Source organism: Streptomyces sp. NPDC055103 (assembly GCF_053607625.1).
Genome location: NZ_JBSGTX010000038.1, coordinates 9,621 through 66,866, shown reverse-complemented (window position 1 = coordinate 66,866; position 57,246 = coordinate 9,621). Strand labels below are relative to the sequence as shown.

The window sequence follows — 57,246 nt, the reverse complement described above, 5'->3', positions numbered from 1 at the left end:
CGTCCGGGGCGGGTTCGTCCTCCACGAACACCGCGACGTTGTCCATCAGCCGGGCGAGTTCCGGGGGGATCCGGTCCAGGGCCTCGGCGACAAGTTCCTCGAACTCCTCGCGCGTCATCTCCAGCACGCGGCCATTCTCCCCCCGTCCGGGGGACTCGCCGGGGGTAGGCGGAAACCGTTTTGGCGATCGCGGCCGACATCCCATATGCTTCTCACGTCCCCGACGCGCTGAGAAGCGCCCCGGCGGGCCCTTAGCCCTCATCGTCTAGTGGCCCAGGACGCCGCCCTTTCAAGGCGGTAGCACGGGTTCGAATCCCGTTGGGGGTACGCATTACCGTGTGCGAGACTTGTCTCGCACATTGCAAGGCTCTGTGGAGCAGTTGGTTAGCTCGCCACCCTGTCAAGGTGGAGGTCGCGGGTTCAAGTCCCGTCAGAGTCGCTGAAGCTGGAAACAGCTTCGTGGCTGGGTAGCTCAGTTGGTACGAGCGATCGCCTGAAAAGCGATAGGTCGCCGGTTCGACCCCGGCCCCAGCCACAAACAGAAGGCCCCGTTCGAAAGAACGGGGCCTTCGTCGTTTTCTCCCTGGACCTCTGGACCTCTCCCTGGACTTCTTCTGTACGGGGAAGGGGCCCGCGCCCCTTCCCCGTGTACGGTCACGCCTCCTCGCGCTCCCCCGTACGGCTCCCCCGGCGGCCCCGCGTCGCGAGCGCCACCGCCACCACGGCCACCACCGCGACGAGCAGCGCCCAGTCCGGCACCGCGCGCCCCAGCTCGGCCACCCGCGCCTCCACCGCGAACGACTCGTCCACCGAGAGCAGCCCCGGCAGCGCGGTCGTCCCGTCGAAGACCAGGAAGAGCGTGCCGAGGGCGATGAAGAACAGGCCCGAGAGCAGCGAGGTCGAGTGGAGCGTGAGCGGGCCGACCCGGAGCGGCCGGCCGCGCAGCCAGCGCCGCCGGCCCAGGTCGTACCGCTCCCAGAGCAGCGCCAGGACGAAGAGCGGAACCGCCATGCCCAGCGCGTACACCGCGAGGAGCAGCCCGCCGTACGCCGGGCTGCCGCTCAGCGCCGCCACCGTCAGGACGCTGCCCAGGATCGGGCCCGCGCAGAAGCCCGCGAGGCCGTAGACCAGGCCGAGGGCGTAGACGGAGAGCGCCGACGTGGGCCGGATGCGGCCGCTCGCCTCGGCGATGCGGCGGGAGGCGAAGCCCAGGCCGAGGAGCTGCAGGACGCCGAGTCCGACGATCAGCCAGCCGCCGACGGTCACCAGGAGGTCGCGGTTGCCGTAGAAGAACCGGCCGGCGAAGGACCCGGCCGCGCCCAGCGGGACGAGGGTGGTGGCCAGGCCCGCGTAGAGGATCCCGGTCCTGGCCACCAGCTTCGCGCGCGTGTCGATGGAGTACGCGAAGAAGGCGGGCAGGAGCAGGGCGCTGCAGGGGCTGAGGAGGGCGAGCAGGCCGCCGAGGAACGCGGCGAAGTACCCGATGCCGGAGGTCACTGCCCGGATCCCGGCTTCTTCGCGTCCTTCGTGTCCTTCGCGGACTTCCCGGACTTCCCGGACTTCGCGGCCTTCGCCGCCGCCTCGATGGCCTCGGTGAAGGCCTCCAAGGGCTGCGCGCCCGCGATCGGGCGGCCGTTGACGAGGAAGGACGGAGTGGAGGTCGCGCCGAGCGCGTACCCCTGCTCCTGGTCCTTGCGGACGGCCTCGCGGGCCGCCGTCCCCTCGGTGTCCTTCGCGAACCGGGCCGCGTCGGCGACGCCGGCCTCCTTCGCGAGGGCCGCGAGCCGGTCCTTCCCGAAGCCCTTCTCCTTGGCGCCCTCGGCGTACGCGGCCCGGTGGAACTCCCAGAACCGGCCCTGCTGCCCGGCCGCCCAGGAGGCGCGGGCGACGGCCTCCGACTCCTCGCCGAAGATCGGGAAGTTCCGCCACTCGATGCGCAGGGTGCCGTCGTTCACGTACTTCTTCACGAGGACCGGCTCGGTGTCGCGGGCGAACTTCGCGCAGTAGCCGCACTTGAAGTCGGCGTACTCGATGAGGACGACGGGCGCGTCGGCCCGGCCCAGGGCGAGCTTGTCGGAGGCGTCGCGGCGGGCGTACGCCTCCAGCTCGGGGTAGACGCCGGCGGACGGATCGGCGGAGACCTCAGCGACGGCGGACGAGCCGGCAGCGCCGCCGGCGGACGGCTTGGTGGCGGTGTACGAGACGACGCCGAGCAGCACGGCGGCGGCCGCCACGCCGGAGACGATCACGATCGGCCTGGACTTGGGCTGGGGCTTGGACATGCGGAAGTGCTCCTGCGGAGGAAGGGGAGAACGAAAGGGACGGCGGAGTGCGGCCGTCCGTCTACACCCTGAGGATCGACAGCTCCACCGGTGACGGCGCCACGCGCTCCGGCGGCTCCCGGCCCGGCGCCGTTCCCCGCCCCTCCGGCTCCCCGTGCCGGACCGCGCACGGCGTCCGGTCGGCGGCCAGCGCGGGCAGCAGTTCGGCGAAGCCGTTGGCGCGCGGCGGTACGACGGGTCCCGAGGCGCCCGTGTCGGCGGCGTGGCCCGGGTCGCAGCCCGGCACGACGGCGAACGCGACGGCCTGGGCGGCCTGGGGCGCGGGGGAAGCGCTCGTCGCCGTCCCGCACACCAGCAGGCCCAGCACCAGACCCGCCAGCGCGGCGAGGGCCGCCAGGGCGCGGGTGGTGCGGAACATGCGCTCCCTCTCGGGTCCGGTCGACGTGCCCGAAATAGTACGCACCCTCCACCCGGAAATCGGTTCGCCGCTTCTCGGCCGCAGGTGCGATCCTGGGATCCGTATGTCTACTTCCTTCGCCGCCCTCCAGTCCGTCCTGGCCGAGGTCTCGCTGCGGGACTCGCACCGGCTCGGCCGTCGTCTCGAAGGCGCCCGCCGCATCCGTAAGCCCGAGGCCCGTGAGGCCGTCCTGGACGAGATCGCCGCCGAGGCGGCCAAGGCCAAGGAGCGCGTCGACGGGCGTGCCTCTCGCGTGCCCGCGATCACGTACCCCGAGCAGCTGCCCGTCTCGCAGAAGAAGGACGTGATCCTGGAGGCGATACGCGACCACCAGGTCGTGATCGTCGCCGGTGAGACGGGTTCCGGTAAGACCACCCAGATCCCGAAGATCTGCCTGGAGCTCGGCCGGGGCGTCCGGGGCATGATCGGGCACACCCAGCCCCGCCGGATCGCCGCCCGCACGGTCGCCGAGCGGGTCGCCGAGGAGCTGCGGACCCCGCTGGGCGAGGCCGTCGGCTGGAAGGTCCGCTTCACCGACCAGGTGAACCCGGAAGCGACCTTCGTGAAGCTGATGACGGACGGCATCCTGCTCGCCGAGATCCAGACGGACCGCGAGCTCCGCGCCTACGACACGATCATCATCGACGAGGCCCACGAGCGCTCGCTCAACATCGACTTCCTGCTCGGCTATCTGGCCCAGCTGCTGCCGAAGCGCCCCGACCTCAAGGTCGTCATCACCTCCGCGACGATCGACCCGGAGCGCTTCTCCCGCCACTTCGGCGACGCCCCGATCGTCGAGGTCAGCGGTCGTACGTTTCCGGTGGAGGTCCGCTACCGGCCCCTCCTCGAAGAGGACTCCGAGGACTCGGACCGGGACCAGATCACCGCGATCTGTGAGGCCGTGGACGAGCTCCAGTCCGAGGGCCCCGGCGACGTCCTCGTCTTCCTCTCCGGTGAGCGCGAGATCCGGGACACCGCGGACGCGCTCCTGAAGCGGAACCTCCGGAACACCGAGGTCCTCCCTCTCTACGCCCGCCTGTCGCACGCCGAGCAGCACCGCGTCTTCCAGGCCCACTCCGGCCGCCGGATCGTGCTCGCCACGAACGTCGCCGAGACCTCCCTGACCGTCCCCGGCATCAAGTACGTGATCGATCCGGGCACCGCCCGCATCTCCCGCTACTCGCACCGGACCAAGGTCCAGCGCCTGCCGATCGAGGCGGTCAGCCAGGCCAGCGCCAACCAGCGCAAGGGCCGCTGCGGCCGTACATCCGACGGCATCTGCATCCGGCTGTACTCGGAGGACGACTTCGTTTCGCGTCCGGAGTTCACGGACGCCGAGATCCTCCGGACGAACCTCGCGTCCGTCATCCTCCAGATGACCGCGGCCGGCCTCGGCGAGATCGAGAAGTTCCCCTTCATCGACCCGCCGGACCACCGCAACATCCGGGACGGCGTGCAGCTCCTCCAGGAGCTCGGCGCGATCGACCCGGCGGAGAAGGACCCGAAGAAGCGGCTCACCCCGCAGGGCCGGAAGCTCTCCCAGCTGCCCGTGGACCCGCGGCTCGCCCGCATGGTCCTGGAGGCCGACAAGAACGGCTGTGTCCGCGAGGTCATGGTGATCGCGGCGGCGCTCTCCATCCAGGACCCGCGCGAGCGGCCGGCGGAGAAGCAGACGCAGGCCGACCAGCAGCACGCCCGCTTCAAGGACGAGACCAGCGACTTCCTCGCCTATCTGAACCTCTGGCGGTACGTCCGCGAGCAGCAGAAGGAGCGCGGCTCCAGCTCCTTCCGCCGGATGTGCAAGCAGGAGTACCTGAACTTCCTGCGCATCCGCGAGTGGCAGGACATCTACGCGCAGCTGCGGACCGTCGCGAAGCAGCTCGGCATCCACGTCAACGAGGAGGACGCGCCGGAGCAGTCCGTGCACGTCTCGCTCCTCGCCGGCCTGCTTTCGCACATCGGTCTGAAGGACGTGAAGGAGGGCGCGAAGAACGACTACCTCGGCGCCCGCAGCGCCAAGTTCGCGATCTTCCCCGGTTCCGCCCTCTTCAAGAAGCCCCCGCGGTTCATCATGTCGGCGGAGCTCGTGGAGACCTCGCGCCTCTGGGCCCGGGTGAACGCCCGGATCGAGCCCGAGTGGATCGAGCCGCTCGCCGAGCACCTGACGAAGAAGACGTACAGCGAGCCGCACTGGGAGAAGGACCAGGCGGCCGTGATGGCCTTCGAGAAGGTGACGCTGTACGGCGTGCCGATCGTCGCCGACCGCAAGGTGAACTACGGCCGGATCGACCCCGAGGTCTCCCGCGACCTGTTCATCCGGAACGCGCTGGTCGAGGGCGACTGGCGCACCCACCACAAGTTCTTCGCCGACAACCGCAAGCTCCTCACCGAGGTCGAGGAGCTGGAGCACCGGGCCCGGCGTCGGGACATCCTCGTCGACGACGAGACGCTCTTCGACTTCTACGACAAGCGCGTCCCCGAACACGTGGTGTCCGGCGCCCACTTCGACTCCTGGTGGAAGCACAAGCGTCATGAGGAGCCGGAGTTCCTCGACTTCGAGCGCGAGATGCTCATCAACGAGAAGGCCGCCGGCGTCACCAAGGACGACTACCCGGACTCGTGGCGGCAGGGCCCGCTGAAGTTCCGGGTGACGTACCAGTTCGAGCCCGGCGCGGACGCGGACGGCGTGACCGTCCACATCCCGCTCCAGGTGCTCAACCAGGTGACCGACGAGGGCTTCGAGTGGCAGATCCCGGGGCTGCGGAGCGAGGTCGTCACCGAGCTGATCCGCTCCCTGCCGAAGCCGATCCGCCGCCACTACGTGCCCGCGCCGAACTTCGCGACCCGCTTCCTGGACGCGGTCGTGCCGGTGCAGGAGCCCCTGTCCGGCGCGCTCGCCCGCGAGCTCCAGCGGATGGTCGGCGTTCCGGTCACCGCCGAGGACTTCGACTGGGCGAAGGTCCCCGAGCACCTCAAGGTCACGTTCCGGATCGTCGACGAGCGGCGCAGGAAGCTCGCCGAGGACAAGGACCTGGAGACGCTGCGGCTCCAGCTGCGCCCCAAGGCCCGTAAGGCCCTCTCACAGGCCGCAGCGGCCGCCACGGCGGGCCCGGACGGCTCCGGGCCCTCCCTGGAGCGCACCGGCCTCACGGAGTGGACGATCGGGACCCTCACGAAGGTCTTCGAGACCAAGAGGGGCGGGCAGCCGGTCAAGGCGTACCCGGCGCTCATGGACGAGGGCGCGACCGTCGCCGTACGGCTCTTCGACACGGAGGCCGAGCAGGCACAGGCGATGTGGCGGGGCACCCGGAAGCTGATCATGCTGAACATCCCGGTGAACCCGGCGAAGTTCGCCTCGGACAAGCTGACCAACCAGCAGAAGCTGGCCCTGTCGTCGAACCCGCACGGCTCGATCCAGGCGCTCTTCGACGACTGCGCCACCGCCGCGGCCGACAAGCTGATCGCGGACCACGGCGGCCCGGCCTGGGACGAGGAGTCCTTCCGGAAGCTGTACGACAAGGTCCGCGCGGACCTCGTGGACACGACGGTACGGACGGTGGGCCAGGTCCAGCAGATCCTGGCGGCCTGGCAGGCCTGCCAGCGCCGGCTCAAGTCCACCAACAGCCTGGCCCTGATCAACAACCTCACGGACGTGCGGGAGCAGCTGGCCTGGCTGGTGCCGGCGGGCTTCGTCACCCGTACGGGGCTGAAGCGGCTCCCGGACCTGATGCGCTACCTGGTGGCGGTGGACCGGCGGCTCCAGCAGATGGCGACGGGCGTCCAGCGGGACACCACCCGTATGGAGAAGGTCCACGAGATGCTCGACGAGTACGCGTGGCTGCTCGAACAGCTCCCGAAGGGGCGCCCGGTGCCGACCGAGGTCACCGACATCCGCTGGATGATCGAGGAGTTGCGGGTGAGCTACTTCGCGCACGCCCTGGGCACGGCGTACCCGGTCTCGGACAAGCGGATCGTGAAGGCGATCGACGCCGCGGCCCCCTGACCGACGGCGGTCCGACCCCGGTCCGGGGCCGGGTCCGGCCGCGGGTCCGGCGGTGAGTTCGACCGGACCGCTGACCTGCTGTACAGTCTTCCTCGCAGCCACTTACGAGGGGCTGCGAGCAAGGACCTGTGGAGCAGTTGGTTAGCTCGCCACCCTGTCAAGGTGGAGGTCGCGGGTTCAAGTCCCGTCAGGTTCGCTTTACTCGAAGGCCCGCATCGCGAGATGCGGGCCTTCGTCGTGTTCCCGCCCGCTGACGACGCCGGGGGCGTCCACGAGCGCCACCACGTGTCCTCTGACGGCCGCATGTCCCGGGACGGCCCCTCACACGCCACTGTGCGGTCCGCCACCGCCTCGCACGCCTTCCCGGCGGCCCTGCGGCGCCCTGGCGGCTCTGGCGGCCCTGGCGGCTCCCGCGGCTCACCCTGGGGCCCCTCCTGAGGAAACGGCGGGCACGAGGGGCCTCGCGGGCCGGCTTCGGCGGCCGAGGACGAAAGTCCCATCGACCCATGACCAACGGCGGGTGGGAAGCGATCCCGCGAGTGGCAGGCTGGTGATTGGCAAGACTTCATCAATGTGACGGGTGTCACTAGGGGAGTTTCAAGAACCCCTTCACTTACACCCCTCCTACACCGGCCCGATTTAATATGTGCAATTGCACCACCTCCCGCAGAGTGGCGCCGGGCACAAAAAAGATCGCGCCAGACCCGGCGGAGTCCAGCGCGATCGTTGACGAAGGCCTGTTGGGGCAGGATTCCGTCGGCAGTTCTAGGGGTGGGCGACCGGATTGGGGGATCCGGACAGGCCCGGTGTTACGGGGTGCTGCGGGGTGTTGAGCGAACCTCAGGCCTCACTGCGCTGCTGCGGAATACCCGCGAGCAGTGCGCGAACCTCAGCCTCGCGGTAACGGCGGTGCCCACCCAGGGTGCGGATGGACGTGAGCTTGCCCGCCTTCGCCCAACGGGTCACCGTCTTCGGGTCCACGCGGAACATCGTGGCAACCTCAGCAGGGGTCAGCAGCGGCTCGGCATCAGGGGTGCGAGCGGTCATGAGCGGCCTCCTCGGGAGAACCGAACCAATCTCGGTTCTTTCCTCTAAATTCTGCACCTTGACCCGCCTTGCCCGAAATGGCAGAAGCGGGCCGAGTCGGTTATAGGACGAACGGCTTGTCCTCGGCACTACAACTACACCATCCGTCCAGCCACGTCGGCCAAACCGATGGAATTGCCCTCGCAGGTGTTCATCAGCGGCGGAAGTCGATGGACCATGCCATAACGGACAGTCACGCGGCTGTGACGATCAGTCACAGCCGCGATCAGGAGTCCTCAGACCCCCCATAGAGTGCAATGCTGAGCGTTCCGCCCGAACTTGGGCGGAAGGAACCCTCCCCGGACTCCTTGTCCTATTTTGGCACGAGGGTGGGTGATGGGCGCAAGGGTGCGTTAAGTGCTGTCCGTCACGCTTGAGCCAAAGGCCCGGATCGGGACCAACGTCCCCGTCGCCCGCGTGCCGAAAGACCCCGTCACCGGACGGCACGCCGAGAGGCCCCGGAGCCCTCGGGTCCGGATGCCTGAAGATCATTTACCTCAGTCGGACATGTCTTGTCGATGGCGACCTGACGAAGATGCCCGACTGATGTCAGTTCGCGCCCCGCAGGTCCCTGACGACCCGCCACCGCTCCGCGAGCCGCCCGTACACCTCACTGGCCCGCTCGCCGTCCCCCGCCCGCAGCGCGGCGATCCCCTCCGCCATCTCCGCCGCCGAACTCTCCTCCGCCAGCCACTCCTCCGTGACCGCGTGCACCAGGCCCCCGAAGTCCAGCTCCACGAGCGCCCGTGGATGGAACTCCTCCAGCCAGCGGCCCACGTCGACCAGGCCCTCCGTCATCGGACCCTCGTCGATCGACTCCCGCAGGGCCCGCAGCGCCCGCGCGAGACGCCGCCGCGCCTGCGCCATCGTCGTCCGGTAGCGCAGCACCGGCGCAACGCCCCCGGCCGCCCCTCCCGGCTCCGCCGGCCGCCCCGGCTCGTACCGCCGGTCCTCGTGCCCGAAGAGCGCGAACCAGCGCAGCGGCACCTGCCAGACCGCCGTACGGATCCACGGCCGGGCGTCCGGGTTCCGCAGCGACCACCGCTCGTAGTCGCCGGCGATCTGAGACCGCACGACGGGCGGCAGCATCGCGTCGAGCACCGGCCCCGGATACCCGTCCGCCATCAGCTCCTCGACCGCCAGCCAGCTCCGCAGCCGGGTCCGCCACGGACAGATCACCACCACCCCGTCCAGGTGGGCGACGAACGCCTCCCCGCTCTCCTGGACCGGAACCGGCACCGGCGGCGTCGGCAGCAGGTCGGCGAGCGAGCGCCGCAGCTCGTCCTGCGCGCCGGGGGTGAGCGGCCGGCGGGCGTACCTGGCCCAGTGGCTCCGCTCCGGCTCGGGGAACGCGGCCAGCGGCTCGTACACCCGCAGATAGGACGCGTAGGGGACGAGGACCGAGGAGGCGACCGACATGCCGCGAATCCTTCCACGGAGGTACTCCGGGAGGGGGTGATCCCGCACGAGAGAGGGTGATCCTGAGCACTGCCGCTGATCTACGCCCAGGTAGGACTTACTCTCTTGCCGAACTGGTCCTCCCCCACCCGCAGGGAGGCCCGCAACCGCCGCTTCGTACTTGGGAGTCACCACCGTGACCGATGTGACCGGCGTTCCTGTCGTTCCCGCAGACGTGCTGCACACCCTGTTCCACTCGGAGCAGGGTGGCCACGAGCAAGTCGTGCTCTGCCAGGACCGCGCCACCGGCCTCAAGGCCGTCATCGCCATCCACTCCACCGCCCTGGGCCCGGCCCTCGGCGGAACCCGCTTCTACCCGTACGCCACCGAGGCCGAGGCGATCGCCGACGCGCTCAACCTCTCGCGCGGCATGTCGTACAAGAACGCCATGGCCGGCCTCGACCACGGCGGCGGCAAGGCCGTCATCATCGGGGACCCGGAGAAGATCAAGACGGACGAGCTGCTGCTCGCCTACGGCCGCATGGTGGCCTCGCTCAACGGCCGCTACGTGACGGCCTGCGACGTCGGCACCTACGTCGCCGACATGGACGTCGTCGCCCGCGAGAACCGCTGGACGACCGGTCGCTCCCCCGAGAACGGCGGCGCCGGCGACTCCTCGGTCCTCACCGCCTTCGGCGTCTTCCAGGGCATGCGCGCCTCCGCGCAGACCCTGTGGGGCGACCCGACGCTGCGCGGCCGCAAGGTCGGCGTCGCGGGCGTCGGCAAGGTCGGCCACTACCTCGTGGAGCACCTCCTGGAGGACGGCGCCGAGGTCGTCGTCACCGATGTGCGCGAGGAGTCGATCCGCCGGATCACGGACAAGCACCCGCAGGTCACCGTCGTGGCCGACACGGACGCGCTGATCCGTCTCGAGGGCCTGGACGTCTACGCGCCCTGCGCGCTCGGCGGCGCCCTAAACGACGAGACCGTGCCCGTGCTCACCGCGAAGATCGTCTGCGGTGCGGCCAACAACCAGCTCGCGCACCCCGGTGTCGAGAAGGACCTGTCGGACCGCGGGATCCTCTACGCGCCCGACTACGTGGTCAACGCCGGTGGCGTGATCCAGGTCGCCGACGAGCTGCACGGCTTCGACTTCGACCGCTGCAAGACCAAGGCCACGAAGATCTTCGACACCACGCTGGCCATATTCGCACGTGCGAAGGCGGATGGAATCCCGCCGGCCGCGGCGGCCGACCGGATCGCCGAGCAGCGGATGGCGGAGGCCCGGAGGGGCTGAGTCCCGCCCCTCCGCACGGAGGGCCGCCCCGCCGAAGCGGAGGCGTCAGCGAGACTTCGCTCACGCCCCTCGGCGGGTCGGCCCCCCGGAAGAGGTTAAAATCGCGATTGACCAGCGAGGAAAGGGCACCTCGCAGGTTCTGTACCGAGGTATGTGATGCGCACGGCGTACCGTAGAGCCGAGGAAACAGGTACCGTTGAAGCCCTACGGGCCGGTCTCTCTGTCGAGAGTCCGTTCCGCATCATGAACGCGTGTCAAGACTCTGGGGTCATCGAGCCCCGTCACCGAGGGGGTCGAGCCATGGGGCGCGGCCGGGCAAAGGCCAAGCAGACCAAGGTCGCCCGCCAGCTGAAGTACAGCAGCGGCGGGACTGACCTGTCGCGTCTGGCCAATGAGCTGGGCGCTTCGACTTCGAACCAGCCGCCGAATGGCGAGCCGTTCGAGGACGACGACGAGGAAGACGACCCGTACGCGCAGTACGCGTCTCTTTATGACGACGAGGACGAGGACGAGGACGACGAGTCCGGTCCGTCGTCCCCACGTCGCGCTTGACTTCTTAATCACCGAAACCCGGTCCGGTACACCCGGCCGGGTTTCCGTGCTGTCCGCGTACGTCTCTGTGCGTCGCGGGCCAGGACCGTACGGGAACGGCCCGGCGGCACCCCCTGAGGGGCGCCTGCCGGGCCGTTCCCGTACGCCGTCGGTGCGGCGTCGCTGCTACTTCGCGTAGTTCCCGACCAGCTCCGCGCCGGTCGTGTGCGCGCCGCGCTCGGTGATCTCGCCCGCGACCCAGGCCTCGACCCCGCGGTCCGCGAGGGTCGTCAGGGCCACGTCCACGGAGTCGGCCGGCACGACGGCCATCATGCCGACGCCCATGTTCAGCGTCTTCTCCAGCTCCAGGCGCTCCACCTGACCGGCCTTGCCGACCAGGTCGAAGATCGCGCCGGGGGCCCAGGTGGAGCGGTCGACCGTGGCGTGCAGGCCGTCCGGGATCACCCGGGCCAGGTTGGCGGCGAGACCGCCGCCCGTGATGTGGCTGTACGCGTGGACGTCCGTGGTCCGGGTGAGGGCCAGGCAGTCCAGCGAGTAGATCTTCGTGGGCTCCAGGAGCTCCTCGCCGAGGGTCCGGCCGAGCTCCTCGACCCGCTGGTCCAGGGTCATCCCGGCGCGGTCGAAGACCACGTGGCGGACGAGCGAGTACCCGTTGGAGTGAAGACCCGAGGAGGCCATGGCGATGACCGCGTCCCCCGTACGGATGCGATCGGCGCCGAGCAGCCGGTCGTACTCCACGACACCCGTGCCGGCGCCGGCGACGTCGAAGTCCTCCGGGCCGAGGAGGCCCGGGTGCTCCGCGGTCTCGCCGCCGACGAGGGCGCAGCCGGCGAGGACGCAGCCCTCGGCGATGCCCTTGACGATGGCGGCGACCCGCTCGGGGTGGACCTTGCCGACGCAGATGTAGTCGGTCATGAAGAGCGGCTCGGCGCCGCAGACGACGATGTCGTCCATGACCATCGCGACCAGGTCGTGGCCGATCGTGTCGTACACGCCCATCTGGCGGGCGATGTCGACCTTCGTGCCGACGCCGTCGGTCGCCGAGGCGAGCAGCGGACGCTCGTAGCGCTTGAGGGCGGAGGCGTCGAAGAGGCCGGCGAAGCCGCCGAGGCCACCGAGGACCTCGGGGCGCTGCGTCTTCTTCACCCACTCCTTCATGAGCTCGACGGCGCGGTCGCCCGCCTCGATGTCGACGCCCGCGCTCGCGTAGCTGGCGCCGCTTCCGGCACTGGTGGACTCAGACATGCTGAAGAACTTTCGTGTCGTACTGCGGGGTGTGCAGCGGGGTCTTACGGGCGGCGCAGGGCGTCGGCTGCCGCGGTGGCGGCCGGTCCCGCGGCCAGCTCGGTCTCCAGGAGCTGCTTGCCGAGGAGCTCGGGGTCCGGGAGCTCCATCGGGTACTCGCCGTCGAAGCAGGCACGGCAGAGGTTCGGCTTCTGGATGGTGGTCGCCTCGATCATCCCCTCCAGGGAGATGTACGAGAGCGAGTCCGCGCCGAGCGACTTGCCGATCTCCTCGATCGACATGCCGTTGGCGATCAGCTCCGCGCGGGTGGCGAAGTCGATGCCGAAGAAGCAGGGCCACTTCACCGGCGGCGAGGAGATCCGGATGTGGATCTCGGCCGCGCCGGCCTCGCGGAGCATCCGGACGAGCGCGCGCTGGGTGTTGCCGCGGACGATCGAGTCGTCGACGACCACCAGGCGCTTGCCCTTGATGACTTCCTTGAGCGGGTTCAGCTTCAGCCGGATGCCCAGCTGGCGGATGGTCTGGGAGGGCTGGATGAAGGTGCGCCCGACGTAGGCGTTCTTCACCAGGCCTGCGCCGAAGGGGATGCCCGAGGCCTCGGCGTAGCCGATGGCGGCCGGGGTGCCGGACTCCGGAGTCGCTATCACCAGGTCGGCCTCGACCGGCGCCTCCTTCGCGAGGCGGCGTCCCATCTCCACGCGGGAGAGGTAGACGTTCCGCCCGGCGATGTCGGTGTCGGGGCGCGCCAGGTACACGTACTCGAAGACACAGCCCTTGGGCTTCGCTTCCGCGAATCGCGAGGTACGGAGACCGTTCTCGTCGATCGCGATCATCTCGCCCGGCTCGACCTCGCGGACGTAGCTGGCGCCGCAGATGTCGAGGGCGGCGGACTCGGAGGCGACCACCCAGCCGCGCTCGAGACGGCCGAGGACCAGCGGGCGGATGCCCTGCGGGTCACGGGCCGCGTAGAGCGTGTGCTCGTCCATGAAGACGAGGGAGAAGGCGCCCCGGACCTCGGGGAGGATCTTCGCGGCGGCCTGCTCGATGGTGAGCGGCTCACCGTCCTCGTCGACCTGGGCCGCGAGAAGCGCGGTGAGCAGATCGGTGTCGTTGGTGGCGGCCACTCGGGTCGAGCGGCCTTCCTTCTTGGGAAGGTCGGCGACCATCTCGGCGAGACGGGCCGTGTTCACCAGGTTGCCGTTGTGGCCGAGCGCGATGGAGCCGTGGGCGGTTGCCCTGAACGTCGGCTGCGCGTTCTCCCACACGGACGCCCCGGTGGTCGAGTAGCGGGCGTGACCGACCGCGATATGACCTTGGAGGGAGCCGAGAGAGGTCTCGTCGAAGACCTGGGACACGAGGCCCATGTCCTTGAAGACGAGGATCTGGGAGCCGTTGCTCACCGCGATACCCGCGGATTCCTGGCCCCGATGCTGGAGGGCGTAGAGCCCGAAGTACGTGAGCTTTGCGACCTCTTCACCCGGAGCCCAGACACCGAAGACGCCACAAGCGTCCTGGGGGCCTTTCTCTCCGGGGAGCAAGTCGTGATTGAGTCGACCGTCACCACGTGGCACGTTTCCGAGTGTAGACGGGCTCGACCACTGGTCCGAATTGAAGAAAACCGAACCCTGCCCCACTCGTGCGATCGCACGAAATGATCATCTCCGGCTTGGAGAGGCCTACGAAGCAGGCGCGGGAAGGGATTCCGCCCCCGGGGCTCTCATGAGCAGACGCTCGTACCAGGCGTCGAGGCCCCCCGCGATGTGACGGAGTGCACCTTCTTTCGAGTTCTTCCGGGGGCGCTACCCCGCCGCCGTGGCCGCGAGTCCCTCGCCCGAGGCGTCGGTGAGGGTCAGGGTGCGGTGGTCGAGGCGGTAGGTGAGCGGGCCGTCGAGGAGCTCGTACAGCTTCGTCTCCAGCTGCATCTCCGGGCTGCTGCACATCATGCGGGTGGTCGCCGCCGGGCCTTCGATCGTGAGGGTGGTGCCGTCGACGCGGGCGGTGGCGGAGAAGTTGTTGCAGCCGAGGTTGCCGGTGACCCGGCCGTCCTCGCGGAGGACGAGGTGCGCCTTGGTCCCGCTGCCGGCTGGCAGCGAGGCGGCCGTCCCGCCGGAGACCAGGGAGTCGACCTTCCAGGTGGTGCCGCGGAGCGGGGCATCGGGCTCCGCGGTCAGTTCGAGGCTGTTCTTCCGGCCGTCGGCCGAGGCGAGGCTGAAGCGCTCCCCCTCGATCGTGCCCTTGAGCGGGCCCGAGAACGCCTTGAGCAGGTCCTTCTCGAAGCGCTCCCGGTCACCGGGACAGCCGATCTGGGTGATCACTTCCTCGGTGACGGTGAGGGTGTCGCCGTCCACGGCGACGGCCGCGCGGAAGTGGTTGCAGCCGGTGTTCCCCTGGGCGCGCCCGTCCTCCGTGAACGCGACGCGCGCGTCGGCGGGGGCGACGGCCCTGCGCCCGTCGACCGTCACGGCCCTGATCGACCAGTGCGTACCGCTGACGGGCAGGCCGGGGTCGACGGTGCCGGCCGGCGCGGCGCCGGGACCCTGCTCCGTACCGCAGGCGGTGACGGTGGCGGTGGCGGCGAGGAACAGGAGCGGGACCAGGGCGGCGAGGGCGCGTGGCTTCGGCATGGAGGTGGGACGGGCGGGCCCCCGCGCCGGTTCCCCGCAGGTGCCCTAGGAGAGGACCGGGAGTACGTCGCTCAGATCCGCGCGCTCGCCGCTCGCGCTCACGCGCGCGGCCTCCTTCTCCGCCGCCCACTCCGCGCGCCCGGTCGCGAGCCTGATCCAGGTCAGCGGGTCGGTCTCGACGACGTTCGGCGGGGTGCCCCGGGTGTGCCGGGGGCCCTCCACGCACTGCACGACCGCGAACGGCGGGATCCGCACCTCGACGGCGCCACCGGGGGCCTTGTCGGCGAGGGCGTCGGCGAGCAGCCGGACGCAGGCGGCGAGGGCCTGCCGGTCGTACGGGACGGCGGCGCCGGTCGCCGCGTTCAGGTCGTCGGTGTGGACGACGAGTTCGAGGGTGCGGGTGACCAGGTGGTCGCCGAGGCGCATGGTGCCGAAGCGCGTCGGGACGAGCCGCTCGTCCGGGACGCCGGCGATCCGCTCCTCGAAGAGCGCCGCCGTCCGCGCGTACAGACCGGGCAGGTCGCCCGTGTCGATCGCCCGGGTGTCCTCGTCGATCGTCGCGGCGGCCGTCGCCGTCGCCGACGGCCAGGCGAGCAGCGGGAGCTCCAGCTTCGCCGGCTCGGGCTCGGAGAGCTTGCGGGAGAGCGAGGCGAGGACCATCGTCAGATGCCCCGCGAGGTCCCGTACGGTCCACTCCCCCAGCCGGGTCGGCCCGTCGAGCTGCTCCGGCGTGAGCGTCGTCACCGCCTCCCGTACGTTCCCGAACTGGGCGAGCACGGCGGCCCGGATCTTGGCGGAGTCGTAACGGCGGGGACGCTTCTTGGCCGGTGGCATGGGGGCGAGGGTAGTCGGAGACTGGAGAGAGGGAGGGATGCCGGCACACCTACCCGCACGAGAGGGGTCGACTCTCATGGCCGAGCACCCTGACAGCGCCTTGGTCCGCCGAGGCTACGAAGCGTTCGGCGGGGGTGACATGGAGACCCTCCGCTCCCTGATGACCTCGGACGCCACCCACCACTCGCCGGGATCCAGCCAGATGTCCGGGCACTTCAAAGGCGCGGACAACGTCCTCGCCCACTACGGGCGGCTCATGGAGCTGACCGGCGGCACCTTCCGGGTCGAGCTGAAGGGCGTGTACCCGGACGGCCGCGGCCATGTCATGTCGGTGCACAAGTGGCACGCCGACCGAGGGGACCGCGGCATCGAGATGGAGGGCGGGCTCTTCTTCACCATCGTCGGCGGCAAGATGACCGACGTCGACGAATGCGTCGCGGACATCGACGAGTCCGACGCCTTCTGGGGCCAGGCGGAGTGAACGCGGACAGCCCCCGTCCGAGGACGGGGGCTGTCTCACGTACGGACGGACCGTCAGGCCAGCAGGGCCGGGATCGTCGCCTCGTGGGCCGTGCGCAGCTCCTCCAGGGAGAGCGCGAACTCGCCCTGGACGTCCACCGCGTCGCCGTCGACGACACCGATCCGGGTCGCCGGCAGACCCCGCGCACCGCACATGTCGGTGAAGCGGAGCTCCTCGCTGCGCGGGACGGCGACGACCGCACGGCCCGCCGACTCGCTGAGGAGGAAGGTGAAGGCGTCCAGGCCCTCCGGGACGACCAGGCGCGCGCCGTTCCCGCCGCGCAGGCAGGACTCGACGACCGCCTGCACGAGACCGCCGTCGGACAGGTCGTGCGCCGCGTCGATCATGCCGTCGCGCGAGGCCGAGATCAGGATCTCGCCGAGCAGCTTCTCCCGGTCGAGGTCCACGGCCGGCGGCATGCCGCCGAGGTGCTGGTGGACGACCTCGGACCAGGCCGAGCCGCCGAACTCCTCACGCGTGTCGCCGAGCAGGTAGAGGAGCTGGCCCTCTTCCGCGAAGGCGATCGGCGTACGGCGGTTGACGTCGTCGATCACACCGAGGACGGCCACGACCGGCGTCGGGTGGATCGCCGTCTCGCCGGTCTGGTTGTAGAGCGAGACGTTGCCGCCGGTGACCGGGGTGCCCAGCTGGAGGCAGCCGTCCGCGAGACCACGGGTGGCCTCGGCGAACTGCCACATGACAGCCGGGTCCTCGGGCGAACCGAAGTTCAGGCAGTCCGAGATGGCGAGCGGCTTGGCACCGGAGGCGGCGACATTGCGGTACGCCTCCGCCAGCGCGAGCTGCGCGCCCGTGTACGGGTCGAGCTTCGCGTACCGGCCGTTGCCGTCGGTCGCCATGGCCACGCCGAGGTTGGTCTCCTCGTCGATCCGGACCATGCCCGCGTCCTCGGGCTGCGCCAGGACCGTGTTGCCCTGCACGAACCGGTCGTACTGGTCCGTGATCCAGGACTTCGAGGCCTGGTTCGGGGAGGAGACCAGCTTCAGGACCTGGTCCTTCAGCTCCTCGCCGGTCTGCGGCCGGGGCAGCTTGTTCGCGTCGTCGGCCTGGAGCGCGTCCTGCCACTCCGGGCGGGCGTACGGCCGGTGGTACGTCGGGCCCTCGTGGGCGACGGACCGCGGCGGCACGTCGACGATCTGCTCGCCGTGCCAGAAGATCTCCAGGCGCTCGCCGTCCGTCACCTCACCGATGACGACCGCGATGACGTCCCACTTCTCGCAGATCTCCAGGAAGCGGTCGACGTGCTGCGGCTCGACGATCGCGCACATGCGCTCCTGCGACTCGCTCATGAGGATTTCCTCGGGCGAGAGCGTCGCGTCGCGCAGGTGGACCTTCTCCAGGTCGACGTGCATGCCGCCGGAGCCCGCGGAGGCCAGCTCAGACGTGGCGCAGGAGAGCCCGGCGCCGCCGAGGTCCTGGATGCCCGCGACCAGCTTCTCCTTGAAGATCTCCAGGGTGCACTCGATGAGGAGCTTCTCCTGGAAGGGGTCGCCGACCTGGACGGCGGGGCGCTTGGTGGGCTTCGTGTCGTCGAAGGTCTCGGACGCGAGGACCGAGACGCCGCCGATGCCGTCGCCACCCGTGCGGGCGCCGTAGAGGATGACCTTGTTGCCCGGGCCCGAGGCCTTGGCGAGGTGGATGTCCTCGTGCTTCATCACGCCGATGCAGCCGGCGTTGACCAGCGGGTTGCCCTGGTAGCAGGAGTCGAAGACGACCTCGCCGCCGATGTTCGGCAGGCCCAGGCAGTTGCCGTAGCCGCCGATGCCGGCGACGACACCGGGCAGCACGCGCTTGGTGTCGGGGTGGTCGGCCGCGCCGAAGCGCAGCGGGTCGACGACCGCGACCGGGCGGGCACCCATGGCGAGGATGTCGCGGACGATGCCGCCGACGCCGGTGGCCGCGCCCTGGTAGGGCTCGATGTACGAGGGGTGGTTGTGCGACTCGACCTTGAAGGTGACCGCGTACCCCTGGCCCACGTCGACGACGCCGGCGTTCTCGCCGATGCCGACGAGCATGGCGTCGTTCTCCGGGACCTTCTCGCCGAACTGCTTCAGGTGGACCTTGCTGCTCTTGTAGGAGCAGTGCTCGGACCACATGACGGAGTACATGGCGAGCTCGGCGCCGGTGGGACGGCGGCCCAGGATCTCGCGGATGCGCGCGTACTCGTCCTCCTTGAGGCCGAGCTCCTTCCAGGGCTGCTCGCTGTCCGGCGTCTCGCTCGCGTGCTTGACGGTGTCGAGGCTCATCAGGCGTTGACCAGCTTCTTGAGGATCGAGGTGAAGAAACCGAGGCCGTCCGTCTTGCCGGTGCCGACCAGCGGCTCGACGGCGTGCTCCGGGTGCGGCATGAGGCCGACCACGTTGCCCGCGGCGTTGGTGATGCCCGCGATGTCACGCAGCGAGCCGTTGGGGTTGACGTCGAGGTAGCGGAAGGCGACCCGCCCCTCGGCCTCCAGCTCGTCGAGCACCCGCTCGTCGGCGACGTACCGGCCGTCCATGTTCTTGAGCGGGACCTCGATCTCCTGGCCCCGCTCGTAGTCGGACGTCCAGGCGGTCTCCGCGTTCTCCACCCGCAGCTTCTGGTCGCGGCAGATGAAGTGGAGGTGGTTGTTGCGCAGCATCGCGCCCGGCAGCAGATGGGCCTCGGTGAGGATCTGGAAGCCGTTGCAGATGCCGAGGACGGGCATGCCCGCCTTGGCCTGCTCGATGATGCTCTCCATCACCGGCGAGAAGCGGGAGATGGCGCCGGCCCGCAGGTAGTCGCCGTAGGAGAAGCCGCCGGCGAGGACCACGGCGTCGACCTGCTTGAGGTCCTTGTCGCGGTGCCAGAGCGAGACGGGCTCGGCGCCCGCGAGGCGGGCGGCACGAAGCGCGTCCTGGTCGTCGAGCGTTCCGGGGAACGTGACGACGCCGATGCGTGCGGTCACGACTCGACCTTCACGACGAAGTCTTCGATCACGGTGTTGGCAAGGAAGGTTTCGGCCATCTCATGGATGCGGGCGAGGGCGGCGTCGTCGACCGGCCCCTCCACCTCCAGCTCGAAGCGCTTCCCCTGACGGACGTCGGCGATTCCGGCGAATCCCAGGCGAGGCAGTGCACGCTGCACCGCCTGCCCCTGAGGGTCCAGAATCTCCGGCTTGAGCATGACGTCGACTACGACGCGTGCCACTGGCACTCCCGGTGGTGTGTTGCGTGGGCGGTTCCCTCAGCGTACCTGCCTCCAAATTCTACGCGGGTAGAGATCTGAAGGATCCTCCAAGGAGATCCCCAAAGACCCGTGAACGGACCGCGAACGGACCGCGAACGCCACCCGCCCCCCACACGCACACCCGCGCGCAAAATTCCAGCGAAATATTGCGGGGTCCAATCCGCCGGGACACGCTGAAACAATTGCCGGGGCTTCACAATGCGCCGCCTACCGCTGTACAAAGGAATCCAGAGGAAAACAGCATTGTCCCGGCACAGCCGAACGGTCGGCATCGTCGCACGTCAGAGACGTCACAAGCGTCCTTCCGACCCCGGCGGCCGCAGGAAAGGACCGATATCCGTGGCTCAGCGTGTGGTGGTCACTCTCTCCGATGACATCGACGGCGGAGAAGCTGCTGAGACGGTCGCGTTCGGCCTCGACGGGAAGATGTACGAGATCGACCTGAATGCTGCCAATGCAAAGAAACTCCGCAAGGCGCTCGCCCCCTACCTCGCCGCCGGCCGCAAGCAGCAGGCCGGAGCGAAGGCCGGGACGAAGGAGCGGGCGGGCGTGGAGACCTACACCCACACCTCCCTCGCACCCGACCCGGCGGCGGTCCGCGCCTGGGCCCAGTCCAACAAGATGGACGTGCCCGCGAGGGGCCGGATCCCGAAGAAGGTCTACGAGGCCTTCCACGCCGCGAGCTGACGCGCGCCGGGAGCCGATTTGCATTCCACCCCCCATGATCCGCTAGAGTCTGGAACACGCCGAGGGGCAAGGCCGCAGGGCCGAACCTCACGCAGCGTGCGGGTGTAGTTCAGTAGCAGAACATCCCCCTTCCAGGGGGAAGGCGCAGTGTGCAATTCCTGTCACCCGCTCTGCATCGCATTACCAAGCACTCCGGTGCATCAGGTAGAGTGGTGCTCGCGCCGCCCAGTGAAAGCTGGTCGGAGGCATGCGGACGTGGCTCAGTTGGTAGAGCATCACCTTGCCAAGGTGAGGGTCGCGAGTTCGAATCTCGTCGTCCGCTCAGGAAGTCGAAGGCCCCGGTTCTCTGGAACCGGGGCCTTCGTCATGTCCCCGCACAACGCCGCGTGACGCCATGACATCGTCGCCGTGCTCGATCTGCAGAGCCGTGCTCGATCCGCAGGTGCCGGGCGCGGACGGTGTGACGGTCGCCACGGTCCTGCGGGACGAACCGCCCGGCTGTCGCACCCTGATCGCGACCGGTCACGGCCGTCCCGGACACCTCGATCGGGCGCTCCCCGCGGGCGTCCGCGACTTCGCCCCGAAGACCGTCAGCGCCGAGCGGCCGGCCGAGATCATCCGTACCGTGCACGCCGGAAACCGTTACGTGGAACGGGAGTTGGCGTCCGACGCCATCGCCGCCGGGGCCTCCCGGCCGACCGCCCGGGAGGCCGAGGTACTCGCACTCTCCGCCGACGGAGCGCCCGTCGCGGAGATCACCCGGCGCGCCTCGCTCTCGCCCGGAACCGTCCGGAACCACCTCGCCTCGGCCGCCGCGAAGCTCGGTGCCGAGAACCGTCACACGGCGGTGCGTCTCGCGCAGGCGAAGGGATGGGTATAGTTAGCCCCGCGCTACGGCGCATGCGGACGTGGCTCAGTTGGTAGAGCATCACCTTGCCAAGGTGAGGGTCGCGAGTTCGAATCTCGTCGTCCGCTCCATGAAGAAGCCCCCCGGTCGATCTGACCGGGGGGCTTTCTCGTGCCCTGGGGCTACTGGTAGCTGTCGGACCAGGGCTTGCCGGTCAGCAGCTCGTACGCCTCCAGGTACTTGGCGCGCGTCGCGTCGACGATCTCCTGCGGGAGCGGCGGCGGCGGGGTCTCGCTCTTGCGGTCCCAGCCCGAGGCCGGGGACGTCAGCCAGTCGCGCACGAACTGCTTGTCGTACGAGGGCTGGGCGCGGCCCGGCTGCCACTGGCCGGCCGGCCAGAAGCGCGAGGAGTCCGGGGTGAGGACCTCGTCGGCGATGACGAGCCGGTCGCCGTCCGGGGTGCTCTCGAAGCCGAACTCGAACTTGGTGTCGGCCAGGATGATCCCGCGGTCGCGGGCGATGTCACGGGCCCGGGAGTACACGGCGAGGGTCGTCTGGCGCAGCAGCGCGGCCGTCTCGGCGCCGACCTGACGGGCGACCTCCTCGTACGAGACGTTCTCGTCGTGGTCTCCGACCGCGGCCTTGGTGGCCGGGGTGAAGATCGGGGCGGGCAGCTCGGAGCCGTCGGTGAGGCCCTCGGGGAGCGCGAGGCCGCAGACCGTGCGGGACGCCTCGTACTCGACGAGGCCGGAGCCCGTGAGGTAGCCGCGGGCGACGCACTCGACCGGGACCATGTTCAGCGACTTGCAGACGAGGGTCCGGCCGGCCCAGTCGGCGGGGGCGCCGGCGGGGAGCTCGGTGGAGAGGACGTGGTGCGGGACCAGGTCGGCGAGCCGGTCGAACCACCACAGGGAGAGCTGGGTGAGGACCCGGCCCTTGTCGGGGATCTCGGTGGGCAGCACCCAGTCGTACGCGGACATGCGGTCGCTCGCCACCATGACGAGGTCGCCCGCCTCGTTCCGGTACAGGTCGCGGACCTTGCCCGTGTGGAGATGGGTGAGGCCCGGGACCTGGACAGGCTCGGGCTTTTCTACGAATCCGGACACGGTTCCTCCGCGTAGGTTGATCCAGGAGCGTGTCCGATTCTCTCGCACATCCGGGCGGCCCCGGCCGCTAGGGGGTATGACTCCCCGCTCAGTCCCTCTTGCAGATGCGGTCGAGGAGATTCGCGGTGGCGCGCTGGACGCGGGCGTCGACATGGCCCGGGCGGTCCAGCGCCGGCGACCAGGCGAACGTGCCGGACGCGAAGACCCAGGCCCCGGAGGGCGCCTTGTAGAGCGAGGTCTCCTGGTGGCGCACGGCTCCGTCGCCGTCCCGGTAGGGCGAGTGGGCCAGCAGGATGCGGCCCTGGTGCTCGGGGAGCGCGGTGCGCGGGAAGTAGCGGTCGGCCTCGCCCGCGACCAGACCGGGGAGCTCGTCGCCGTCGCCGGCGCCGGTGGCCTCCCAGAGCCAGTGCTCGGCGTTCCGTACGACCAGCGGGTGCGGTTCGGGAACCCGGCCCGCGTACTGGATGCCGAGGAGGCGCTGCTCGGGCCGGTCGACCTCGCGCCAGAGGGCGGGGCGGCCGGGGCCGCGCCGCTTGCGGCAGGTGAGGAGGCGGTCCGGCACCCCGGACGGCGACGGGCCCAGCTCCACCTGCCAGTACATCGTGTTGGCGGAGAGGAAGACGAGGGACGTGCCCTGGTCGCGCGCGAGTTCGGCGGTCTTCCGCATCGGCGCCGACCAGTACTCGTCGTGGCCCGGGAAGACCAGGCCCCGGTAGCGGCTCGGGTCGATCCGGCCCGCGTGCAGGTCGCGGGTCTCCGCGTAGGCCAGGTCGTAGCCGTACCGCTCGGCCCAGCGGATGAAGTCGTAGGCGTGGCCGACGTGGAGGGGCAGGCCCGCGCCCGCGTAGGGGCGGTCGAAGGAGACGGTGACGGCCGCGTCCTCCTCGCCGAGCAGCCGGCCCTCCTCGTCCCAGGCGTGGTAGAGGCTGGCGCCGGTGCGGCCGTCCTCCGGGTAGAGGTTGTACGCCTGCCAGGTCACGTCCGGGAGGACGAGGAGGAGGTCCGCGGGGTGGCGGTCGCGGACCGTGAAGGGGATGTGGGAGCGGTAGCCGTCGGCCGTAGTAAGGACGGCGACGTACGCGCCGATCGACCAGTACGACGGGACCTGGAGCCGCCAGGACTGCCACCAGTGGTGGCAGGAGACCGTGCGGTCGGCGGTGAGCGGGGCGGGCTGGACGATCCCCGAGAGCCGCGGGCTCGTGGTGATCTTCGCGGCGCCGTCGCCGCCGTAGTGGCCGATCCGGTAGACGTCGACGAGGAACTGCTGCGGCGGGTCCACCGTGATGTGGAAGTCGATCGACTCGCCCGGCGCGACGGCCCCGGTCGAGGCGAAGCCCTTGATCTGGCGCTTGACGTCGTCGGCCGTGCGCGGGCCGCCACCGCCGCCGCGGGCGAGGATCTCGTCGGCGTACCAGGGGACCATCTGACCCGTGTCGTCGAAGTAGTTCTCCGAACCGCGGAGCCAGGGCAGCGGGCCCTGTCCGAAGGGATCGCTCACGGCGTGCGCCAGCGCGCCGGACTCCCACCGCCTGATCTGCTCGGCCCCCATGCTGCGCCCCTCCCTCGACTCCCCCGGTCGGCTGGTCAGTGCCTCTGGTTCTTGCCTTTGTCAGTGACGGTCTCCAGCACATCACATAACGCACGCACTCCGTCACCGTTCGTCGCGAATTGACGAGAGTGGAAGCCGGGGCTCCGGGACGGGGGCCGCGGGGGGCGGCTCCGGGGGCTCGGTCAGACCAGGCGCACGGGCTTCTCCGGGCGGACTCCGGTGCGGGCGAGCCAGGCGCGCAGGGGCTCCGGGTCGCCGTCCTCGACGAGGGCGAGGACCCGGGGGCCGAGGTCCGCCGCGCGCTCGCCGCCGACGATCAGGGCGGGGCCGTCGAGCCAGTCGAGGCCGGGGGCGGCCTCCGCGGTGTCGACGGCCGCGCAGCAGACCATCGCGGTCACATGGTCGGCGAGCAGGTCACGGCCGGTGCGGGGCGGCTGGAGCGGGAAGAGCGGCAGGGGTCCGTCGGGGCCGCTGACGACCGCCTGCGGGGCCTTGGCGCTCGGGACGGCGGCCGCCGCCTTCGCGGCCTGGGCGGCGGTGACGGCCGCACGGGCCTCCCGCGCGGCCTCCCGCGCGGCCTCCTCGCGCGCGACGAGCGCGCTGAGCGCACCGGCCAGCGCGTCGGCGGCGGGGTTGGGCTGCCGCTCCTCGTCGAGGTCGTCATCACGGAGGTCCTCGCCGAGATCCTCGCCGGAGGCGCCCGCCTCAGGGAGATCAGAACTCGGGGACCGCGGCGCGGCAGTGGCCGTGGACAGGTGGGCCATCACGCGGGTCAGTGTCGGGCCGGCGGAGGCCGACGAGGAGCCGGTGGTCGCGTCGGCGACGACTCCCAGCCGGTCGAGGACCTCGTGGAGCCGGGCCGCGTCCGTACGCCATTTCCGGTCGACGACCTCCTCCGGGTACTGGCTCCACTCCACCGGCGACCAGTCGGGCCCGGCCTCGGCCGGGCCGCCGTGGAAGAGGCGGGCGGCGAGCAGCGAGGCGGCCTCGTCGACCGCGCCCGGCTCCTCCAGGAGGTCACAGGCCGGCCGCTCGCCGAGCCGGGAGGAGAAGCCGTCCGCGAGCCGGTCGCGGCGGGACAGCTCGGTCAGGGCGGAGACCACGCCCGCGTCGAGCTTGGCGGGCCAGCGGCCCATGCGCCAGGCGGGCAGCGCGACCCGGGTCAGGAGCCGGTCCCAGCCCGCGTAGGCCAGGCCGACCTGCTCCTGGGCGACGATCCGTACGCCGTAGTCCACGGCCTGCGCGCGCTCCGAACCGGCGGCGGCGACCCCACGCTCCATCTCGGCGGCGTGCCCGCGGCAGGCGCGCAGCAGGACGCGGGCGACCTGCCCGACGCCGAGGGCGCCGAGCCTGCGGAAGGGGTCGAGACCGGGGGTCTCGGGGACGGCGACGGCGGCGTCGAGACCGCGGATGAAGCGGCGGGCCGCGGCTATGTCGGGGTGGGCGGCCGGGCCCGTACCGGCGACGACGGGGGCGAGGACCGCGCGCAGCTCGGCGACCCGCATCCACCAGAGGAAGGGCGAGCCTATGACGAGGACGGGAGCCCCGCCGTCGTCGGACGGCCGGTGGGAGGTGTGCTTGTGGAGTGCCCGGTGGGCCCGGTGAGTGCGGTCCTCCAGCCAGCTGTCGCAGTCCGGCGTCAGGGCTATCGCGGAGGGCGCGGGGACCTCGAGCCGGTCGGCCAGGTCCCGCACGAGCCGGTAGAGGTCCGGGGCCGCGGTCTCGGAGAGCTCCACGGTGGGCGTGGCGGCCGGCCGGGCGCGGGCGACGACGAGCGAGACGGCCGTGGCGGCCAGGAGGACCAGGACGGCGAGGACGGTCACCACCCAGCGGGCGGTGTCCCAGCCGGAGCCGGTGAAACGGCCCGTGACCCCGCCCGCGTACAGGACGACGGCCACCGCGGCGGGGAGCACGGCGAGGCCCAGGGCCCTGCCACGGACACGGAGGACGGCGAGGGCCCGGGAGCGCGCTGCGCGCGCACCCCACTCCTCGCCGACAACGGCACCGGTACCGGACACGCCGTACATCACCCCCTCCTGCCCATGTCGGGACTGCCTGTGGCGGTGTTGCTCACTCCCCCACTGTGGCACCCGTCACTGACATCGCAATGCCGGTGGGCCAAGTGCCGGAACGCCTCCGCCGCACCCTAGTTGGGGCAGTGGCGGGCGTCATCCGGATGGCCGAGCCGTCACTCGATGGAATGGCTTTGGGCAAAGGTGATGGCGCTCGTGCGGCCGTACGGTTCACCGTACGGCCGCACGAGAGAACGGCGGAACGCCGTGCCGGATCAGGCCTCGGCGGCCTTCCGCGCGATGTCCGTGCGGTGCTGCGAGCCGTCGAGCCGGATACGGCCGACCGCCGCGTACGCGCGCTCGCGGGCCTGCGCCAGGTCCGTTCCGGTCGCGGTGACCGACAGGACCCGGCCGCCCGCGCTCACGATCGCGTCGCCGTCCCGCTTCGTCCCCGCGTGGAGGACGTACGCGTGCGGGGCGTCCTGCTCCGCGATCTCGTCCAGACCCTCGATGGGGTCGCCGGTGCGCGGCGTCTCCGGGTAGTTGTGCGAGGCGACGACCACGGTGACGGCGGCGTCGTCGCTCCAGCTCAGCGGCGCCTGGTCGGCCAGGGTGCCGTTGGCGGAGTTCAGCAGGACGCCCGCGAGCGGGGTCTTCAGCCGGGCCAGGACCACCTGGGTCTCGGGGTCGCCGAAGCGCGCGTTGAACTCGATGACCCGCACGCCACGGCTGGTGATCGCCAGACCCGCGTACAGCAGGCCGGAGAACGGCGTGCCGCGGCGGCGCAGCTCGTCGACCGTGGGCTGGAGGACGCTGTCCATGACCTCGTCGACCAGCTTGGGGTCGGCCCAGGGCAGCGGCGAGTAGGCGCCCATGCCGCCGGTGTTCGGGCCCTCGTCGCCGTCGAGCGCGCGCTTGAAGTCCTGCGCGGGCCGGAGCGGGAGGACGGTGACGCCGTCGGTGATCGCGAAGAGGGAGACCTCGGGGCCGTCGAGGTACTCCTCGATGACGACCCGGTCGCAGGCGAGGGCGTGCGCCCGGGCCTGCTCGACGTCCTCCGTCACCACGACGCCCTTGCCGGCGGCGAGGCCGTCGTCCTTGACGACGTACGGAGCGCCGAAGGCGTCGAGCGCCTCGTCGATCTCCTCGGGGGTGGTGCAGACGTAGCTGCGGGCGGTGGGCACGCCGGCACCCGCCATGACGTCCTTGGCGAACGCCTTGGAGCCTTCCAGCAGCGCCGCTTCGCGCGACGGACCGAAGACGGGGATGCCGACCGCGCGGACGGCGTCGGCGACACCGGCGACCAGCGGGGCCTCCGGGCCGACGACGACCAGTTCGGCGCCGAGCTCGGTGGCGAGGCGCGCGACGGCTTCGCCGTCCAGCTGGTCGACGGGGTGCAGCTCGGCGACCTCCGCGATTCCGGCGTTGCCGGGCGCGCAGTGCAGAGCGGTGACGTCGGGATCGAGGGAGAGAGAGCGGCACAGGGCGTGTTCGCGGGCGCCGCCGCCGATGACGAGGACCTTCACGCCAGCCAGAGTAGCCCGCTGACCTGGATGCCCCTTGTGCGGGCCACCGAGCGAGACGGCCCTAGTCGTTCGTGTATTCCTCCACAACGGTGGCTCCGAGCTCGCGCACGATCAGGTCGTGCCCGGAGAGGGCGGAGTCGACGAGGTCGGGATCGTCCTCCTCCGGCACGTCGTCCTCGGGCGCCACGGGCTGCGGCGCGGGCGGCGTGTACGCAGGCTCGGGGGCCTGCGCCGGAGCGGGGGCGAAGCCGGGGGCGAAGCCGGGGCCGGACCCCGAGCCGGGGGCGAAACCGGAGCCGGACGCCTGCGGGAAGGCCTGCGTGGGCTGCGCCTGTACGGGGGCGGGCGGCGGGGCCTGCTGGAAGGCGGGCGCGGGGGCGGACGTCTGCGGCCGACCGCCGCCGAAGCCGGTGGCGGCGGGCGGCGGATTGGCGCCGCCGGAGGGGTCGATGATCGCCTCGACCCGCCACTGCACGTTGAACTGCTCGGTGAGGGCCTGCTTCAGGACTTCCTCGCTGCCGCTGCTCGCGAAGTTGTCGCGGGCGCCGGCGTTGAGGAAGCCGAGCTGGAGGGTGGTGCCGTCGAAGCCGGCCACCTGCGCGTTCTGACTGAGCAGGATCCAGGTGAAGCGGCGCTTGTTCTTGACGGCTTCGAGGATCTGCGGCCAGAGGTTCCGCACCTGTGCCACGTCTCCACCGCCGCCACCGCCACCGGCCGCGGGAGCCGGGGCCTGCGGCGCGGGCTGCGCGTGTACGGGAGCGGGGGCGGCGGGCGCCGGTGCCTGTGCGGCGGGGGCTGTTGGGGCGGACGCACCGGGCCAGGCGCCGGGCGCACCGCTGCCGGGGGCCGCGGCCCCGGGCCAGGCACCGGGCCGGGCCGCGGGGGGCTGGGCCTGCGCGGGGGCGGGAGCGGGTGCGGGCGCGTGCTCCACGGGCGCGGGGGCGACCTGGGTGGGCTGCACGGGCTGCATGGGCTGCGCGGGCGCCGGGGCGAGCGGGGGCGGGGCCATCGGGGTGTGGGCGTCGGGCCCTGGCACGTACCCCATGGCGGGCGTGGGCGGCGCGGGCGTGTAGACGGCCCCGGACGCGACTCCGGACCCGGTTCCGGCGCCGGACGCGGCCCCGCGCTCCAGCCGGTCGAGACGCGCCTGGAAGGAACGCTCGTCGTCGAAGGCGGCGGGCAGCAGCACGCGCGCGCAGATCAGCTCCAGCTGGAGCCGGGGCGAGGTGGCGCCGCGCATCTCCGTCAGTCCGGTGTTGACCAGGTCGGCGGCCCTGCTGAGCTCGGCGGCGCCGAACACGGACGCCTGCGCCTGCATGCGCTCGATCACGTCGACCGGGGCGTCGATGAGCCCCTTCTCGGCGGCGTCCGGCACGGCGGCCAGGATCACCAGGTCACGCAGCCGCTCCAGGAGGTCGGCGACGAACCGCCGGGGGTCGTTGCCGCCCTCGATGACCCGGTCGACGACCTCGAACGCGGCGGCGCCGTCACCGGCCGCGAAGGCGTCCACCACCGAGTCGAGCAGTGACCCGTCCGTGTAGCCCAGAAGAGAGGTGGCCATGGCGTACGTCACACCGTCGTCGGCGGCGCCGGCAAGCAGCTGGTCCATGACGGACATCGAGTCACGCACGGACCCGGCGCCCGCGCGCACGACGAGCGGCAGCACGCCGTCCTCGACGGAAGCGCCCTCCTGCCCGCAGACCTGCCCGAGGTACTCCCGCAGGGTCCCGGGCGGCACGAGCCGGAAGGGGTAGTGGTGGGTCCGCGACCGGATGGTCCCGATGACCTTCTCGGGCTCGGTCGTGGCGAAGATGAACTTGAGGTGCTCCGGCGGCTCCTCGACCACCTTCAGGAGGGCGTTGAAGCCCGCCGAGGTGACCATGTGCGCCTCGTCGATGATGTAGATCTTGTACCGGCTGGAGGCGGGCCCGAAGAAGGCCTTCTCCCGCAGGTCACGGGCGTCGTCCACACCACCGTGGGACGCGGCGTCGATCTCGATGACGTCGATCGATCCCGGCCCGTTCCGCGCGAGGTCGCGGCAGGACTGGCACTCGCCGCAGGGCGTCGGCGTCGGACCCTGCTCGCAGTTCAGGCACCGGGCCAGAATCCGCGCGCTGGTCGTCTTTCCGCACCCACGCGGCCCGCTGAACAGGTACGCGTGATTGACCCGGTTGTTCCGCAGGGCCTGCTGCAACGGGTCGGTGACATGCTCCTGCCCGATGACCTCGGCGAAGGACTCGGGGCGATAGCGGCGGTACAGCGCGAGAGACGACACGTATACGAGGTTATAGGCGCGCACCGACAACCCGGGAAAAACCACCGGGCGGGACCTCGTCGCAAGCGGAGGGAAGGGCCTCCGACCACCGTCTTCCACCCCCGGCCGGATCCACCCGGCCCGAGAACGCAAGCGCCCCCCACGCACCCGCCAGAGCCAACCTACCCTTGCTGCCTTCCGGCCCTGGGGGAGTTCAGTCAGATAGCGCCACGTGAGGGGCTCCGCCCAGCCTACCCGATCCCGGAGGCCACCCGATCCACCCCCTCGGACACCCCCTCGGACACCCCCCTCGGACACCCTCTGCGCCGACTTCTCCGCCGGCTTCTCCGACACCTACGGAACGCTCTCCGGCCAGCCACGCGTGACCTCCGCGCACCCCCCGTACGACCTCGCCGGGGGCGTTGATCGAATCGAGTTCGCGAGCACCCTCCTCGGTCATGTAATGTTCCGACCGGAGGATTCGCCTAGTGGCCTAGGGCGCACGCTTGGAAAGCGTGTTGGGGGCAACCCCTCACGAGTTCGAATCTCGTATCCTCCGCCAGTGCCTCACCGGGCACGATGTCGAAGGGCCCCACCGTTCGCGGTGGGGCCCTTCGACGTGTGTGGTCTCAGTTTTGGTCTCAGTTTCCCTCCGGCACGGCGTCGGGCCTACCGGCCGTTGAGAACGGCGCGGCACACACCACAGAACATGGCGGCGTCCCGCCCGTACCTGCGCATCAGCTGGCCGCACTCGGTGCACGGCCCGAGCTCCCACGGCGGGCAGCCCAGCGCTGCGGAGGCAGCCGCCCGCTCGATAGCCGTGATGAGCATCGGGTTCCGGGACCGCTGCACCGGCATCCGAGGGAGAGTGAAGCCGCCGGTGGGCTGACCAAGATCGCGGATGGGTCGGGCGTCGCTGACGAACCAGCCCTCTTCGCCGGCCCTGCAGGTCCGGTCTATCTCCTGCTCGGCGAAGGTGATCTCGTCGTCGTCCTCCTGCACGGGGGCGTCGGGTAGAGGCTCCATCTCACCTATCAGCTCCCGCCACCGCTTGCAGTCAGCCGACGGCACCCACATGTGCCGTCCGGCCCGGCCGCTGCCGCGGTTGGGGACGTAGACCGGCACGCTCTCCCCCGTCGCGCTCTCCAGCACGAGATCTTCGAGGTGGACCGCTTTCTTCTGTGGTTCGCACAGCGCGGGCACGAACCAGTCGGAGTGAACACCGCCGCAATGACCGGCGCCACCGGACAACAGACAGTGCCGGTTGCTGCTGGGAACGCATTTCCACACCTGGAGATAGCGGTACCCGCCGCGGATCACCATCTCCTTGCCGCCAGCGATGTCCTTCCACGGCATGTCGTCCACGCGGGCCCAAGGCGCACGGTCGATCAGGGAGGCCGTGCGGTCCTTGGCCACCCACAGGGGCATGATGCCGTGCTGCACGGCGTTGACCGAGCGGCGGTGCACGCTGCTGGGGCTGAGATGGTGGTACTGGATCTCCCAGCCGATCCGTTTGCCCCCGGGCCCTGTGACGAGGGCATCAGAGATGCTGCGCCGGTTCGCGGTGGGAACCTCGGCCTCAGCTCCCAGGCCGTACCGCGAAGCGGTATCGACGATCCGCTCCTTCGTGGCCTTGTGCTGCTCGCTCTCCGCCGGCGTCGCCTTGTGCGTGATCGGAAGGTGCGATGCGACGAGAGGCCGCCGGCCGCCGACGCGGCCTCGGCGGATGAACATCCACGGAGACTTCCCGCCGGCCTCCGACAGGCACTCGCGTCCGTCGCGGTGTGCGAGGCACTCGAGTAACTGGGGGTCGCGTTCGGCGACGCGTGCGGTGATCTCTCGCAGCAGATCGGGACGCCCCGGGTGACCGAGGTCGGGCAGGGACAGATTGATCTCTATGCCATATCCGGTGTGCCACACGCCATTGGCCATCCGTCCACGATAGGAGCGACCGCCGACAGAGCAACAGATGGCGTATTCCGGGCCGTTGACTGGCGGCTGCTGGGCGGCGACATCCCCACTTCAGTGAACTCCCCAAGGGTGTTGGGTAGATCACCAGATGTCGATCAACGGCACGACTGTCAGACCAAGTGGTTACAGTCCTGAACCGGAGATGAGGGAGGGCAGCGTGCCTGTCGGCAGCAGTGATCACTTCGCGCAGATCATGGAGCAGCTCGGAGAAGAGTTGCCCGATCTCGCCGACCAGCTGAAGCAGGAGGTCCGGCAGGGCCGAGTAGCTTCCGAGCAGCGACTCAGGCAGGAGGGGGAGTACGAAGCGCGCGCCAGCCGGCTGGCGGAGGCCGAGCTCCCGCCCCTCGGCAAGGCTGACATCGCCGTTCTTCCGTACACCGACGACGAGCGCATGGAGCTCGTACGCTCAGCGCTGCTCACTCTTGCCGAGACCATGTACGCGTCACGCAAGGCAGCACTGGACATCGCCTCGAAGCGAGAGATGGAGCTGACCATCGAGTTCGGCGATCCGGAACTGGAATCGATCTCCTACCTCGACCTCAAAGCGGAGACGGAGCTTGCCCGGGTCGCCCTGACGACCGTGCGAGAGCTGCTGTCCGAGGATTCCGACGTGGCGATGGGGAGCATCCAGTGAACAGGGCCAATCTGGTGCTGGCCATCGAGAAGGCGATCGGCGCTCTGCAGCCCGTGTATCGCGGCAACGCCGACGAGTCCGATCTGTACGAGGCATCCCTGCTTGTCGTATGCCTTGAAGCCGCACGGGCCGCAGGCGGGACGGCGCTGCTGACGCAGGATGGCAGGAATCCGGCTGCCGCCCTGCGTTTCCGCAGGTCCCCCGGAAACCTGTGGTCAGGTGACTTCACCCACGTCCTGGTGGGCTTCCCTGGCACGCAAAAGAAGCTGGAGATCCACTTGGGCGTGTTCGTGGCGGCCACCACGTCGAAGGTGGCGCATGAGTGCGATGTCGCCATCCTGGATCACCAGGAGGCCGAGCGGAGTCGCCGCGCCATGGTCCACCCCCGGAGCAGGGGGCTGGTCGCCGCGATCGAGGCAAAGCACTACGGCGCCTCACCCGGCCTCGGGATCGGCCGCGGGTTCTTGGGGCTGGCCCAAGAGCTTGGCGGGAAGAAGTGCTCGCTGGTCTTCCCATCACAGAGCTCCACCACGCTTGGCGCCTTGATCGCCAAGAAGGACAGCGAGGCGTACCCGCAGTTGCTTCCTGGCACGACGGCAGCCGACCGGCTCCGCTCGAAGCTCGACCAGGCCATTCGCAACTGGAAGGACCGGCTTTAAGCCACCCGCTCAGTGCGGCGGGCGAACACGGCATCCGGCCCCGGGCGGCGCGTCCACTTCTGGCCACGTCGTCTGTTTGAGCTTTTTGCCACATTTCACAGCCCGATGGAGGGATATCTTTGGTGCGTCGCCCGTACAGGGAAGACGGCGCCTCGCGCGTGTTCCCCCATGGAGCACCACCGGCGTGTACATGCCGGGCGTGCCGGAAATAGGCTGACCAGTAGGAACACCACGACCCTCGGGCCGCCGCCCTTTGACGAGCAAGGACACCCCCGACTGATGGCAGTGACCCAGCAGGAGATCGAGAACCGCTTGTGGGACGCCGCCGACGAGCTGCGCGTGGCGATGCCCGAAGCGCAGTACTCCTCGGTCGTCTTCCCGCTGATGTTCTGGAAGTACCTGTCGGACACCTGGGAGCACCAGCACCAGGAGTTCCTGGCCGACAACGAGGGCCTGGAGGGCCTCTCTCCCGAGGAAGCCCGAGAGATCGAGTACCGCGACTACCAGTCGTTCGAGATCCCGTTCATCCACCCCGGAACCGTCCAGGAGCGTCGCGCCTCCTGGTCGTCCATCCTCGCCACCGTCACCCAACCCGGCCTGGGTCAGCGGGTCCGCGCCTCCCTGCAGGCCATCGAGACGGCCAACCCTGACAAGTTCTCCCGCCTGTTCGGGTCCATGACTTGGGCCTCCGAAGAGGTGTTGTCGGGGGAGGTGTTGGCGGCGGTCATGCAGGCGATGGACCGCACTCCAAAGATGCACGAGGGCAATGTGTCCCACGATGTGCTCGGCGGGGCGTACGAGTACCTGCTGAAGCGGTTCTCCGACGGGTCCGGCACCCGCGCCGGCCAGTTCTTCACCCCGCGCGAGGTCGTCGAGCTGATCGTCGAGGTCCTGAACCCCAAGAGCTTCGAGTCTGTGTACGACCCGACCTGTGGGTCGGGCGGCATGCTCATTGCCTCGGCGAACCTCCTGAAGGCCCGTGGCGGGCGGGGCTACACGCTCAGCCTGTACGGGCAGGAGGCCGTACAGGACACTGCGGGTGTAGCACGCATGAACCTCTTCATGCACAACCTGACCCAGTTCCAGGTCGAGGTCGGCGACACCCTCAAGGACCCGCGCTTCAAGAAGCCGGACGGGTCCATGGCGACCTTTGACGTGATCGTTGCCAACCCGCCCTATAGCCTGAAGTGGAAACCCTGGACCAAGGACCCTCGCGCCATCGGCGGCACCGCTCCAGCAAAGTCTGCCGATTGGTCGTTTGTGCAGCACATGATCGCCAGCATGGACCCGGAGAAGGGTCGTGCTGGCGTCGTTCTGCCCCACGGCGTTCTGTTCCGCGGCGGGGAAGAAGGGGCCATCCGGCGGCGAGTCCTGGACGACGACCTCCTCGAAGCCGTCATCGGGCTTCCGGCCAACCTCTTCTACAGCACTACCATCCCGACCTGCGTCCTGGTTTTCCGTGCTCCTGGCACCAAGGCTCCAGAGCGGCAAAATGGCGTGCTGTTCATCGACGCCTCCACGGGCTTCACCAAGGCCGCCAAGCGGAACATTCTCACCGACGCTGACATCGCCAACGTAGTGACCTCCTACCACTCCAACTTCGATGCCGACGGCCATCCGGTCGAAAACGACGGTGACGGCGGCTTGGCTGCGCGATTCGCTCCACTGTCGGAGATCGTGGTGAACGGGTACGACCTCAACATCGCCAGGTACATCAACCATGCCACAGCCGAGCATGAAGACCTGGGCACCCTCATCGATGCCTACAACATCGCCCGCGCCGAACGGCAGAAGACGGAGCAGCGCATGCTCGCGGTCCTCGCATCTGCCGGAATCGAGGGCTTCGATGAGTGATCAGTCGGAGTGGCCGCGGAAGGCGCTCTCCGAGGTTGGAGAATTGATCCGCGGTCGTCGTTTCACGAAGAACGACTACGTGGAGTCCGGGCTGGGCTGCATCCACTACGCGCAGGTGCACACCCGCTTTGGTGCTATCGCCAGGGATCCCCTCACGTTCCTAGCGGAAGATTCCCGTGCGCGAATGCGCCTTGCTCACCCGGGAGATCTGGTCATCGCCGCGACGAGCGAGAACGTTGACGACGTCGGTAAGGCAGTCGCATGGCTGGGCAACGACGACGTTGCCGTTCACGATGACTGCTACATCTTCCGTCACGGATTCGATCCTTCATACGCCTCGTACTTTTTCTCGTCATCTCTCTTCCATGCACAGAAGATCAAGTACGTATCCGAGACGAAAATCGTGCGGATCTCGGGCGCGAACTTGGGCAGGATCGAAATTCCCGTTCCCCCTCAGCCAGTGCAAGAGCGGATCGTCGAGGTCATCGGCGCGGTAGACGACCAGATCTCCGCGCTCGACGCCGAGGCCGACGCGCTGGATACCCTGCTTCGGGGGCGCAAGGAACAGCTGTTTGCCCACTACGCTGCCACCGCGACCACGCAGCTGATCGGTGAGGTCCTGGAAGAGATCAAGCGCCCCATCACCGTCGACTCTGAGGCCGAATACCTGCAGATCGGTATCAGGTCCCACGGGCGCGGGCTGTTCACCAAAGAGGCGGTGACCGGAGAGTCCCTGGGGTCCAAGAAGGTGTTCTGGGTTGAGCCCGGCGACCTGGTCATCAACATTGTCTTCGCTTGGGAAGGCGCGGTTGCCATTGTGCCCCCGGAGATCGAGGGCTATTGCGGATCGCACCGGTTCCCGACCTACAGGCGGCGCGACGGCGGGGACGTCGAGTTCTTCCGACTCTTCTTCTCTACCAAGACAGGCACACAGCTTCTGGCTAACTGCTCTCCCGGCGGGGCCGGACGCAACCGCACGCTGAACCGCAAGCGGCTGATGCAGTCGCCCATCGGCATGCCCTCGGCTCAGGAGCAGGACCGGGCCATCTGCGAGTTCCAGGCCCTGGAGGGGACCATCGTGGCCGCACACGCCGAGGCCGACCGCCTGCGTGCTGTGCGCGCCGCCCTGCTGTCCGGTTCGCTGGACCGCAGCATCGAGTTGGCTAACGCTGAGCGAGAGGCATGATCTGTGGCCAAGGGGATCCGGGAACGCGAGTTCCAGAACCTGATGATTCAGTGGTCCCTTCCGATGGGCTGGGATTTCACAGCTGGCAGGTCGCTACAGCGTGAGACCACGCAGACGGTAATCGCCGGTCAGCTGCGGGACGCCATAGTCCGGTTAAACCCTGGGGTGATCGACAGGTTCGACGTGGACGCGGTGGTCGAGGAGATCATCGCCACGGTCAACGCCGTCGAAGGCGGACTGGTGCGGGCTAACGAGCAGGTGCTGCACCTGCTGCGCGGGCATAAGGAGTTCCGGGACGCCGACGGCGTGTGGCACGCCCTAAAGGTCATCGACTTCGAGCGCCCCACTGCCAACACGCTGGTCGTATCGGACGAGGTGACCATAACCGTCCCCGGCAAGACCTCCCGCCGCTTCGACCTTGTGTACTGGGTCAACGGCCTGCCCCTAGTGGTGGTCGAGGTGAAGTCACCGACCGCGAAGTCTGCTTGGGCCGATGCCGCCCGCGAGATCAACAACGTGTACGCCACCGAGTACCCGTGGTTCTTCACCCCCAACGTCTTCGCCGTCGCCTCCGATGGGCTGAAGCTGCGGTTCGGCGCCGCCGGCGCGCCCACGAACCTTTGGCAGCCGTTCCGATCCACCGCCGACGACGAGAACCTGTCCGGGCAGGCCGACGTGCAGCGCTCCGTCGAACTGCTGCTTAACCCGTCGACCGTCCTGGACATGCTCGCCAACTTCGCTCTCTTCGACACTTCCGGGGGCGGGGCGGACAAGAAGTACCTGCCCCGCTATCCGCAGCTGGAGGCCGCGCACCTGATCCATGAGCGGGTCCTGGAGGGCGGGTCCAAGGGCCTGGTCTGGCACCACCAGGGGTCCGGGAAGACGCTGCTGATGGTGTTCGCCGCCTCGCTACTGCTGGCCGACACCCGCACCGAGTCGCCCACGATCATCCTGCTCTCGGACCGGACCCAGCTCGTGCGGCAGACCTCCGGGGTGTTCACCTCCGCGATGGGGGACGCTTACTTCCACCAGCCGGCCACCAGCCAGGAGTTGCGTTCCCTGCTGGCCGACGATGTGCGTGGCGTCATCTCCACGACTGTCCACAAGTTCGCCGACGCCGGAAAGAACCTGTCCACGCGAGACAACATCATCGTGTTGGTCGACGAGGCACACCGCACGCAGTCCGCCAAGTCGAAGTCCCTGGCCGGCCAGATGCGCGCAGCATTGCCGCACGCGAAGTTCTTCGGCATGACCGGCACCCCCATCAGGAACCTCGCCACCGACACCTTCGCCCTCTTCGGCGAGGAGACCGACCCGGGCAGGGTGCTGCACCGGTACTCGGTGTCCCGGTCTCTGCTGGACGAGGCGACCGTCCCGGTCATGCTGGACCCGCGCCCCGTCTCCTTCGAGATCGACGACCATGCGCTGCAAGCCGAGTTCGACCAGTTCGCCGACGACTTCGACCTCGACGACCCCGACCGTGAAACCCTCTCCCGTAAGTTCGGGCGCCTCACCTCGGTGTTCGCCAACCCCGAACGCATCCACGCAGTCTGCCAGGACATCGTGGACCACTACCTGGCCGGCGCCTACCGCAACGGCCTCAAGGCCCAGGTCGTCGCGTTCAACCGTGAGCTGGCCGTGGCGTACGCGGGCAAGATCAACGAGCTGCTGGCCGGCTTCGAGGCGTCGCAGGCGCTCGCCGAGGTCGGGAAGCATGGCCGGATCACTGCCGAGGTGAATATCTCCGTCTCCGACTCCAAGGACGAAGACCCCGCCATGCGGCCGTACCAGCTCTCGGAGACCGAGGAGGAGGAGCAGAAGCGCCAGTTCCTCGCCGCCGACGACCCGCTGTGCTTCCTGGTGGTGACCGCGAAGCTGATGACGGGTTTCGACGCCCCCAACGAGGGTGTCCTCTACCTGGACAAGCCGCTGAAGGCCCACACCTTGTTCCAGACGATCACCCGCCCGAACCGCACCTGGGTGTCCCCGGCCGGGTTCGTAAAGACCTCGGGCGTGGTCGTCGACTACATCGGCCTGGCCGAGGAGGTCCAGCGGGCTGTTGTCGACCCCACCGCGACGGGGGCTGGCAAGGGGGGCGGGTTCATCAGCGACGTGTCTGAGCTGGTCGCCGAATTCCGCACCGTCTTCGCCCGCATCGAAGACCTCTTCGTGGACGTGGACGACCTGGACCTCACGGTCCACGGATACGAGTCCGTGCGAGCCATCAACGTCTTCCTGGACTCCAACCCGGGCGCCGCCGAGGTGTTCTCTAAGGACTACCGGCTCCTGGCCCGCCTGTACCCGCTCATCAACACCGACAAGCGGGTCGCCAAGTATCGCGACGGCTTCGGGCTGTTCGGATCCGTCTACACAACCCTGTTCAAGAAGTCGTCCGACGAGGAGAGGAAGGAACGGCTGGCCGAGCTGGGGCCGATGGTCCTGGAGATCATCAACGCCCACGTCCACTCCTTCTCCGTGGTCGCCTCCCAGGAGGAAGCCCTCGTCCTGGATGCCCAGGGCATCGCCATACTCAAGGAGCTGTTGGCCCTCGTCCGCCCCAAGTCCAAAAAGGACGGCGACGAGGACAAGAGGCCGCCGTCCGCGGCGGAGATCCTGGACCACATCAAGGCCGCCCTCGACAAGGGCGTCGAGCCGGGGTCTGTGAAGTACACGGCCCTGGCAGAGCGGATCAAGCAGCTGCGGGACCGGATCATCCAGAACGCCCAGGATGCCCTGGAGTTCCTGTCCGAAGCACTCCGGATCGCCCGCGCCATCGTGAACGCGGAGAAGCACCCCGCCGAGGCCGTCGTCGTGCTCGACGACGACCATGTGGGTGTGCTGTCGCGGATCATCCTCGATCACGCACCGTCCGGCCTCACGGTCACGGAGAGGAACCTGGCCGAAGAGATCGACAAGGTGGTCACTCGCACTCTCGCCCAGGCATGGGACAACGCGGACGCCCGCAATCGAGGCGCCCGGCGCGCGACCGCCGCGGTCTTCCGCCGGTACATGTTGAAGCCGGTCGGGGAACCGTACGACTCCACCGTCGCCTACATCGAAGCCCACTACCTCGTCGACTGATGAACGCACGGAGGCCCGGCACCCCGTGGCGGGTGCCGGCCCTCGTCGCGCTGCGTGGGCCTAATGCACGCCCTGGCCTCACCTGGCGGCGCGCCGGTGTGGTTCGCCCTGGTGGGCGGCATTCCGGGGCACTACCCGTCGTCAGTGTCACCGTACTTACCCGGGTTCCGGGCTCGGTCCACAGCCTGTGCACATGCTTCGGCGAAGGCCACCTCGACGGCCGTCTTGTCCGTGCCTCGCACTTGGGCCTCGACCTCCTGGCCCGTGCCGGGTCGTCGGGCCGTGCGCCAGGCCGAGGCGCGGTCGGTGTAGCGGTCGGTCTCGAAGTCCCAGGCCGGCACCGACCACTGCTCCGGGACCCCGGTCGCCGCGCGTTCCCCGCCGGGGAGGAACAGGGCTCGGGCGTGGAAGACAACGGCCCGCTCCGGCACGCGGTCGCGGATAGCGCTCGGGCCGCCGGGGCCCTGGTGTTCCCAGCGCCAGCGGTCCCATTCTTCGACCTCGGCAGGGTGGTCGGGCCAGTCCTCGCTCCACCGGGCGACGACCTCGTCGGCGTGCTCGCGGTGGAGGAAGGGCACGCGTCGCTCGCCGAGGCGGGCGACGTGGACCATCAGCTCTGCTGGGACGGGGCTCTGGCTGGCCTCCGGCGCGGCACTCCCCTCGGCCTGGTCTGTGCCCCACAGGAGGCCGCCGACCTTGGCGGCGGTGTCCTTGAGGACGCGGCTGGTCAGGTGCTGGTAGCGGCGGCGCATCCGGGCGGACTTGCCGGGTTCCCAGCCCATGATGGCGTCGACGACCGCGTCGGAGACGCCGAGGATGAGCAGGACAGTTGCCGCGGTGTGGCGGGCGTCATGGAGGCGGGCATCGCGGACGCCAGCGGCCTTCAGCAGCTCCTTCCACTTGTGGTAATCCGTGTTCGGGTTCAGGGGCTCGCCGGTGGGCGAAGTGAAGACGTACCCCTTCTCCGTCCACAGGTCACGGGCCCGGGCTCGCTCGCGTGCTTGCTCCTCCTTGTGCTGGCGCAGGAGCTGAAGGAGTTCATCGGGGGCACCGATGGGGCGCTGGCCAGCGCGGGACTTGGCGTTCTTCGTCTCGCGGCGGGTGTTGATCTTCTGGGGGCAGTAGCCGGGTTTGCGTCCACAGCGTTCGCCGCAGCCGTGCTTGTAGCGGGGCCGCAGCCGGCCACGGCGTACGCGGACGACGCCTCGCTCGAAGTCGACGTCGTCCCACTGCATGCCGAGGACCTCGCCCTGGCGCAGGCCGAGGGCGAGCGCGATGACCCAACGGGCGGTGTTGCGGTGCTTGGCGGCCTCGGCGAGGAGCCGCTGGACCTCCTCGACCGTGTACGGCTCGACCTCCTCCTCTTCGACCTTGGGGGCCTTGGCGATGGAGGCCGGGTTCGCCGTGAGGTGCTTGCGGCGTACGGCCTCGTTCAGCGCCGTGCGAATCGTGCGGTGGGCCTGGTGGGCGGTGCCGGCGGCGCTGCCGTTGTCCTGCATCTTCTTGTAGAAGCGCTCCAGGTGCTCCGGGTCGAGCTTCTCCAGGCGGTGGGCGCCCAGGCCGGGGATGAGGTGGTGGTTCACCGCGACGCGGTAGCCGTCGATCGTGTTCTCCGAGACGTGCGCGGCGGCGATGTTCTCGACCCAGTGGGTGAGCCATGTCTTCACGGTCCACGACTGGCCGGCCTTGCGGACGGCGCCCTTGTCGCGCTGCCGTTCCAGCTCGCGTACGAGCTTGGTGACCTCGGCTCGGGTCTTGCGGCCGACGTGGCGACGGTCCGGGGTGCCGTCGTCCTTGACGCCGACGGTGACGCGGCCGTGCCAGCGCCCGTCTTTGCCGAGGTAGATGGACGAGGCGCCGTTGGGCTGGCGGGGCTTCGGTGCGGAGGCTCGCGTCATGCGGCGGCTCCGAAGTCGGTCGCCGACAGACGGCGGGCCAGGAATTCGTTCACCGCCTCTGCTGGGATGCGGCGCAAACTGCCGATCTTGACGGAGACGATCTCGCCGGAGGAGACGTACTCGTACAGCTTGGTGCGGCCGATGCCGATCCGGCGGGCGGCCTCGGCGACGGTGAGGGCGACCAAGGTCGTGTCGCCGGCGGATCGCCGCTCGGCCATCAGGGTTCGCAGGGCGTCTTCGGGGACGTCCAGGAGCTGGGCTATCTGGGAAATGGGCAGCACGGGCTGCGGCATGGGGTACTCCTCCCGCCGGCATCGCGGCGTCGCGGGAGCGGCAACTCCCGTCGGCCTGGCCGGTGGCGTCGTTCAGGGATGGATGGGTCGGTGGATGATGGTCGGCGACGGATGTCGCCGTGCGTGGCGGTTCTCGGCGTTCGTAGCGCCGCGAGGAGGCAGCAGCCGCCTATTCGCCGGTGGGTGGCTGCCCCTGGTTCCGCAGGTGCGCCCGCGATGGGTGCAGGCTCCTCTGCAGGGCCCGCTCTTCGAGCCGGAGGAGTTCGTCGACCTGTCCTCTCTGCTCGGGGCCCTTGTCCCCGTATGCATTGAGTTCCATGTCGATCTCGTGCAGGTGCATCTGGTTCCGGTCGATCGCCGCTCGCAGTTGGTGGTACTCCCGCGTCATCTGGACGTACTCACGGGCAAGCTCACGAATGCGGGGCGTGGCCAGCTCTCCTGGCGGCCCCGTCAGGTCCTGCATCGTGATGTCGAAGACCTTGCAGAAGCCGAGCGCCTCGTCGAGGTTGACCCTGCGACGGGGTTTGCCACTCTCGATGCGCCAGATCGCCGACTGGTTGATCGGATGGCCGACGGCGGCCATCTCCTCGGCGAGCTTCACCGTGCTCCAACCGCGGACCTCGCGCTCCAGCTTGATGCGGGCAGCGACGTGCTCCTCCGGCATCGGACGACCGGGGCCGACGCGCTCCGCGCCTTCCTCACCGCTCACTCGCACCTCCCTTCACACGACAACGGGTCCACTGGGGCCAGCATCCACAACTAAACATCGTTGCGGAGTGAAATGCAAGGCGTTGCGCTGCCGAAAATCTCGGCTATGGTCGTAGTCCGCCGTACAGCGACGGACGGATCCGCACACGCAAGCGGCCCCGGTGCTACGAACACCGGGGCCGAAGTAGAGGCTCCACCGCACAACCATCCATCCCTGAACGATCGAAACCGGAGGCCGGGGTTGCCGCCCCGTAATGGCCTGCCGGATGAGGAGCTCCGTGACCCAGGGTACGACCCTGCCATCCCAGACGCCATCCCGCTTCGACGAAGGTCCCGCCCCGACGGAACCTCCGTTCAACCTGGACGCCGAGCGCGCGGTCCTTGGCGCCTGCATGCACAAAGCCGACGTCATCGACGCGGTCCGGCCCGTCCTCGGCGACGACGCCTTCTACCGGCCCGCGCACGAGACCATCTGGCGCGCGCTCCTCACCCAGCACCGCGAGGACAAGCCGACCGACCCGATCGTCCTCACCGAACTGCTCCAGCAGCAAGGCGACCTGCAACGGGTCGGCGGTCCCACCTACGTGTTCCAGCTCGCCGACGCGCCCTACGGCACCGGCAGCGCCGAGCATCACGCGGAGATCGTCCGCGCGAAGGCCGACCTACGCCGCCTGATGACCTCCGCTGTACGGACCCTCCAACGGGCCCAGGAACCCGGCGCTGATCCCGAGGCGATCCGCAGCGAGGTCGAAGCGGAAGTGCGCGCCGAACGCGAGCGCGCACTAGCCTCGGGACAGGGACGGCTGTCCCGCTTCGCTACCAACGGATGGTCGTTCGTCAAAGAGAGCGGCGCGGACACCGAGCCCCTGTGGGGCACCCGTGAGAAGACCGTCTGGGCCTCCGGCGAGAGCCTGATGATCGTCGGCGCTCCGGGCGTCGGCAAGACGACCCTGGCCCATCAGGTGATCTTCGCCCGCATCGGCCTGCAGGAGACCGTCCTGGAAATGCCCGTCGCCCCCAGCAGGCGCGTGCTCTACCTGGCAATGGACCGGCCGAAGCAGATCGCCAAGGCCATGGCTCGCCGCGTCTTCCCCACCGACGAGAAGATCCTGCGCGAGCGGCTCGTGGTCTGGGAAGGTCCGCTGCCCGCCACCCTCGACAAGGAGCCCGACCTCCTCGCCGACCTCGCTGCCGCCCACCAGGCCGACACCATCGTGATCGACAGCCTCAAGGACGCGGTCAGCACGATGGTCGACGACAGCCTCGCGGTCGCCTTCCACAACGCCCGCATGCGCGCCATTCGCAACGGCGTGGAGATCATGGAGCTGCACCACCAGCGAAAGGCCACCGCCGACGCGCCGCGCGGCCAGCGCCCCAGCCTGGACCAGGTCTATGGCTCCACCTGGTTCACCTCCGGCGCGGGCAGCGTCCTGTTCGTCACCGGCCGGGCAGGCGACCCCGCAGTCACCCTGCACCACCTCAAAACCTCCACCGGTGAAGTCGGCCCCTTGGACGTCACCCACGACCACGTGCGTGGCACCACCACCGTCGACCCCACCAAGGACCCCGCCGTCCTGCTGCAGAACGCCCCCAACGGGCTGACAGCACGGGACCTGGCGACCGTCCTCATCGGCGGAGGCGACCCCGAACGTGCCGACATCGAGAAGGCGCGACGACACCTCAGTCGCCTCGTCGACAGCGGCCTGGCCAACAAGGCAGAGGGCATCGCCGGAGGGGCCGGAGGCGGCCAGCAGGCCCGCTACTACGCCTCCGCCCGCCACCTCACCGCCGTCGGCTGAGCCCCGCACCGAACCCCTGAAAGCGTTCACGCGACCGTCCACGCGGCCCCCGCGCCCGCACAGTGCCGTGAACCGCCCATAGCGCACACGCTCACTGCAAAACCGCAGGTAGAGCGATCACGCGACCGTCCACGCCGTACACGCACCCAAGCGATCACGCGCGGGGCCCCCTTTAGAAGGGGGCCCGCGTGTACGCCCCATCCGTGAACGCCGTGATCGCCTCCTCACTCGCCCCGGAGTAGCCCCGTACATGCCCCCTGCCATAACCGACATGCTCGCCACCGCTTCGCTCCCGTTCACCGATGGTCCGCTCCTGCCCGTGGCCGTCCTGGCAGTCGCCGCCGGCGTACTGCTCGCGGGCCTGAAGGCGCGACGCAGCCAACACCGCACCCGCGTTCGGAAGCGGCGCGTCTCGGCCGCAGTCGCCACTGCGACCGTGGCGGCGCTCGTGTGCACCGCCTACAGCGCGGACACCAGCTGGCGGTTCGCCGCCCACTACCTCGACATGCGCAACACCGCAGAGCGCGCCGCGATGTTCGCCGCCGCCGAGCTCGCCCTGTTCTCGATGGCCCTGATGGCCCGCCAGAACCTGCACGGGCCGCGGCAGGCAGCCGGCCTGCCCGGAGTCCTGGTCTGGGTGATCACCGCCATGCAGACCATCCCCGCCTACGCCGAGTCCGGCCCGGTCGGCGGCACCGTGCGTGCCTTCACCGGCCCGGTGATGGCCGCCGTGCTGTGGCACCTGGCCATGGGCATCGAGCTCCGCCAGCGGACCCCCGACGCCGCCTCCCGCGGGCTCGCCGCCGTCCTCACACGGCAGGCCCGCGAGCGGCTGCTCGCCCGCCTGGGGATCGTCGAGCAGGACCAGGGCGCCGCCCAGATCATCCACGACCGGGCTACGCACCGGGCTGTCGCTCTGGCCGCCCGCCTCGCCGAGATGACGCCCGAGCAGCGCACCGGACGGGCGGGCCGGCGCACCGTGCGCCGTCTGTCCAAGGCCCTCGCCCGCTCCGGCATCGACGCCGACCCGCTCCGCAACGAGCAGCTGCTGCGCCAGCTCGCCACCCGCCGCCAAGCAGCCACCCTGGCCACCATCGGCCTGCCCGAGCGCTGGACCACGCCCGCCGGGCAGCCCGTCAGCCCGCCCGACCACTCCCGGGCTGACGTCGACGAGCGGGCGGCAGGCAAGGGGCGGGCAGAAGACCGCGCCCGCCCGCACCCATCAGTTCCGGGCGACGAAGAACCCCACCCGGGCGTCCGCCCGCAATCCGCCCGCCCGAATCCCACCACCCGCTCCGGCCCGGAAACGACAGCCCGACCGGAACGGGCAGCCCGCCCGCAAGAGGCGGCTCCGCCGCCCACGGGCAGCGGCCCTGGCACCGCACCGGTCAAGCTCGCTACGTCGAAGCCGAAGCGGCCGGGCCACAAGCCTCGCGCTACCGACGAGATCCTTCGCGACTACGCCCACCGACTCCACGGCGAGTACGGCCGTCTGTCTCGCGACCTCCTGGAGCAGGCCGTACGCGGCGACGGATACACCGTCGCCAGCGACGACGCCGGCGCCATCGTCCGCGCGGTCAAGGCCGAACTGAACGCCTCCCACGACGGCTGACGACCACCTCGCCCATCCTCCCTCCCCTCCCGGAGATCCCGATCGTGACGCACGACCCCAACCACGCCGGCAACCCCGGCGTACTGCCGTCGCTGACGAAGTCGCCTACGCTGACGGAGCGTTTGCGGCGCGCGTTCGGACGGGCGACTCCTGGCGGAGCCAGTAGTACCCCGAGTCCGACTCAAGGCCGGTCTTCGGGGATCTCCGCCCCGGGGGTGGCGGAGACGGCCCGACGCCAGGGGGCGCCGGACCGGGAGGTCGGGACCGAGGGCGGCCCCGACCCAGAGACGCTCCACGCCGTCCAGCAGCAGATCCTCCGCCCCACACATGCCACCGAGCCGACGGCCGGCGAGCGAGCAGTGCAGAGCGTCGAGCCGGCGATCCGCCGTTTCAACGGAACCAAGCGGACCGTCCGTGTCGGCCCGCTGCGGTTCACCGGCGACGAGCACGCCGGCCTCCAGGAGGCTGCCGCCGAGCACGGCTACAAGGGGGAATCCGGCTTCGCCGCCGACATCGTCCTCGCGTTCGTATCCGGTCGGTTCACGGCGAACCTGCCGCTGTCCGAGGACCGGCGCCGCACCCACATGTTTCGCGCCCAGGTGCTGCGCGAGCTCAACCGGATCGGCGTCAACGTCAACCAGATCGCCCGCGCGCTGAACAGCGACCTCACCCCACCCGACATCCGCCACCGACTCGACGAGCTCCATCGCCTGCTGGAGCTGATCGCCGAGGCCCTGCGCGAACCCGCCGAATCCAGGAAGGACCTGGCCGCGTGATCGCCGCCATCAAACCGGCCGGGTCCAACACCCGTGGCCTGCTCGCCTACCTCTACGGCCCCGGTCGCCACGACGAGCACGCCGACCCGCACATCGTCGGCGGCTTCGCGGTGCTCGGCATGCCCGACCCCGGCCGCGACCCCGATGCCACCCTCACCCAGCTCGCCCGCCACCTCGACGAGCCCGTCCATCTTCGGAACAGCGAGTTCGGCAAGAAGGTCACCGACCACGTCTGGCACTGCCCCGTCCGCACCGCCCCCGAGGACCGCCACCTCTCCGACACCGAGTGGGCCGACATTGCCCAGCGCATCGTCGAAGCCGCCGGCATCGCCCCGCCCGGAGACGACCTCGGCTGCCGGTGGATCGCCGTACGCCACGCGGACGACCACATCCACATCCTCGCCACCACCGTCCGCGAGGACGGCCGCCGCCCCAAACTCCACGACAGCGGCATCCGCGTCGGCGACGCCTGCCGCGAGATCGAGAAGGACTACGGTCTGCGTCGCCTGAAGAAGGGCGACCGCACTGGCACCCGCGCCCCCACCCAGTCCGAGATGCACAAGGCGCAGTGCCTCGGCTGGGAGCAGACGAGCCGCGAGTGGCTCCAGGACTGCATCCGCGCCGCCATCCCCCACGCGCGCACCGCCGAGGAGCTCCTCGGCTACCTCGAAGCTGACGGCATCGCGATCAGGGCCCGCCGCGGACCTTCCGGAGACCTCCTCGGCTACGCCGCAGGCCGTCCCGACGACCTCAACAAGGACGGCGAACAGATCTTCCACCCCGGCGGCAAGATCGCCCCCGACCTCACCCTCCCCAAGCTCAAGGCCCGCCTGGAAGCCAGCCAACCCGAGGAACACCCCACCGCCCGGCGCAACCGCCCGACCACCGCTTGGCACCAGGCCACCGAAGCCCTCGACAGCTTCCGTACCGACCTTGCCGACGACACGCACGCCCAGGCACACATCACCGCCCTCGGTGAACTCCTCGAAGCCACATCCCAGAAGGCGCCCATCCACCTCCGCGCCGAACTCCAGGCCGCATCCAAGGCATTTGCACGCGCCCAGCGCTCCCAGACCCGGGCAGAAGACCGCGCTGCCCACGCCATCCGGAACGCGGCCCGCGACATCGTCCACACCGCCACCGGCCCCGACGGCAGCGCCCTCGCCGCCCTCATCGCCGCCCTTCTGTGGGCCGGGATCCTCGCCAACCGCTGGCACGAGGCCAAGGGCCACGCCCACCAGGCCGACGCCGCCCGCCGAGCCCTCCACCACCTACAGGGAGCCGTCGACCAGGCCCTCACCCCCACGCTCGTCGTGCTCGAACAGCGTCAACCGAAGCAGGAAACCCGCCGCACTCTCGCCCATGACGTACGCGCCGCCATCCCCGACCAGGCCGACCGCATCCTCACCGACCCCAGCTGGCCAGCCCTCGCCACCCTCCTGGCCGACGCGGAGGCCCGAGGCCACCAACCCCACCAGCTCCTGAAGGAGGCCGCAGCCCAGCGCGAACTGGGCACAGCCCGCCAGCCGGCCCGCGTCCTGATCACCCGACTCCAGCACACCAGCCGCAACCCAAGCCCCAACCTTCGGGCCGAAGCCGCCCGCCTCCGCACCACGGCGTCGGTGACCGGCCAGCAGGCCACCGCCGCACAGCCGCCAGCAGTCCCCGGAGTCCGGCCCAACCGCCCGCGACGCTGACCCCCGAAATCTCCTCAGTGGCACCCGCGCTGTGCCCCAGCCGGACACGTCTGCCCCGGAGCACACCGCGGCTGTGCTCATATGGTCGGCCGCCACCGTGGCCGGTCACCGACGCCGAGGGGCACAGGCGGATCCGGACGCGATCGCCGTGGGAGGGCCGACGTATATAGCCGACGATCCCCGGTTAGCCAAACCGGGGATTCCCCAGACCATTTACATGCCCGGGCCCTGCGCCCAACCCCACCAAGCCGCACAGCACCGCACGGTGCTGTCGGCACACCCACACCACAAGGAGCACCACCCTGAAGTTCCACCCCACCGCTGCCATGTTCCCGCCGCTCAGCGACGAGGAGCTTCACGAGCTGACCGAGTCGGTCAGGACCCACGGCCTGCGTCACGCGATCGTCCTCGGCCCCGATGGGACCGTCCTCGATGGCCGCCACCGACTCGCTGTCTGCAAGGCTCTCGGAGTCGAACCCCGCTTCACCACCTACGAAGGCGATGATGCCGACGGATACGCCCTCTTCGTCAACATCCGCCAGCGAAAACTGACCACGGGACAGGCCGCGATGATCGGTACCAAGGCCCAAGCCGGCACCAAGACGAACGAGCACCTCTCCCCCGAGGAGGCGATGCGTTCCCTCAGTGAGACGACCGGTGTCCCCACGGGCCGACTGGAGCTCGCCGACATGGTCATGCGAAACGAGCCCGAGCTCGTTGAACCGGTCATCACGCGTACTGTCAGTCTGGACAAGGCCCACGAGATCGCCCTCACCAACAAGGCCCGGGCACAAGCCAGCCAGAAGCACCTGGCCCGCCTGCGCACCGAGGCACCTGACCTCGCAGACCTGGTCATCATGGGCGAACTCACCGCGCTTCAGGCATGGAACAAGCACCGGGATCGCATCAAGGAAGACGCACGGCAGCGCAGGGTCGCGACCTATCTCCTGTGCGATGTCGTGACGTCTCTGGCACAGACGCGGGGCACCAGAACCTTTGCCAAGTACGACCCCCAGTACCAGGCTCCGGGCCGCCCCGTCACCCGCGAGACCATCGCCCACGCGATGACCGCGCTGACCGAAATGGACGCTGTATGGCGGGAGCGTGACCTCCCCTGAGCCCTACCCGTGGGGCCCGGCAACGGAAGATCATTCGGCAGGTGGGACACGTCCGCCCCACACCTCACCAGGTCCTTCGAGATGCATGGCCGGCACCTCCGGAGTCGCATCCTCATCCCGTGACTCCATAGCCCATAGCCCATAGCCCGACTTGACCTCATGACGCCTCTGGGGGCCAGCGCCGAAACGCCTTGGCCCCCAGAGGCTTGCGCCTACCAGCGCGGCTCACCCTCGATGAGGCGGGCAACCTGCGGCCATGGAAATCGGAGCTCGCCGAACAGAGCCCGGTACGCGCTACGCCTCCGGTGTTCCGTCCGCCGAGATGCGGCGGAAGCCTAGGTACGGGAAGAGGGATTCCGGCAGGACGATCGAGCCGTCCTGCTGCTGGCACTGCTCGAGGAGCGCGGCCAGCGTGCGGCCGACGGGCAGGCCGGAACCGTTGAGGGTGGCGACAAGCTTGGGCTTGCCGTCCTCGCCTCGGGTCCGGATGTTCGCCCGGCGGGCCTGGAAGGTGCCGAAGTTGGAGACCGAGGAGATCTCCCGGTACGTGTTCTGGCTCGGGATCCAGACCTCGATGTCGTACGTGAGCTGGGCAGAGAAGCCCGTGTCGCCGGCGGGCAGCTTGATGACCCGGTAAGCGAGGCCAAGCTCCTTCAGGCACGCCTCGGCGTGACCGACCATCGTCTCCAGCTCGGCGTCCGCCGTCTCCGGGTCGACGATCTTGACCATCTCGACTTTGGCGAACTGGTGCTGGCGGATCAGACCGCGGGTGTCCCGGCCATACGAGCCGGCCTCAGAGCGGAAACACGGGGTGTGGGCGGTCATGGCCAGCGGCAGCTCAGCCGGCGGGATGATCTCGTCGGCGTAGAGGTTGGTCAGCGGTACCTCGGCTGTCGGGATGAGGAACAGCTCACGGTCGGCTACGCCGGTCTTGAACAGGTCCTCCTCGAACTTCGGCAACTGTCCGGTGCCGGTCATCGTCTTGCGGCTGACCAGGTACGGGACCGCGTGCTCGACGTACCCGTGCCGGCGGGTGTGGATGTCGAGGAACAGCGTCGCCAAGGCGCGCTCCAGGGCAGCGCCCGCCCCGCGGGAGACGACGAACCGGGGGCCCGACAGCTTCGTCGCCCGGGCGAAGTCGAGGATGCCGGTGCTCTCGCCGAGGTCGACGTGGTCCTTCGGTTCGAAGGGGAAGGCCGGCGGCGTGCCGACGCGCCGGACCTCGAGTGCGAACTCCTCGGAGTCGCCGTCCGGGGCCGCGTCGTCCGGCAGGTTCGGGATGGTCAGGAGCAGCTCGCGCAGCTCCTCCTGTACCTGCTCCTGCTCGGCGTCGATGTCCCGGATCTGGTCCTTCAGCTCGCGGGCACGCTCCTTCATCTTGGAGATATCGCCGCCCTGCTTGGCCGCCTGTTGAACCTCGCTCGCCACCCGCTTGGCCTCCGTCCGCAGCTCGTCGGCTGAGCGGATGTTCTGGTTGCGCCGGGACTGGAGGTCTTCCAGCCGGGACAGGTCCAGGGAATAACCGCGACGAGCGAGCCGGCGAACAGCTTCGGCACCCATTTCGATCAGGGCGCGGGCGTCATGCATGAGGGGATCCTTTTTATCCAGCGAGTGGGATGGGGATTCCAGAGCGACGGTAGCAACAGCGACCCCTCGCGGATCCGGAATATCGCCGTGTGATCTCTACGGCGCAGCGCTACTGGGCTCACGTACTGTCCAGATCCCGCCAGCCTCGACCAGGGTCGGGATGGTGCCCGCCTGGTGCTTCGTGACAGGGTCGACCCCATGCGGATTTTGGTGATGGGCGGCACCTGGTTCCTCGGCCGCGCGATTGTTGACGAAGCTCTGCGACGGGGCTGGGAGGTGACCACCTTCAACCGCGGCCGTTCCGGTGCGGTAGAGGGCGCCGACACGGTCCGCGGTGACCGTACCGACCCCGACGACGTGAAGCGGCTGGCCACTCACGGGCCGTGGGATGCCGTCATCGACACCTCCAGCAGCGAGTTCTCGCCTCGTGATGTACTCCTCGCCACCGAGGCCCTGCGCCCGGTTGCCGCCCGGTGGGTGCACGTCTCCACGGTGTCTGTTTACCAGGGCTGGCCCCACCACCCCCTCACTGACGATTCTCCGCTGCTGGAGTGCCCACCGGACGCTGACGAGTCGTTCGGTCACACCGGCCCCGACGGCAGCCCGACGAAGTACGGATTCCAGAAAGCTGGCGGAGAGGCCGCGGTGAGGACCGCGTTCGGGGACGACTCGGTGTTCGTACGGCCGGGGGTGATCCTGGGCCCCGGCGAGTACGTCGGCCGCCTCCCGTGGTGGCTCACCAGGGCCCATCGCGGCGGCCCGATCGTTGTCCCGGCGCCGGGCGAGCAGCGCATCCAGCCCGTCGACGTGCGCGACGTCGCCGTCTTCGCCGTCGATCAGGCCGCGGCCGGTACCCCCGGGCGGGCCTTCAACATCGCCCACCCCGAGGGCATCAGCTGGGCGGACTTCATCAGCGCATGCCTCGCGATCACGGGCGGCGTCGGCCATCCGGTGTGGACCGACGCTGCGACCCTCACGGCGCACGACGTCAAGCAGTGGACAGAGCTTCCGCTGTGGCGTACCCATGCCGGCGTGTGGTCCGTCGACGCCTCCCGTGCCGTAGCAGCCGGGCTCCGGTGCCGTCCGCTCGCGGACACCATCGCCGACACCTGGGCGTGGATGCAGGCGGACGGACGACCGGTCGAGCACCCGAGGTGGTCCGAACACGGAGTGGCCCCGGACAAGGAGGCCCGGATCCTCACTGCCCTCGGGCAAAGGTAGGAAGGGGCGGAGCGGGTCAGGAGTCGATGGCGAGCAGTCCTCGCCCAGTACCCAGCTGCCTCGGCGCTGAACGGCGGCCGAACTCCTCGATCCGCTCGCCCAGCGTGATCGCCGCGCCCGCCCCCCTGAAGGCGGGGGCGGTTAGCGCCCGCCTCAAGGTCCCCGTGCGCTCCAGCAGTCCCGCCACGCGTTGGTCCTCAGGAATCGCCCAGACCGTCTCCAGCGTCACCGTCGCCGCGTCCAGGTCGCCCCGCAGGAGCTGCGCGGCGGCGAGGTCGGCCGCGGCCTTCCCGCGCACCGACACCGACTGCCGGGCCGGCGGCCGGGACGAGACAAGGGCCAATGCCTGCTGTGCGGTGGTCTCGGCACCTACCCCGTCGCCGACGAGGAGGGCTGTCGTGCCGTTGGACATCAGCAGCCGCTCCTCGCTGAACGCGAACTCGCCGCCCACGCCGTCGTGCAGCTCGTCCCGCTCCCCTCGATCCTGCTGGGTCGATGCGACGAGCGCCCGTGTCGCCCGCTCGTGGTCTCCGAGGTGTCCGTGGGCGCGAGCCTCGATGGACAGCAGTCGACGACGCGCGGTGTCCCCCAATCCGGCGTAGGCCAGCGCCGTCCGGGCCTGCCGTACCGCCTCGGACGGCCGCCCCGTGAAGTAGGCGCAGATCGCCAAGGAGCCAGTCGCGTAGGCGCGCAGCGGATCGAACCGAGCCATCTCTCCGTACAGGGCTGCCGACCGGGCAAGGCGAGCCGAGTCGTCCAGGGAGCCGAGGTCGAATGCGGCGGTCGACAGCAGCGCGCACGCCTGCCCCGCCACGATCAGCAGGTCCTGTTGCTGGGCGGGCACCTGCGTCAGCCCCCGCTGGTGCTCCGCCTCCGTGCGAAGCACTCTGGCGCGCCGGAAGATGTCGAACGCGCTCACCGCCCCATACGAGCGGGCGAGGGCAAGAGCATCGTCGCGGAGCTGGTCGATGGTGGTGTCGGATACGGACTGCGCGGCGGCAGCACCGGCTTCATCTGCGGCGTCACGTGCGGTCATGGCGATGTCACTTTCGAGGTCGTACACAGCGGGAGCCCCCGACGTGGTCGGGGACGACGCAGGTGGAGGACCGAAAAGGGCTACGGTCTCCACCTCGAACAGGTGCTCAAGCACGCGGCATGTATCCGGTCCCGGCAGGGTTTTGATCCGGCCCGACGTCCACCGTCGGAACTGCGCCTCCGATACCGACAGGCCCGGTAAGCCGGCCTGCGATGCCGCCCGTGCGAAGGCGGTGGCGAAGTCCCGGTACCGCCAGCGTCGTTGCTGGACTAACACCCGCAGCAGCGTGGCCGGATCTTGCATCGGTCGCTCCCTCAAAGTCAGGAGACGGACCACATCGCCCCGTCCCTATGCGTTGCCTACCGGCCAACAGGCTTGATCTGCAATGGAATCCGCGCACATGACATGCCGATGCCACCTCCATGACACCCCACACACCCAAGTCGGCACCAGATGACACTGGCCGCGTCATGGCCGTGACACCCGCACCGGAGCGACTCTTACGCCACCCCAAAGAGACCAGCGAAGGGAACGGACCGTGAGCAGCCCCCGGCTTCCCCGCCGAACCCCCGGCGCGACCAACCCGCAGTACGAGGCAGCCGTAGCCCCGTACGCGGAGTCGGACGCGGCCCCGTCGTTGGAGAGGCGCCGCTTGCCGCAGGCGGCGGAGGCATTCCGGACCGAGCACGGTGATCCCGCCACCTGGAGCTCCGCCCAGTTCGACGCCTTCCTCGGTCTCGGGGGTGCCCAGTGATCACGGCCAACGACGCGAATCTCTGGGTGGCGGACGACCGTGGCCACCAGCTCCTCGGCCGAGAGGTCGTCCAGCCCTCCAGCGGACGACGCGGAACCGTCGCCACCGTCCTGATCTACACCTCGAAGACCACCGACAAGGTGGTCAAGCGGGTCGCGCACATGCGTCCGATGGACGACTCGGGCCGCGAGTGGACGGCGGATCCCGGATCGCTCCAGCCCCTGCTCCCGAGCGCCTCGAACGTGGCGGCGGACACTCGGTGACCACCGTCCAGTCGGCACGGGGCAACGGCACCCGGAGCTGAACAGACTTCCCGCCCGTTGCCGGTCAACCAGACGACCACGCGTGGGAAACGGCGCCCCTGGGCGCCGAGCAACAAACCGGTCGGAGTGCAGTCGGCTCTCCGACCGGCGGCCAGCAGAGCGGATCAGAGCTGCCCAACCCGGGCAGTCACCCTTCCATCAAGGAGATCGGCATGCCGAAACCCAGGAAAGAGAAGCAGAACCACCTGATCTACGCGGACGTCGTGGACTCCAAGTCCAAGGCGGGTGTGTGGATGGGCGAGCGCGCCTCCTTCCGCGAGAAGCAGGGTCGCATCCTCGACGCGCTCAAGGAGCGCACCGACTGGGTCGAGCTGAACGACGCGATCATGGTCATCAGCACCGAGCCCGCCGGCCTCACGGTCATCGTGCCCAACCCGACGCTGCCCGGCGTCATCGTCCTCTCCGACGGCGGCAGCCCCGCGGCCTCGGCCCAGCTCCAGGCCGGCGCCGAGGAGCAGGTCCGCGCCGTGATGGCCGAGCTGGGCATCGCCGAAGAGGAAACGGCGGCCTGACCCAGTGGCCGCTCCCCTGCAGCTGTGGGGGAAGTACTTCCAGTACGACCGGGCCGGGGAGGCTGTACTCCTCGACCCGGTCACCCTGGAAAGTGTGCTTCTCGACTCCGGCGAGGTCGCTGACCTCGCCGGAGTCTCCCCGACCGCGACCCACGAAGCCCTCGCCGGGCTCGGCTTCACCCAGGACGGCCCCGCCACCGACCGCCGTGAAGCACTCCACAACCGCCTCAACGCCCTCGGTTTCGACCCGACACCGCAACGGATCAGCGGGCTGCGGGTGGTCCTCACCGACCGCTGCAACATGGCCTGTACGTACTGCTTCGTCGACACCAACAGCGGCAAGCCGGACATGACCGAGGAGGAGCTCGCCACCGGCCTGGAGTTCCTGTTCGAGCAGAACGCCGGCCAGGAAGAAGTGTCGATCCAGTGGTTCGGAGGCGAGCCGACCATCCGCTTCGACCTCATGAAGTACGGCGACGAACTCGCCGACACCCTCGCCGCCCGCCACGGCGTCGCACGTGTCCGCCGCACAGTCGTCACCAACGGCGCCCGCCTCACGGACGAAGCCCTCGACCACTTCGTGCAGCGCGAGTACGGCGTCGGCATCTCCATCGACGGCCCGCCCGGAATCAACTCCGCCAACCGGCTCCTCCTGGGCGGCCAGCCCGCCGACGACCGGATCCGCCGCAACGTCGGCCGCCTGGTCGCGGCCAAGGGCCTGCACGTCGGATGCAACCTCACCCCCACGGCATCGAACATCGGGCGTCTGGCCGAGACCGTGCGGTGGATCATCGACGACCTCGGCCTGAAGTTCATCTACGTCAACACCCCCATCCCCACGGGGGGTGAGTGGCGAGTCAACGGCGCCGATCTGGCCCGCGAGCTGTACGAGGCCCGCCTGACCGCGCTCGGCAGGGGCGGGATGCTCTTCTCCGTCCTCGACCGCGCGTTTCAGGCTCTCGACACCCGCCGGCCGATGCTGTTCGACCACATGCAGGGCGACCGCAGCCTGAACGCCGCCCTGCTGCCCGGCAACCGGGTCAGCGTGTGCGACATCAACTTCACCGAGCCCTTGTTCCTCCACACCGTCGACGAGCTCCGCCAGAACCCCGGCCTGCTGGCCGCTGCGGCCAAGAAAGTCGCCCCGATCCCCGCCTGCGGCAACTGCCCGGCCCTGGCCATCTGCGGCGGACCGTCCCGAAACGAGCAGGCCCTCATCGGCGGCGACACCCCGGACCCGCAGATGTGCGCCTTCTACACCAGCACCGTGGCCATCGCGGTCTGGGACAACACGGGGGTGCAATGAGCACGCCCGCCCGCACAGCGCTGGTCTCGACGGCCGGCCACTGCAAGGTCGCCTGCGGTTTCTGCTTCCGCGCCGACCGCGCCCACGGCTTCCTCAGCATCGACACCTACACCCGGGCCCTGTCCCGGCTGAAGGAGACCGGGGTGGAGGGCGTCTGCCTGACCGGAGGCGAGCCGACCCATCACCCCCAGCTCCGGCAGCTCGTCCGCTTGGCCCACCAGTTCGGCATGGCGGTGTCCATGGTGACCTCGGCCCGCACCGAGGCCGAGGTCACCGCCCTCGCGGAGGTCGAGCACCTTCTGACCAACGTCACCGTCTCGGCCGATTCCGAGGGCGCGATGGCCCTTGGTCGGACGACCCGGACCGTGGCCTCCGCCGTTGCGACGCTGCTGGCCGTAGACGTTGCCGCGAAGGTCCTCCACTTGACCTATTTGGACGTGGCGGAGGAGGAGGCAGCGCAGATCGCCGGCCTCGTCGCCGGGACAGGCATTGAGGTCCAGCTCAGCCCCGTACTCCTGAACGAGCAGGGCTTGATCAGGGCCGGCGGATCGCTCCAGGACTCTGTGAAGCTCAGAGAGGCTGACACGGCGACCCTTGCCGGGCGCTTCCGTCTGTCCAACGCGTACCGGTCCTACCTCGATGATCTGCGTCGGATGCAGCTGTCCGACGACGAGGGCCATCCCTGCCGGTCAGCGACCCTCTACATGTCCGCCGAAGGCGAGATACGACGTTGCCCCTACGGCGTGGACGGGGTCAGCGTCCAGGCCCCGCGTGCCGAGATCAGGGGCTTCCTCGAAGCGCCGTCGAAGGACCGTGTCGGACCCGACTGCGCCGCCATCTGCCGCCCCGCGTCGCACGCCTGCGCGGCGGCCTGAGACCAGGGAGCCATCGTGCACGCACCGGTCTCTGTCACCGACCCGCACAACTTCACCGCCTGCTGGAGGCAGCCGCCGAACTTTCGCCTGCACGTCCCGTTCGACTACCTCTTCATACCCGCCATCGACATACTCGACCACATCCGCCAGGACGAAGAGGTGCGATTCACCATCCTCGGCGAGGAGGACTGGCAGGTCCGCATGGACCGCACTGCCGCCTTCCGGACGGCCCCGGTCGAGGAGATCAGCACCTGGCCCTTCCGCCTGGTGCACTTCAACCTCTCCCGGTTCTACGGCGAACTCCTGGACGGCTTCCAGGACGAGGTCGTGATCCCCTGGCGCACGTACCTCGCCTCCCAGGGATTCACCTGGCAGCGGTGCGCGCCTATCCTCTTCCTGTCCTCTCAGGGGGCCACGTCGACGTACCACAACGACAACTCGCACGGCCTCGTCTGGCAGGTCCACGGCACCAAGACCTTCCACAGCTACCACAACCCCGACAAGCACCTGTCGGCCGAAGCCGCCGTCCTCGGTGAGACCACAGCCGAGGAACCGCCGGCCCACGACGAGACGGACCGGCAGTCCGTGACCATGCACCCCGGTGACCAGCTGTGGAGCCACGCCCTGACCCCGCACTGGGTCACCACGGAGTCTCCGCTCGCCCTCAGCGTCACGTTGTCCCACGGCGGCCTGTGCCACCAGGGTCGCTACGCCGACCGCGAGCTCGCCCTCCGGTCCCACTGGGACAAGAACCCGGCCGAAGCATGGGCCCTCGACCTGGGCCACACCCGCTACTGATCACCCCGTGCTCTGTCTCCTGTCTCTTATACACATCTGACGCG

At 69.7% G+C, this 57,246-nt stretch carries 46 protein-coding genes, 8 tRNA genes, 1 other RNA gene and 1 pseudogene (1 of these 56 cut by a window edge); 31 read left to right on the top strand and 25 right to left on the bottom strand.

Annotation, left to right across the window (positions count from 1 at the left end; all coding sequences use genetic code 11):
• On the bottom strand, positions 1–127 hold the 5' portion of the coding sequence (locus ACWFR1_RS23575; protein ID WP_055642303.1) for a metallopeptidase family protein. Its footprint begins 224 nt before the window's first position; 127 of the gene's 351 nt are visible here — the first part of the coding sequence; its start codon is at positions 125–127; its stop codon lies off the left edge, out of view.
• 127 nt (positions 128–254) lie between these two features.
• Between ACWFR1_RS23575 and ACWFR1_RS23570 the strand changes: the two genes are divergently transcribed.
• The 3 genes from ACWFR1_RS23570 (at position 255) to ACWFR1_RS23560 (ending at position 535) form a co-directional block, all read left to right on the top strand.
• Positions 255–327: transfer RNA gene (locus ACWFR1_RS23570), tRNA-Glu, on the top strand.
• A gap of 38 nt (positions 328–365) precedes the next feature.
• A tRNA-Asp gene (locus ACWFR1_RS23565) sits at positions 366–439 on the top strand.
• 22 nt (positions 440–461) lie between these two features.
• Positions 462–535: transfer RNA gene (locus ACWFR1_RS23560), tRNA-Phe, on the top strand.
• A 119-nt stretch (positions 536–654) separates the two neighbouring features.
• Here the strand turns inward: ACWFR1_RS23560 and ACWFR1_RS23555 are convergent.
• The 3 genes from ACWFR1_RS23555 to ACWFR1_RS23545 form a co-directional block, all read right to left on the bottom strand.
• Positions 655–1,497, bottom strand: a complete 843-nt coding sequence (locus ACWFR1_RS23555; RefSeq protein ID WP_453554200.1) for a cytochrome c biogenesis CcdA family protein — start codon at positions 1,495–1,497, stop codon at positions 655–657.
• Positions 1,494–2,282 carry a DsbA family protein gene (locus tag ACWFR1_RS23550; protein ID WP_453554198.1) on the bottom strand — a complete coding sequence of 263 codons (789 nt, stop codon included), beginning with the start codon at positions 2,280–2,282 and terminating at the stop codon, positions 1,494–1,496. The genes ACWFR1_RS23555 and ACWFR1_RS23550 overlap by 4 nt, the downstream gene beginning before the upstream one ends.
• A gap of 61 nt (positions 2,283–2,343) precedes the next feature.
• Positions 2,344–2,700: a hypothetical protein gene (locus ACWFR1_RS23545; RefSeq protein WP_453554196.1), complete on the bottom strand. Its 357-nt coding sequence runs from the start codon at positions 2,698–2,700 to the stop codon at positions 2,344–2,346.
• Positions 2,701–2,803: 103 nt separating this feature from the next.
• Between ACWFR1_RS23545 and hrpA the strand changes: the two genes are divergently transcribed.
• Both hrpA and ACWFR1_RS23535 read left to right on the top strand, forming a co-directional pair.
• Positions 2,804–6,742 carry an ATP-dependent RNA helicase HrpA gene (gene hrpA / locus ACWFR1_RS23540; RefSeq protein WP_453554194.1) on the top strand — a complete coding sequence of 1,313 codons (3,939 nt, stop codon included), beginning with the start codon at positions 2,804–2,806 and terminating at the stop codon, positions 6,740–6,742.
• A gap of 122 nt (positions 6,743–6,864) precedes the next feature.
• Positions 6,865–6,938 (top strand) — tRNA-Asp (locus ACWFR1_RS23535).
• A 644-nt stretch (positions 6,939–7,582) separates the two neighbouring features.
• Here ACWFR1_RS23535 and bldC read toward each other — a convergent pair.
• Both bldC and ACWFR1_RS23525 read right to left on the bottom strand, forming a co-directional pair.
• Positions 7,583–7,789, bottom strand: coding sequence for a developmental transcriptional regulator BldC (gene bldC, locus ACWFR1_RS23530; protein ID WP_003949541.1), 207 nt, complete (start codon positions 7,787–7,789; stop codon positions 7,583–7,585).
• 588 nt (positions 7,790–8,377) lie between these two features.
• Positions 8,378–9,247, bottom strand: coding sequence for a hypothetical protein (locus ACWFR1_RS23525; RefSeq protein WP_453554192.1), 870 nt, complete (start codon positions 9,245–9,247; stop codon positions 8,378–8,380).
• Positions 9,248–9,422: 175 nt separating this feature from the next.
• Here ACWFR1_RS23525 and ACWFR1_RS23520 point away from each other — a divergent pair, with 175 nt between their 5' ends.
• Both ACWFR1_RS23520 and ACWFR1_RS23515 read left to right on the top strand, forming a co-directional pair.
• On the top strand, positions 9,423–10,523 hold the full coding sequence (locus ACWFR1_RS23520) for a Leu/Phe/Val dehydrogenase (protein ID WP_453554190.1): 1,101 nt from the start codon (positions 9,423–9,425) through the stop codon (positions 10,521–10,523).
• A 300-nt stretch (positions 10,524–10,823) separates the two neighbouring features.
• Positions 10,824–11,075, top strand: coding sequence for a DUF3073 domain-containing protein (locus tag ACWFR1_RS23515; protein ID WP_024756846.1), 252 nt, complete (start codon positions 10,824–10,826; stop codon positions 11,073–11,075).
• 165 nt (positions 11,076–11,240) lie between these two features.
• Here the strand turns inward: ACWFR1_RS23515 and purM are convergent, their stop codons facing one another.
• The 4 genes from purM to ACWFR1_RS23495 form a co-directional block, all read right to left on the bottom strand.
• Positions 11,241–12,320, bottom strand: a complete 1,080-nt coding sequence (gene purM, locus ACWFR1_RS23510; RefSeq protein ID WP_453554188.1) for a phosphoribosylformylglycinamidine cyclo-ligase — start codon at positions 12,318–12,320, stop codon at positions 11,241–11,243.
• A gap of 44 nt (positions 12,321–12,364) precedes the next feature.
• Positions 12,365–13,891 carry an amidophosphoribosyltransferase gene (gene purF / locus ACWFR1_RS23505; RefSeq protein WP_453554186.1) on the bottom strand — a complete coding sequence of 509 codons (1,527 nt, stop codon included), beginning with the start codon at positions 13,889–13,891 and terminating at the stop codon, positions 12,365–12,367.
• 228 nt (positions 13,892–14,119) lie between these two features.
• Positions 14,120–14,944, bottom strand: a complete 825-nt coding sequence (locus ACWFR1_RS23500) for an META domain-containing protein (protein ID WP_453554184.1) — start codon at positions 14,942–14,944, stop codon at positions 14,120–14,122.
• Positions 14,945–14,989: 45 nt separating this feature from the next.
• Positions 14,990–15,778, bottom strand: a complete 789-nt coding sequence (locus ACWFR1_RS23495; protein ID WP_453554182.1) for a sterol carrier family protein — start codon at positions 15,776–15,778, stop codon at positions 14,990–14,992.
• A gap of 76 nt (positions 15,779–15,854) precedes the next feature.
• On the opposite strand from ACWFR1_RS23495, the gene ACWFR1_RS23490 reads away from it, so the two are divergent.
• The gene (locus ACWFR1_RS23490) at positions 15,855–16,259 is read left to right on the top strand and encodes a nuclear transport factor 2 family protein (protein WP_453554180.1); all 405 of its coding nucleotides are present in this window, start codon (positions 15,855–15,857) and stop codon (positions 16,257–16,259) included.
• 53 nt (positions 16,260–16,312) lie between these two features.
• Here ACWFR1_RS23490 and purL read toward each other — a convergent pair whose 3' ends face one another.
• From purL to purS, 3 genes are read right to left on the bottom strand one after another with little or no spacing between them, the layout of a single operon-like run.
• Complete coding sequence (purL, locus tag ACWFR1_RS23485; protein ID WP_453554178.1) at positions 16,313–18,562, bottom strand: phosphoribosylformylglycinamidine synthase subunit PurL; 2,250 nt, start codon at positions 18,560–18,562, stop codon at positions 16,313–16,315.
• Positions 18,562–19,242, bottom strand: coding sequence for a phosphoribosylformylglycinamidine synthase subunit PurQ (purQ, locus tag ACWFR1_RS23480; RefSeq protein WP_453554176.1), 681 nt, complete (start codon positions 19,240–19,242; stop codon positions 18,562–18,564). Before purQ ends, purL begins: the two co-directional genes overlap by 1 nt.
• A complete protein-coding gene (purS, locus tag ACWFR1_RS23475; protein ID WP_015035032.1) occupies positions 19,239–19,484 on the bottom strand; it encodes a phosphoribosylformylglycinamidine synthase subunit PurS in 246 nt (81 codons plus the stop codon). The genes purQ and purS overlap by 4 nt, the downstream gene beginning before the upstream one ends.
• Positions 19,485–19,862: 378 nt before the next feature.
• On the opposite strand from purS, the gene ACWFR1_RS23470 reads away from it, so the two are divergent.
• The 5 genes and pseudogenes from ACWFR1_RS23470 to ACWFR1_RS23450 all read left to right on the top strand — a co-directional run bounded on the left by ACWFR1_RS23470 (position 19,863) and on the right by ACWFR1_RS23450 (position 21,188).
• Positions 19,863–20,210 (top strand): histone-like nucleoid-structuring protein Lsr2, encoded by a 348-nt coding sequence (locus tag ACWFR1_RS23470; protein WP_453554174.1) that lies wholly within the window; start codon positions 19,863–19,865, stop codon positions 20,208–20,210.
• 98 nt (positions 20,211–20,308) lie between these two features.
• A tRNA-Gly gene (locus ACWFR1_RS23465) sits at positions 20,309–20,380 on the top strand.
• A gap of 79 nt (positions 20,381–20,459) precedes the next feature.
• Positions 20,460–20,532: transfer RNA gene (locus ACWFR1_RS23460), tRNA-Gly, on the top strand.
• A gap of 102 nt (positions 20,533–20,634) precedes the next feature.
• Positions 20,635–21,090: pseudogene (locus tag ACWFR1_RS23455) on the top strand (response regulator transcription factor); the annotation flags it as partial.
• A gap of 22 nt (positions 21,091–21,112) precedes the next feature.
• Positions 21,113–21,188 (top strand) — tRNA-Gly (locus ACWFR1_RS23450).
• Between the two features lie 51 nt (positions 21,189–21,239).
• Here the strand turns inward: ACWFR1_RS23450 and ACWFR1_RS23445 are convergent.
• The 6 genes from ACWFR1_RS23445 to ffs form a co-directional block, all read right to left on the bottom strand.
• Positions 21,240–22,163, bottom strand: coding sequence for a phosphoribosylaminoimidazolesuccinocarboxamide synthase (locus tag ACWFR1_RS23445; RefSeq protein WP_453554172.1), 924 nt, complete (start codon positions 22,161–22,163; stop codon positions 21,240–21,242).
• Between the two features lie 88 nt (positions 22,164–22,251).
• Positions 22,252–23,712 (bottom strand): N,N-dimethylformamidase beta subunit family domain-containing protein, encoded by a 1,461-nt coding sequence (locus tag ACWFR1_RS23440; RefSeq protein WP_453554170.1) that lies wholly within the window; start codon positions 23,710–23,712, stop codon positions 22,252–22,254.
• 182 nt (positions 23,713–23,894) lie between these two features.
• Positions 23,895–25,739 (bottom strand): hypothetical protein, encoded by a 1,845-nt coding sequence (locus tag ACWFR1_RS23435; RefSeq protein WP_453554168.1) that lies wholly within the window; start codon positions 25,737–25,739, stop codon positions 23,895–23,897.
• 260 nt (positions 25,740–25,999) lie between these two features.
• A complete protein-coding gene (gene purD / locus ACWFR1_RS23430; protein WP_453554166.1) occupies positions 26,000–27,250 on the bottom strand; it encodes a phosphoribosylamine--glycine ligase in 1,251 nt (416 codons plus the stop codon).
• Between the two features lie 61 nt (positions 27,251–27,311).
• Complete coding sequence (locus ACWFR1_RS23425) at positions 27,312–29,525, bottom strand: DNA polymerase III subunit gamma and tau (RefSeq protein WP_453554164.1); 2,214 nt, start codon at positions 29,523–29,525, stop codon at positions 27,312–27,314.
• Positions 29,526–29,650: 125 nt separating this feature from the next.
• An RNA gene (gene ffs, locus ACWFR1_RS23420) (signal recognition particle sRNA small type) lies at positions 29,651–29,749 on the bottom strand.
• Between the two features lie 229 nt (positions 29,750–29,978).
• On the opposite strand from ffs, the gene ACWFR1_RS23415 reads away from it, so the two are divergent.
• Positions 29,979–30,066: transfer RNA gene (locus ACWFR1_RS23415), tRNA-Ser, on the top strand.
• Positions 30,067–30,173: 107 nt separating this feature from the next.
• Here ACWFR1_RS23415 and ACWFR1_RS23410 read toward each other — a convergent pair.
• The gene (locus ACWFR1_RS23410) at positions 30,174–31,436 is read right to left on the bottom strand and encodes a competence protein CoiA family protein (RefSeq protein ID WP_453554162.1); all 1,263 of its coding nucleotides are present in this window, start codon (positions 31,434–31,436) and stop codon (positions 30,174–30,176) included.
• Between the two features lie 196 nt (positions 31,437–31,632).
• On the opposite strand from ACWFR1_RS23410, the gene ACWFR1_RS23405 reads away from it, so the two are divergent.
• From ACWFR1_RS23405 to ACWFR1_RS23385, 5 genes are all read left to right on the top strand, one after another.
• On the top strand, positions 31,633–32,109 hold the full coding sequence (locus ACWFR1_RS23405) for a hypothetical protein (protein ID WP_453554160.1): 477 nt from the start codon (positions 31,633–31,635) through the stop codon (positions 32,107–32,109).
• Positions 32,106–32,768 (top strand): hypothetical protein, encoded by a 663-nt coding sequence (locus ACWFR1_RS23400; RefSeq protein ID WP_453554158.1) that lies wholly within the window; start codon positions 32,106–32,108, stop codon positions 32,766–32,768. The genes ACWFR1_RS23405 and ACWFR1_RS23400 overlap by 4 nt, the downstream gene beginning before the upstream one ends.
• Positions 32,769–33,047: 279 nt before the next feature.
• Positions 33,048–34,622 (top strand): N-6 DNA methylase, encoded by a 1,575-nt coding sequence (locus ACWFR1_RS23395; RefSeq protein ID WP_453554156.1) that lies wholly within the window; start codon positions 33,048–33,050, stop codon positions 34,620–34,622.
• Positions 34,615–35,808, top strand: a complete 1,194-nt coding sequence (locus tag ACWFR1_RS23390; RefSeq protein ID WP_453554154.1) for a restriction endonuclease subunit S — start codon at positions 34,615–34,617, stop codon at positions 35,806–35,808. The genes ACWFR1_RS23395 and ACWFR1_RS23390 overlap by 8 nt, the downstream gene beginning before the upstream one ends.
• A gap of 3 nt (positions 35,809–35,811) precedes the next feature.
• Entirely contained in the window at positions 35,812–38,889 is a 3,078-nt protein-coding gene (locus ACWFR1_RS23385) for a type I restriction endonuclease subunit R (protein ID WP_453554152.1), read from the top strand.
• Positions 38,890–39,020: 131 nt separating this feature from the next.
• On the opposite strand, the gene ACWFR1_RS23380 is transcribed toward ACWFR1_RS23385, so the two are convergent.
• The 3 genes from ACWFR1_RS23380 to ACWFR1_RS23370 form a co-directional block, all read right to left on the bottom strand.
• Entirely contained in the window at positions 39,021–40,787 is a 1,767-nt protein-coding gene (locus tag ACWFR1_RS23380; protein ID WP_453554150.1) for a tyrosine-type recombinase/integrase, read from the bottom strand.
• Positions 40,784–41,080: a helix-turn-helix domain-containing protein gene (locus ACWFR1_RS23375; RefSeq protein ID WP_453554148.1), complete on the bottom strand. Its 297-nt coding sequence runs from the start codon at positions 41,078–41,080 to the stop codon at positions 40,784–40,786. Before ACWFR1_RS23375 ends, ACWFR1_RS23380 begins: the two co-directional genes overlap by 4 nt.
• Before the next feature lie 169 nt (positions 41,081–41,249).
• The gene (locus ACWFR1_RS23370; protein ID WP_150163650.1) at positions 41,250–41,744 is read right to left on the bottom strand and encodes a helix-turn-helix transcriptional regulator; all 495 of its coding nucleotides are present in this window, start codon (positions 41,742–41,744) and stop codon (positions 41,250–41,252) included.
• A 322-nt stretch (positions 41,745–42,066) separates the two neighbouring features.
• Here ACWFR1_RS23370 and ACWFR1_RS23365 point away from each other — a divergent pair, with 322 nt between their 5' ends.
• The 5 genes from ACWFR1_RS23365 to ACWFR1_RS23345 all read left to right on the top strand — a co-directional run bounded on the left by ACWFR1_RS23365 (position 42,067) and on the right by ACWFR1_RS23345 (position 48,790).
• Positions 42,067–43,587, top strand: a complete 1,521-nt coding sequence (locus ACWFR1_RS23365) for a DnaB-like helicase N-terminal domain-containing protein (RefSeq protein WP_453554146.1) — start codon at positions 42,067–42,069, stop codon at positions 43,585–43,587.
• A gap of 250 nt (positions 43,588–43,837) precedes the next feature.
• Positions 43,838–45,199: a hypothetical protein gene (locus ACWFR1_RS23360; RefSeq protein ID WP_453554144.1), complete on the top strand. Its 1,362-nt coding sequence runs from the start codon at positions 43,838–43,840 to the stop codon at positions 45,197–45,199.
• Between the two features lie 215 nt (positions 45,200–45,414).
• Positions 45,415–45,975 (top strand): MobC family plasmid mobilization relaxosome protein, encoded by a 561-nt coding sequence (locus ACWFR1_RS23355; RefSeq protein ID WP_453554142.1) that lies wholly within the window; start codon positions 45,415–45,417, stop codon positions 45,973–45,975.
• Positions 45,972–47,672, top strand: coding sequence for a relaxase/mobilization nuclease domain-containing protein (locus ACWFR1_RS23350; protein WP_453554140.1), 1,701 nt, complete (start codon positions 45,972–45,974; stop codon positions 47,670–47,672). Before ACWFR1_RS23355 ends, ACWFR1_RS23350 begins: the two co-directional genes overlap by 4 nt.
• A gap of 326 nt (positions 47,673–47,998) precedes the next feature.
• The gene (locus ACWFR1_RS23345; RefSeq protein WP_453554138.1) at positions 47,999–48,790 is read left to right on the top strand and encodes a plasmid replication/partition related protein; all 792 of its coding nucleotides are present in this window, start codon (positions 47,999–48,001) and stop codon (positions 48,788–48,790) included.
• A 294-nt stretch (positions 48,791–49,084) separates the two neighbouring features.
• Here ACWFR1_RS23345 and serS read toward each other — a convergent pair whose 3' ends face one another.
• Positions 49,085–50,377: a serine--tRNA ligase gene (gene serS, locus ACWFR1_RS23340; protein WP_453554135.1), complete on the bottom strand. Its 1,293-nt coding sequence runs from the start codon at positions 50,375–50,377 to the stop codon at positions 49,085–49,087.
• 198 nt (positions 50,378–50,575) lie between these two features.
• On the opposite strand from serS, the gene ACWFR1_RS23335 reads away from it, so the two are divergent.
• Entirely contained in the window at positions 50,576–51,598 is a 1,023-nt protein-coding gene (locus ACWFR1_RS23335; RefSeq protein ID WP_453554133.1) for an NAD-dependent epimerase/dehydratase family protein, read from the top strand.
• Positions 51,599–51,614: 16 nt separating this feature from the next.
• Here ACWFR1_RS23335 and ACWFR1_RS23330 read toward each other — a convergent pair whose 3' ends face one another.
• Positions 51,615–52,634, bottom strand: coding sequence for a DNA-binding protein (locus ACWFR1_RS23330; RefSeq protein WP_453554131.1), 1,020 nt, complete (start codon positions 52,632–52,634; stop codon positions 51,615–51,617).
• A gap of 538 nt (positions 52,635–53,172) precedes the next feature.
• Here ACWFR1_RS23330 and ACWFR1_RS23325 point away from each other — a divergent pair.
• The 6 genes from ACWFR1_RS23325 to ACWFR1_RS23300 all read left to right on the top strand — a co-directional run bounded on the left by ACWFR1_RS23325 (position 53,173) and on the right by ACWFR1_RS23300 (position 57,202).
• Positions 53,173–53,388, top strand: coding sequence for a hypothetical protein (locus ACWFR1_RS23325; protein ID WP_367823241.1), 216 nt, complete (start codon positions 53,173–53,175; stop codon positions 53,386–53,388).
• Complete coding sequence (locus ACWFR1_RS23320) at positions 53,385–53,651, top strand: hypothetical protein (protein ID WP_453554129.1); 267 nt, start codon at positions 53,385–53,387, stop codon at positions 53,649–53,651. The genes ACWFR1_RS23325 and ACWFR1_RS23320 overlap by 4 nt, the downstream gene beginning before the upstream one ends.
• A 212-nt stretch (positions 53,652–53,863) precedes the next feature.
• Positions 53,864–54,223: a hypothetical protein gene (locus ACWFR1_RS23315; RefSeq protein WP_367823237.1), complete on the top strand. Its 360-nt coding sequence runs from the start codon at positions 53,864–53,866 to the stop codon at positions 54,221–54,223.
• A 4-nt stretch (positions 54,224–54,227) separates the two neighbouring features.
• Positions 54,228–55,529, top strand: a complete 1,302-nt coding sequence (locus ACWFR1_RS23310; protein ID WP_453554127.1) for a radical SAM protein — start codon at positions 54,228–54,230, stop codon at positions 55,527–55,529.
• Positions 55,526–56,404, top strand: coding sequence for a radical SAM protein (locus ACWFR1_RS23305; protein ID WP_453554125.1), 879 nt, complete (start codon positions 55,526–55,528; stop codon positions 56,402–56,404). Before ACWFR1_RS23310 ends, ACWFR1_RS23305 begins: the two co-directional genes overlap by 4 nt.
• Before the next feature lie 15 nt (positions 56,405–56,419).
• Positions 56,420–57,202 carry a hypothetical protein gene (locus ACWFR1_RS23300; RefSeq protein ID WP_328943554.1) on the top strand — a complete coding sequence of 261 codons (783 nt, stop codon included), beginning with the start codon at positions 56,420–56,422 and terminating at the stop codon, positions 57,200–57,202.
• Positions 57,203–57,246: the final 44 nt, after the last annotated feature.

Bases quoted from the DNA above. Each gene is read 5' to 3' on its own strand.
- ACWFR1_RS23375 (WP_453554148.1), bottom strand. From the start codon at position 41,080: ATGCCGCAGCCCGTGCTGCCCATTTCCCAGATAGCCCAGCTCCTGGAC.
- purM (WP_453554188.1), bottom strand. From the start codon at position 12,320: ATGTCTGAGTCCACCAGTGCCGGAAGCGGCGCCAGCTACGCGAGCGCG.
- purL (WP_453554178.1), bottom strand. From the start codon at position 18,562: ATGAGCCTCGACACCGTCAAGCACGCGAGCGAGACGCCGGACAGCGAG.
- ACWFR1_RS23435 (WP_453554168.1), bottom strand. From the start codon at position 25,739: ATGTACGGCGTGTCCGGTACCGGTGCCGTTGTCGGCGAGGAGTGGGGT.
- hrpA (WP_453554194.1), top strand. From the start codon at position 2,804: ATGTCTACTTCCTTCGCCGCCCTCCAGTCCGTCCTGGCCGAGGTCTCG.
- ACWFR1_RS23550 (WP_453554198.1), bottom strand. From the start codon at position 2,282: ATGTCCAAGCCCCAGCCCAAGTCCAGGCCGATCGTGATCGTCTCCGGC.
- ACWFR1_RS23390 (WP_453554154.1), top strand. From the start codon at position 34,615: ATGAGTGATCAGTCGGAGTGGCCGCGGAAGGCGCTCTCCGAGGTTGGA.
- ACWFR1_RS23495 (WP_453554182.1), bottom strand. From the start codon at position 15,778: ATGCCACCGGCCAAGAAGCGTCCCCGCCGTTACGACTCCGCCAAGATC.
- ACWFR1_RS23315 (WP_367823237.1), top strand. From the start codon at position 53,864: ATGCCGAAACCCAGGAAAGAGAAGCAGAACCACCTGATCTACGCGGAC.
- ACWFR1_RS23335 (WP_453554133.1), top strand. From the start codon at position 50,576: ATGCGGATTTTGGTGATGGGCGGCACCTGGTTCCTCGGCCGCGCGATT.
- ACWFR1_RS23410 (WP_453554162.1), bottom strand. From the start codon at position 31,436: ATGGCCAATGGCGTGTGGCACACCGGATATGGCATAGAGATCAATCTG.
- ACWFR1_RS23380 (WP_453554150.1), bottom strand. From the start codon at position 40,787: ATGACGCGAGCCTCCGCACCGAAGCCCCGCCAGCCCAACGGCGCCTCG.
- ACWFR1_RS23330 (WP_453554131.1), bottom strand. From the start codon at position 52,634: ATGACCGCACGTGACGCCGCAGATGAAGCCGGTGCTGCCGCCGCGCAG.
- ACWFR1_RS23525 (WP_453554192.1), bottom strand. From the start codon at position 9,247: ATGTCGGTCGCCTCCTCGGTCCTCGTCCCCTACGCGTCCTATCTGCGG.
- ACWFR1_RS23360 (WP_453554144.1), top strand. From the start codon at position 43,838: ATGCCCCCTGCCATAACCGACATGCTCGCCACCGCTTCGCTCCCGTTC.
- ACWFR1_RS23345 (WP_453554138.1), top strand. From the start codon at position 47,999: ATGTTCCCGCCGCTCAGCGACGAGGAGCTTCACGAGCTGACCGAGTCG.
- ACWFR1_RS23440 (WP_453554170.1), bottom strand. From the start codon at position 23,712: ATGGGGGCCGAGCAGATCAGGCGGTGGGAGTCCGGCGCGCTGGCGCAC.
- ACWFR1_RS23370 (WP_150163650.1), bottom strand. From the start codon at position 41,744: ATGCCGGAGGAGCACGTCGCTGCCCGCATCAAGCTGGAGCGCGAGGTC.
- ACWFR1_RS23515 (WP_024756846.1), top strand. From the start codon at position 10,824: ATGGGGCGCGGCCGGGCAAAGGCCAAGCAGACCAAGGTCGCCCGCCAG.
- ACWFR1_RS23305 (WP_453554125.1), top strand. From the start codon at position 55,526: ATGAGCACGCCCGCCCGCACAGCGCTGGTCTCGACGGCCGGCCACTGC.
- ACWFR1_RS23545 (WP_453554196.1), bottom strand. From the start codon at position 2,700: ATGTTCCGCACCACCCGCGCCCTGGCGGCCCTCGCCGCGCTGGCGGGT.
- ACWFR1_RS23500 (WP_453554184.1), bottom strand. From the start codon at position 14,944: ATGCCGAAGCCACGCGCCCTCGCCGCCCTGGTCCCGCTCCTGTTCCTC.
- ACWFR1_RS23490 (WP_453554180.1), top strand. From the start codon at position 15,855: ATGGCCGAGCACCCTGACAGCGCCTTGGTCCGCCGAGGCTACGAAGCG.
- ACWFR1_RS23395 (WP_453554156.1), top strand. From the start codon at position 33,048: ATGGCAGTGACCCAGCAGGAGATCGAGAACCGCTTGTGGGACGCCGCC.
- bldC (WP_003949541.1), bottom strand. From the start codon at position 7,789: ATGACCGCTCGCACCCCTGATGCCGAGCCGCTGCTGACCCCTGCTGAG.
- serS (WP_453554135.1), bottom strand. From the start codon at position 50,377: ATGCATGACGCCCGCGCCCTGATCGAAATGGGTGCCGAAGCTGTTCGC.